Origin of the sequence: Streptomyces sp. NPDC091649, assembly GCF_044756785.1 — a bacterium.
Taxonomy (GTDB): Bacteria; Actinomycetota; Actinomycetes; order Streptomycetales; family Streptomycetaceae; genus Streptomyces.
The window spans coordinates 57,672-115,342 of record NZ_JBIVTR010000002.1 but is presented as its reverse complement, the minus strand read 5'-3'; the positions used below and the strand labels follow the sequence as shown (position 1 = coordinate 115,342).

The following is a 57,671-nucleotide window of genomic DNA, read 5'->3' as shown; positions in this document are numbered from 1 at the left end:
CACCATGGACACCTGGTGGCGGCCAGTGAAGTGGCCGCCCAGTTCCATCTCGACGAGGTCGTCTTCGTCCCGACCGGGCAGCCGTGGCAGAAGAGCCACAAGAAGGTCTCCCCGGCCGAGGACCGCTATCTGATGACGGTCATCGCCACCGCGTCCAACCCGCAGTTCTCCGTCAGCCGCAGCGACATCGACCGCGGCGGGCCGACGTACACCATCGACACGCTGCGGGACCTGCGCGAGGTCCACGGCGAGGCGGACCTCTTCTTCATCACCGGCGCCGACGCGTTGGCCCAGATCCTCACCTGGCGCGACGCGGAGGAGCTGTTCTCGCTCTCCCACTTCATCGGTGTGACCCGCCCGGGTCACGTGCTCACGGACGACGGGCTGCCGGAGGGAGGCGTCTCCCTCGTGGAGGTGCCCGCGCTGGCGATCTCGTCCACGGACTGCCGTGAGAGGGTCGCGCAGGGGGAGCCGGTCTGGTACCTGGTGCCGGACGGTGTCGTCCGCTACATCGACAAGCGCCAGCTGTACCGCGGCGAATGAGCCACGGAGAGGGGCACCGGTGAACGACCGACCGAACCCGTACGACCCGTACTACCAGGAGCCGCAGATCGTCGGCTACGACGCGTACGGGCAGCCGGTCTACCAGCAGCAGGGACAGCAGGGCCACCAGCAGGACCCGCAGGGCCACCAGCAGTATGCCCAGCAGGACCCGCAGGGACACCAGCCGTACGGCCAGCAGGGGCAGGGTCACGACCCCTACGCCGCCCAGCCGGGCCAGGGATACCAGTCCCCGGACGCCGGTTACGGCTACGACGGCTATGACGCGTACGGCAACCCTCGGCAGCAGCCCCAGAGTTATGACCCCTACGCCGGTCAGCACCCGGGCCCGGCGACCCGGACGCCACACGGCCAGGCCGCCGCGGACCAGGGGTACGGCTACAGCTCCTCCACCGACTACGGCTCCTCCACCGACTACGGCCACGCCACCGCCCAGCAGCCCGCCGCGGTCGACACCGGCGAGCACTGGAGCATCCCGCGGCAGGGCACCGCCCCTTCACCGGAACAGGCCCCGCCGCAGGCTCCCGCACAGCACCAGCAGTCGCAGAGCTCCTCCGAGGAAGCGGACGTGGAGCCCGCCCTTCCGGGGCAGCGCGAGCCCGCCCCCGACTACCGCACGGAGCAGTTCTCCTTCATCGAGGAGCCCGACGAGGACTCCGAAGACGTCATCGACTGGCTGAAGTTCACCGAGAGCCGCAGTGAGCGGCGCGAGGAGGCGCGGCGCAAGGGCCGCAACCGGATGATCGCCCTGATCGTCGTCGCCGCTCTCGTCGTCGTCGGCGGAGTCGGCTATCTCTGGTCCGCCGACATGATCCCCGGCCTGTCCGGACAGGCCGAGAAGAAGGCCGTGGCCGCCGGCGCCCAGCAGCGCGACATGATCGTGGTGCACCTGCACGACACGAAGAAGGGCGGCACCTCGACGGCGCTGCTCGTCGACAACGCCACCACCGAACAGGGCACCACCGTCCTGCTCCCCAACTCCCTCGCCCTCGCGGGCGACGACGGGACCACCACCACGCTCGGCAAGTCCGTCGAGGAGGACGGCAGGACCGGAACCAGGGAGTCGATCGACACCCTGCTGGGCACCCGCATCACCGGCACCTGGCGGCTGGACACCCCGTACCTGGAGAACCTCGTCGAGCTGGTCGGCAACATCGAGGTCGACACCGACACCGATGTGCCCGGCGCGAAGAAGGACGAATCGCCCCTGGTCAACAAGGGCGAGGGCCAGACGCTCAGCGGCCCGATGGCCGTCGCTTACGCCACGTACCGTGCGCCGGGCGAGACCGAGGCCGAGCAGCTGACACGGTTCGGCGAGGTCATGAGGGCCACTCTGCGCAAGATCTCCGAGGACCCCAAGGCCGCGACCGTCACCATCGGGACGCTGCTCCAGGTGCTCGACCCGTCACTGCCCGAGAAGGACCTCGGGGCCTCGCTCGCCAAACTCGCCTCGCGCGCCAAGGTCGGCGACTACAAGACGGCCCTGCTGCCGGTCCAGGAGGACGGCACGCTCACCGAGGCGGACACCCGTAGTGTCGTCAAGGACGTCCTCGGCGGCGCGGTGAAGGCCCCCGAAGCCGGCGCTCCGCTCCGGGTCGCCGTCCGCAACGCCACGGGGAACGGGAAGGCCGCGGAGGCCGCCCGGGTCCAGCTGGTCAACGGCGGTTACGCCTTCGTGGACAGCGGCAAGGCGGAGGCCGAGGCGTCGTCCGTGGTGCTCTACCGGTCCGCCGAGGACAAGGGGAAGGCCGTCGAAGTGGCCAAGACCCTGGGGCTCTCCGCGGACGACGTGAAGAAGGGCGAGCCGGCCGCCAACGCCGACGTGTCCGCGGTCCTCGGTCAGGACTACGAGGCCCAGTAGCCGCGCGGCCACGCGGCGCCACCGGCCGCCGTCCCTCCCGCGGCGGCCGGTGGCCGGGGCGGAGCCCGGCCGCCGCGGGCCCGAACCCGCCCGGTGAAACGCAGTAGGGCTCTGTCGGCGGTCCGTGAGACCCTAGAGGTTGCATCCGACCGCCGACGAAAGCCTGCATGTGACCGCCACGGACCGCTCCATCGAGCTCATCAACGCCGCCGCTCAGGCGGCCGCCGACCGGCTCGCGCACGACATCATCGCCTACGACGTCAGCGATGTGCTGTCGATCACCGACGCCTTCCTGCTGGCCTCGGCCCCCAACGACCGCCAGGTCAAGTCGATCGTCGACGAGATCGAGGAGCGGCTCCAGAAGGAGCTCGGCGCCAAGCCGGTGCGCCGCGAGGGCGACCGCGACGCCCGCTGGATCCTCCTCGACTACGTCGACATCGTCATCCACGTCCAGCACAGCGAGGAGCGCGTTTTCTACGCGCTGGAGCGCCTGTGGAAGGACTGCCCGGAGATCGCCCTCCCCGAGGACGCGATCAAGACCCGCGGCAAGGCCGAGGAGCACGCACAGCTCAACGGCGGCACGGAAGGTGACCAGAGCTGAACGGCAGCAGCAGCGGCAGGGGCCGCCGGATCGTCCTCTGGCGGCACGGCCAGACGGCGTGGAACCTGGAGCGCCGGTTTCAGGGCTCCACGGACATCGAGCTCACCGAGGCCGGGGTCGGGCAGGCGCGTCGCGCCGCCCGGCTGCTCGCCTCGCTGAAGCCGGACGCCATCGTGGCCTCCGACCTCCGGCGGGCGGCGGCCACGGCTGCCGAGCTCTCCGCCGTCAGCGGCCTCACCGTCGCCCACGACGCCGCACTCCGTGAGACGTACGCGGGCGCCTGGCAGGGGCTGACCCACCAGGAGATCGTCGAGCGGTACGGCGAGCAGTACGAGGCATGGAAGCGCGGTGAGCCCGTCCGCCGGGGCGGCGGCGAACTGGAGACCGAGGTCGCCGACCGGGCGGCCCCGGTCGTCCTGGCGCATGCCGAGAAGCTGCCGGTGAACGGCACGCTCGTGGTGGTCAGCCACGGCGGCACCATCAGGACGACGATCGGCCGCCTGCTGGGCCTGGAGGCGTTCCACTGGGAAGGGCTCGGCGGGCTGTCCAACTGCTGCTGGTCCGTCCTCGGTGAGGGCGCGCGCGGCTGGCGCCTGCTGGAGCACAACGCCGGCACGCTCCCGGAGCCGGTGCTCGGAGACGACGACTAGCCGCCGTCGAAAGGCCGTTCGCGGGCTGTCTTCGGGCAGCCCGGCCCGGATTTCGCATTCCGGCCTGTCGCAGGCTAAAGTTCTTCTTGTTCGCAGCGCGGAAACGCAGGGAAACACAGCGAACAGCGGGGCTATAGCTCAGTTGGTAGAGCGCCTGCATGGCATGCAGGAGGTCAGGAGTTCAATTCTCCTTAGCTCCACAATCCGGATCCCGTCCCCGTCAGGGGGCGGGATCTTCTGTATGCGGGCATCGGGCGGGCTGACCCTCTTGCGAGGTCATGGCAGAATCGGAACGCCGGAGGGGGCGACGTACCGATCGGGAGGGAGCGCGATGCCTGCGAGTCGCGAACACGTCCCCGACCAGCCCCTTGCCGCCGCCCCGCCCTTCGGCTCCGTAACGTCCGGAGGCCGTTCCCGGCCCCACTGTCCGTCCTGCGGTTCGTCTCCTCCCACCCAGGCCCTGGGTGACGACGGAGCGGCCTCCTACGTGTGCACGGCCTGCGGCCACAGCTGGAGCTGACTGATGGGTGCACACAGGCGTAAGTGCGACTGGTGCGGCAGTGGTACGCCCATCGTCAGGGACATGGACCCGGTCAACGCGGAGTACCAGTACTGGTGCGAGGAATGCGCGCGGGCGCTGATCATAAAAGGCGACCCCATCGAGACCTACCGGGAGCTGGAGGGGGAGCCGATCTACGGGCGGCTCCTGGAGGAGCACTGCACCCTCAAGCGTTTCTACTCCTTCGCGACCGCCTGACCTGCGGCTGACGATCCGCCACTCGGCAAGATTCGGGCATACCGGCGCGAACCGGAAGCGATTTGGTGAAGCGCCGGGGGAACCGTGTAATGTTCTCGATGTCGCCAAGGGAAACCGGGCGGCACGCAGCGAGGGGCTATAGCTCAGTTGGTAGAGCGCCTGCATGGCATGCAGGAGGTCAGGAGTTCAATTCTCCTTAGCTCCACAAGATCGGCAATGAAGAAGCGGGCCACCCGGATCGGGTGGCCCGCTTCTTTTGTGGGATTCCGGGCCGTTCGGCAGGAGGGCGCCTCGGCGGCGAGTGCGCTCTCCGATCGCTCCCCGCTCGCTTCCGGGCCCGTGCGGTACCCTGACGCCATGCGTGCCGTACGCCTTCTGCTTAGCGAGCCGCGCTGAACAGACTCGACCGGTGAGAACGCCTGGTCGAAGTCAGCGCGGCGTCCCCTCCTGTGCGAGGGGTTTTTTCGTTTCCCGGCAGATGACGATCGATGGAGCTTTGAGGATCATGAGCGAGACGACTTCCGCAGCCGAGACGGCCGCGCCGCACCGCTACACGGCGGCGATGGCCGCCGACATCGAGGCACGCTGGCAGGACTTCTGGGACGCCGAGGGGACGTACGAGGCGCCGAACCCCACCGGTGACCTGGCGGGCGACCCGGAGCTGGCCGCCAGGCCGAAGAAGTTCATCATGGACATGTTCCCGTACCCCTCGGGCGCCGGCCTGCACGTCGGCCACCCGCTGGGCTACATCGCCACCGACGTCTACGCCCGCCACCAGCGGATGACCGGCCACAACGTGCTGCACACCCTGGGCTTCGACGCGTTCGGCCTGCCCGCCGAGCAGTACGCCGTCCAGACGGGCACCCACCCCCGGGTCTCCACCGAGGCCAACATGGTGAACATGAAGGCCCAGCTGCGCCGGCTGGGTCTGGGCCACGACAACCGCCGCTCCTTCGCGACGATCGAGGCCGACTACTACAAGTGGACGCAGTGGATCTTCCTGCAGATCTTCAACTCCTGGTACGACACCGAGGCCGACCGGGCCCGCCCCATCGCCGAACTGGTCGAGCAGTTCGAGAGCGCCGAGCGGGCGACCCCCGACGGCCGTGAGTGGAGCACGCTGAGCGCCGCCGAGCGTGCCGACCTGCTGAGCCAGTACCGGCTGGCGTACGCCTCCGACGCCCCGGTGAACTGGTCGCCCGGCCTGGGCACCGTCCTGGCCAACGAGGAGGTCACCGCCGACGGCCGTTCCGAGCGCGGCAACTTCCCCGTCTTCAAGGCCAAGCTGCGCCAGTGGAACATGCGCATCACCTCCTACGCCGACCGGCTGCTGAACGATCTGGACGGGCTGGACTGGCCCGAGGCCATCAAGCTGCAGCAGCGCAACTGGATCGGGCGCTCCGAGGGCGCCCGGGTCGAGTTCCCGGTGGACAGCGCCGGCGGCATCACCGTCTTCACCACCCGCCAGGACACCCTGTTCGGTGCGACGTACATGGTGCTGGCGCCCGAGCACGACATGGTCGAACGGATCATTCCGACCGCCTGGCCCGAGGGCACCCACCCGGTGTGGACCGGCGGCCACGCGAGCCCGGCCGAGGCCGTCACCGCCTACCGCAAGCAGGCCGCCGCCAAGTCCGACGTCGAACGGCAGGCCGAGGCCAAGGACAAGACCGGCGTCTTCACCGGTGCGTACGCGACCAACCCGGTCAGCGGCGAGAAGGTTCCCGTCTTCATCGCCGACTACGTCCTGATGGGCTACGGCACCGGCGCGATCATGGCCGTACCGGCGCACGACACACGCGACTTCGCCTTCGCGCGCGCCTTCGAGCTGCCGATGCGCTGCGTCGTCCAGCCCTCCGACGACCGCGGAACCGACACCTCCACGTGGGACGACGCCTTCAGCTCGTACGACGCGAAGCTGGTCAACTCCGCGAACGAGGAGATCTCGCTGGACGGCCTGGGCGTCGTCGAGGCCAAGGCGAGGATCACCGACTGGCTGAAGGAGCACGGAGTCGGCGAGGGCACCGTCAACTTCCGGCTGCGTGACTGGCTGTTCAGCCGGCAGCGCTACTGGGGCGAGCCCTTCCCGATCGTGTACGACGAGGAGGGCATCGCCCACCCGCTGCCCGAGTCGATGCTGCCGCTGGAGCTGCCCGAGGTCGAGGACTACTCCCCGCGCACCTTCGACCCGGAGGACGCGTCCGCCCAGCCCGAGACCCCCCTCTCGCGCAACGCCGACTGGGTCAACGTCACGCTGGACCTGGGCGACGGTGCTGGTCCGCGAAGTTACCGCCGCGAGACCAACACCATGCCCAACTGGGCGGGTTCCTGCTGGTACGAGCTGCGCTACCTGGACCCGAACAACGACCGTCAGCTGGTCGACCCGGAGATCGAGCAGTACTGGATGGGCCCGCGCGAGGGTCAGCCCACCGGTGGCGTCGACCTGTACGTCGGCGGCGCCGAGCACGCCGTGCTGCATCTGCTGTACGCGCGCTTCTGGTCCAAGGTGCTGCACGACCTGGGCCACATCTCGTCCGCCGAGCCGTTCCACAAGCTGTACAACCAGGGCATGATCCAGGCGTTCGTCTACCGCGACAGCCGCGGCATCGCCGTCCCCGCCGCCGAGGTGGAGGAGCGTGACGGGGCCTTCTACTACGAGGGCGAGAAGGTCAGCCGCGTCCTGGGCAAAATGGGCAAGTCCCTGAAGAACGCGGTCACACCGGACGAGATCTGCGCCGAGTACGGTGCGGACACCCTGCGCCTGTACGAGATGGCGATGGGCCCCCTGGACGTATCGCGCCCCTGGGACACCCGGGCCGTGGTCGGCCAGTACCGGCTGCTCCAGCGCCTGTGGCGCAACGTGGTCGACGAGGAGACCGGTCAGGTCACCGTCGTCGACACGGACCCCGGCGAGGACACGCTGCGCGCCCTGCACAAGGCCATCGACGGGGTCGGCCAGGACATGGCCGGGATGCGGTTCAACACCGCCATCGCCAAGGTCACCGAGCTGAACAACCACCTGACGAAGGCCGGCGGCCCGCTGTCGCGCTCGGTCGCCGAGCGACTGGTCCTGCTGATCGCGCCCCTGGCCCCGCACATCGCGGAGGAGCTGTGGCGGCGGCTGGGCCACACCGAGTCGGTCGTCCACCAGGACTTCCCCGTGGCGGACCCGGCGTACGTCGTGGACGAGACCGTCACCTGCGTCGTCCAGATCAAGGGCAAGGTCCGGGCCCGCCTGGAGATCTCGCCCTCCATCACGGACGAGGAGCTGGAGGCCCTGGCGCTGGCCGACGAGGCGGTCGTCACGGCGCTCGGCGGGGCGGGCATCCGCAAGGTGATCGTGCGCGCGCCGAAGCTGGTGAACATCGTCCCCGCGTGACGGCGACCGGGTGACAACGGCTGGATGACGGCCCCTGTACGTGGTGAGGGCCATCCCCTACGGGCAGGTTGGGGGTTCCGAAGGAACCCTCGGCCCGCCCGTTCCGTTTACGGTGGAGGGGGCGACCGGTACCGGCGGCCGCATCGAGATATCGAGGGGCATTCATGGAAGCCGCGCTCACCATCCTGGCGTTGCTCTTTGTCGCGTTCGTCGCGCTGGGTGTCTACGCGACCGTGAAGGCCGTCGGCGCCGCCAAGCGCGGTGTGGACCGCACGATCACACAGGCCCGTCGCACCGTGGAGGACACCACGCTCCGGGCCAAGAGCTTCGGGCAGACGGGGGTCGCGGGCGAACTGGCGCAGCTCCGGCTGGCCCTGCGCACCTCGATGCGGGCCACGCAGGACGCCCTGCACGCCGGTGTCGCGGAGGACGCCTCCCTGGCGGAGTCGGTGGAGCTGTTCCGGCGGCTGAGCGCGCACGGCCTCGAGCTGGACGACGAGCTCAAGAGGCTGGAGCGCGAGCCGGACCGGGCGACCGTCTCCGGTCTGCTGCCCAAGCTGAAGGAACGCACGCAGCGGATCACGCATTCGGCGGAGTCGCTGCGCTGGGCCGCCCGGGACCGGGCGCGGCAGTTCGCCGACGACGACCTGGACGCCCTGAACGCGCAGATCGACATCGAGGCCGGCGCGCTCCGGCACTGGACCGTGGAGGAGCCCTCGCGGACCTCCGGCACGACGCCCGGCCACGGCCCCGGTACGGACTGGCCCGAGCCGGCCGACCCGGCGGGCCCCTCGACCGGAAACAGCGGCACGGCCGACGAGCCGTGGTCCGGACCGGCCCGCGAGGAGAGCCCGCAGGCGATCACCGCCCCCGACCCGCGACTGCGCACGACCTACCCCTGGCAGAAGTCCTCCCGGCCGGAGACGACGAACTGACGCACGCGTGAGCGTGTGCGCCCGCGGAGGACGTCCGACCGGTTATGAACAGACCGGACGCACACCGAAGCGGCCACGAACGATCAGCGACCGGGCCCGGGCTGCCGCACCTCGTCACCGCCAGGTAACCTCCGGCTCATGTCCCGCCATGTCGCTATCGTCACCGATTCAACGGCCTACCTGCCGCGCCCGACGATGGAACGGCACGGCATCACCGCAGTGCCGCTGACCGTCGTCCTGGGCGACCAGGCGCTGGAGGAGGGCACGGAGATCTCGGCCCGCTCGCTGGCTCTGGCTCTGCAGAAGCGCCGCTCCGTGACCACCTCCCGCCCCAGCCCGGAGGTCTTCGCCGCGGCCTACCGGGCGGCGGCGGAAGGAGGGGCGGACGCGGTGGTGTCGTTGCACCTGTCGTCGGAGTTCTCGGGCACGTACGACGCCGCACTGCTCGCCGCGGAGGACGCCCCCGTACCGGTACGCGTGGTGGACACGGGGATGGTCGCCATGGCCCTCGGATTCTGTGCTCTCGCCGCGGCGGAGACCGCGGAGGCGGGCGGCGGTCCGGATGAGGCGGTGGCGGCTGCCGAGAAGCGGGCCGCGGGCACCTCGGCGTATTTCTATGTCGACACTCTCGACTACCTGCGCCGGGGCGGTCGCATCGGCACGGCACAGGCCCTGCTGGGGTCCGCGCTGGCGGTGAAGCCGATCCTGGAGCTCGACGCGGGCCGGATCGAGATGCTGGAGAAGGTGCGGACGGCGTCCAGAGCCATCGCCCGCCTGGAGGAGATCGTCGCCGAGCGGGCGGGTGCCGCCCCGGTGGACATCGCCGTCCACCACCTCGCCGCCCCGGAGCGCGCGGAGGGTCTGGCCGAGCGGCTGCGCGAACGCCTTCCCGGTCTGGTCGATCTCCACGTCAGCGAGGTCGGCGCGGTGATCGGGGCGCACACAGGGCCGGGGCTGCTCGGCGCGGTGGTCTCCCTGCGGTGAGCGGGCGGTCGTGGGCGGGCCGACGTGGAGGCGCTGCGGTGGGCGGCGGACGTCGACGCGCGGTCGTGGGAGCCCCGAGGCGACCCGGTTCCGGGGGAGGGCGGGCCGCGTCGGGCTGAGCGGCCGGACGGTGCGGAGCTTCACTCGTCGGAGTGGCTGAGTTTTCCACAACTGCCGGGCTGTCCACAGGAATCGGTGCTGTTCAGCGGGTTCGGGCGCGGGTGCCTAACGTCGTGAGGCATGGCCCTTCGATCTCCTCGGGCGTCGGCTTCCGACCTTCTGCCCACCTCCGATTCGTCGTCTCCGCCCCCGCCCTCGTCTCCGTCTCCGCCCTCGTCTCCGCCCCCGCCCTCGTCTCCGCCCTCGCCCCCGTCCTCGTCCACGGCCGCGTTCCTGCCTCCGCCCGACCCGTTGTCCGGGCGGACGCACACGCGGGCGCGTCATGGAGCCGGCGCCCGCCCGAGCGGCCGGGCGGGTGTGGGCCCAGGTGCTCGTTCAGGTGCACGCCACGGTGGGCGGCGGTCCGTGCGAGGACGCTCCGCCCGTGCGTCGGCGGCCGCGCGGCACCGGGCGGATGCGCTGATGGGGGGCGCCTCCCGGCTCGGGAGCGATGCCGCACCCGTACCGGTACGTGACCCGGCAGCGTCGGCCGCGGCCGAGCCCACGGCCGCACCGGCACCCGAACCCGCACCTGCCCCCGCCCCCGCACCGGGGACTGCGGGGGAGCCGTCCCGCGGTGCGGGGGCCATGCGTGGTCTCGCCTCGGCCGTCCGGGAACGGCTGCCGTTGTGGGTGCGGCTCCGGTGCGGGATGGCACCGCGTACGCCGATGGCGCTCGGCCTGGTGCTGCTCGTCGCCGTCACCGTCGCCGCGTTCCACTTCTGGTCCGTCCGCCCCCAGACCGTGCACGCGCCGGAATCGGTTGCGGACGAAGCGGCGGCGCCCGCGTCACCACAGGGCCCGTTACGGTCCGGCGCTCCCGACCCGGTCCCGCGTCCGGCCCCCGGAAAGCCGTCGGCACCGGGCGGAAGCATGAGCGACGAGGAGACGGGAAGCGGCCGGATCGTCGTCGATGTGAGCGGCAAGGTGCGCCGGCCGGGTGTCCGTCGGCTTCCGGTGGGCTCGCGGGTGGCGGACGCGCTGGAGGCGGCCGGCGGTGTGCGCGCCGGCACGGACGTGACGGGGCTCAACCGGGCTCGGATCCTGATGGACGGTGAGCAGGTCGTCGTGGGGCTCCCGCTCGGCGCGGCAGTCCCCGGCCCGACCAGCGGCGGAGGAGCCGGGGCAGACGGGCAGCCCGGCACACCGGGCGGGCCCGGCCACTCGGTGCCGCTGAGCCTGAGCACGGCGACGGCGGAGCAGCTCGACACCCTGCCGGGGGTCGGGCCCGTGCTGGCCCGGCACATCATCGACTACCGCACGGAGCACAACGGGTTCCGGTCCGTCGATGAGCTCCGGCAGGTCAACGGGATCGGCGACCGCCGCTTCGCCGACCTCCGGCCCCTCGTACGGCCATGAACAGCGGTGAGGTCCGGCTGGGCCCCCGGGGCGCGGACGATGACACCACGGCAAGCGCGGGCGGCGGTGCGCGCGGCTCCGCTTCCGCGCGGCGCGCTCCAGGGACGCCGACTGATGCGGGTGAGCGGGGTCATGCGGGTGCGCCGAGCGACCCGGGTGCGCGAGCGGAGGCCGGAGTGGGGCGGGCGGAGCCCACCGACCTGCGACTCGTGCCGCCGGCCCTGGCGGTCTGGGCCGCCGCGGCGTCGACGCTCGGGCTGCCGGGACGGTGGGTGGCCGCAGGGGCCGTCGCCTGTCTGCTTCCGGCACTCGTTCTGCTGGTGGCGGCCGCGCGCACCTCTCGGGAGGGGCGGGCGGCAGGGCGGTCCCGCGCCATGGCCGCCGTGGGGGCCGTGCTGCTGTGCGCGGCGGCCGGCGCCGCCGTGGCCGGACTGCACGGGGCCGATGTGCGGCGCGGCCCGCTCCCCGGACTGGCGCGGGAGTACGCGCGGATCGACACCGAAGTACGGGTGACCTCGGACCCCCGGACGACCCGCCCGGCGGTACGGGGCAACCGCAGCACCCCGGCTCTCTTGTTGATCGACGCCGAGGTGATCAAGGTGCGGGCCCCGGACGGCGCGAGCACCCGGGTCCGCACACCGGTGCTGCTCATGGTCGCGGCGGGCGGCCACCGGGCGGACTGGCAGAAGCTGCTGCCGTCCACCCGCCTCCGGCTCGGCGGCCGGCTCTCCCCGCCCGCGCACGGCGGCGAACACCTCGCGGCGGTCCTGCGGGTGGACGACGAGGGGGCGCCCAGGATCACCGGGCCCCCGACGTGGATCCAGCGCGCGGCGGGAGAACTGCGCGCCGGTCTGCGGAAGGCGACGGACGGCCTGGACGCAGATGCGCGGGCGCTGTTGCCGGGGCTGGTGGTCGGGGACACCTCCCGGGTCTCCGCCGAACTCCACGACACCTTCAAAGCGACCGACCTGACACACCTGTTGAGCGTGTCCGGAGCCAACCTCTCGGTCCTGCTCTTCCTCCTCGTCGGCCCGCCCGGAGCGGCGCTGAGCGCGGAACGGCGCGGTCTGGCACCTGTGCTGGGGCTTTCCCTGCGAGGGACCGCGTTGATCGGCGGTGCGCTGACGCTCGCCTTCATCGTCGTGTGCCGTCCCGAACCGAGCGTCCTCCGCGCGGCGGCGTGCGGCCTCATCACACTCCTCGCGATCGGAACGGGACGCCGGAGATCCCTCATCCCCGCGCTGGCGGGGGCTGTCGTCCTCCTGGTGCTCCACGATCCCTGGCTCGCCCGCAGTTACGGTTTCCTGCTGTCGGTCCTGGCCACCGGTGCCCTGCTGACGCTCGCACCGCGCTGGAGCCTCGCTCTGCGGGCGCGACGGGTCCCGGGCAGGCTCGCCGAGGTGCTGGCCGCCGCGGCGGCCGCGCAGGCGGTGTGCGCGCCCGTGGTGGTGGTCCTGGCCTCGCGAGTCAGTCTGGTGGCGGTGCCGTGCAATCTGCTGGCGGAATTCGCGGTGGCGCCGGCGACGGTGCTGGGGTTCGCGGCCCTCGCCGTCGCCCCGGTCGCCCCGCCGGCGGCCGAGCTGCTGGCCCGGCTCGCGAGCTGGCCGGTCGAGTGGATCGCCACGGTCGCCCGCACGGGGGCGGGCCTTCCCGGGGCGGAGGCGCAGTGGCCCGGAGGGTGGTCCGGCGCCGCGCTCCTGGCCGCCCTCACGGCACTGGTCGTGCTCCTGGCTCCGAGACTGGCCCGCCACCCGTGGATCTGCGCGGCCACCGGGCTGCTTCTCGTTCTGGCGGTGCTGCGGCCGGTTCCGCTGACCCGGATCATGAGCGGATGGCCGCCGCCCGGCTGGGCGTTCGCGCTCTGCGACGTGGGGCAGGGCGACGCGATGGTGCTCGCGGCGGGGAGAGGCACGGGCGTGGTCATCGACGCCGGGCCCGACCCCCGCGCGGTAGACCGGTGCCTGCGCGACCTGGCGGTGACCAGGGTTCCACTCGTCGTTCTCACCCACTTCCACGCCGACCATGTGCGCGGGCTGCCGGGCGTGCTCGGGGGCAGGGCGGTGGGCGCGATCCAGACGACGAGCCTCCAGGAGCCCCCGGAGCAGGCCGCGTTCGTGCGGCGGACGGCCGCCGCAGCGCGGGTTCCGACCGTGCGGGCCGTGGCAGGCGAGCACCGTCGGTCGGGCCCGGTCGAGTGGCGGGTCCTCTGGCCGCGCCAGGAGCCCGGGGGAGTGGGGGCGCAGGTGCGGGAGCCGAACGACTCCAGCGTCACCCTGCGCGTACGGGCGTCCGGCGGGCTCACGCTGCTGCTCCTCGGGGACCTCGAACCTCCGGCCCAACGGGAGTTGCTGCGTGGCCGGGAGGCGTCCGGCCCGGTGGACGTCCTCAAGGTGGCCCACCACGGCTCGGCCTTCCAGGACGCCGGGCTGCTCCACAGCGTACGGCCGAGGCTGGCGCTCATCTCCTGCGGCGCGGACAACCCGTACGGCCACCCCTCGGCCCGTACGGTGGGCGCCCTCCGTGCGGCGGGAGCCCGGGTCCTGCGTACCGACACCGAAGGCCCGATCGCGGTCACGGGCGCCGGGAAGGAGCTGAGGGCGGTGGGCCGGTCATGACACCACCGGAGGCCGTCCCGTCGGAGGTCATGTCGTCCGCCGTCCCGAGGGCGGCCGTGCCGTCCGCTGTCCCGGCGGAGGCCGTCCCGCGGGTGGCCGCTCCGTCCGTCTGCGGCTTCTCCCCGTCGCCGTCGCCCCCGGGTGCCGGATCGCGCGGCTCAGACCAGCCACGTTCCGTCGAGCATCAGGTCTCGGTCGGGGAGTTCGTTCACCTCGCGCCAGGCGCGCACGGTGTGGGGGGTGATGTGCAGAAAGACCCAGGAGGAGCTGTTGCGTGGATCCCACCGGAGCTTCGCGGAGAAGGCGTCTCCCATCGCGGCGGGAAGGTCCGTCCCTTCCACGAGCCTCGCCTCGCCCTCGATCAGCACCACATCGCGGGTCCGGCCCGCGGTGATCCTGATCGGGCCGCCGGAGGCCAGGTTGACGGCGGTCGGGTTGGTCCGGCGGGTCGACATCACCAGGGTGCCGGTGTCGCCGTCCCAGAGGAAGGACAGCGGCACCAGCGTGGGAACGCCGTCCGGGGACGCTGTCGCCACCCACGCGTCCTCGTCCCGCCGCAGACGGTTCAGGACGTCCTGCTTGCGCTGTTCCCGGCTGCGCGCCGGATCTGGCTCGGTCATGTTCGACACGCTAGGGGGTGGTCACCTCGCGGCGCCTCGGGCGAGTGGCCTCGGAAATGAGTCCTAGGACCGTGGTCCTCGCGGCGGGAGCAGGCGCAGACTGGGCCCATGAGCTCGCACACTTCCACGACGCCCGGTCCCTCCGTGCCGGAACCCGACAGCGCCGAAGGCGGCGTCGACGGCGCCGCGGTCGACGCCTATCTCGCCCGGATCGGCGCGGGCCGCCCGGCGCGGGCCGACGGCGAAGCGCTGCGGGACCTGCAACACCGGCATCTGCTCGCCGTGCCCTTCGAGAACCTCTCGGTCCATCTGGGCGAGGACATCGTGCTGGAGGAACGGGCGCTCATGGACAAGGTGACCGGCGGGCGCGGTGGCTTCTGCTACGAACTGAACGGCGCGTTCGGCGCGTGGCTGCGCGCCCTCGGCTTCCGGGTGACCCTGCTCCAGGCCCGGGTCTTCGGCGACGGCGGTCGGCTGGGCATCCCGTACGACCACATGGCGCTGCGGGTGGAGACCGAGGACGGCACCGGGCCCTGGCTGGTGGACGTCGGCTTCGGCGACAACGCGCTCGGGCCGCTGGCGCTCGACGACCGGGCGGAGCAGGAGGACCTCCGGGGTGTGTTCCGGCTCCGTCAGGCGCCGCAGGGAGACCTGGATCTGCTGCGTGGCGGCTCGCGGCAGTTCCGGCTCGACCCGAGGCCGAGGACGCTGGCGGAGTTCCGCGGCGGGGCCTGGTACCACCGCACCTCACCGGACTCGCACTTCACCCGGTCCCTCGTGTGCTCCCGCTACACCGAGACCGGGCGGGTGACGCTGAGCGGGCGGACCCTGGTCACCACGGTCGGCGGGGAGCGGCACCGTACGGAACTGGCCACGAACGAGGAGGTTCTCGCCGCCTACCGGGACTATTTCGGGGTGCGGCTCTCGCGGGTTCCCGAGGTCCGGGAGCCGGTTGGCGTGCCAGGGCGCGACACGCGCCGGTGACCCTGAAGGCGCTGGGTCCCGCCGGGCGACCGGTCCGCACACCCGGCGCTTGCTATTCGGATCATTGGTGACATCTGCGGACGGGTCACCGGATCACGCCCTGTGTCGGCCTATCCCCTTACACCTCACCACACCTTCGTACAAGCCCTTCCGAGGATCTCCGTTTGCCTCGAACGCCGCAACAGTGATCGAATGCGTGTTTGTCGGCGGGCCGCTGATCCGACAGAGACGTCCACCTGTCAGGGCCCGAAGCGTGGAAGCGCCCCTGGGGGTACGTAAGAGATGTTCGGCCGTTGGCTGGGAAACAGAGGCCAGGCGGGTGGGCGCGGTGGGGCCCTCGCCGGATTCCAGGTGCCCCGTACCGCGGGCGTACTCAGCTGCCGGGTGCTGGACCCCGTCAACGAACCAGTGCAGCAGGCGGAATTCGTCGTGACCGACAGTGCCGGTCGCAAGGTGACGGGCGGTGAGACGGACCCCTTCGGCAGCGTTCTCGCCACGGTCCCGGCCGGTGACTACCGGCTGGCGCTCACGGCCGAGGGCTTCACCCCGTTCCACGGCGCGGCGACAGTGACCGAGGGGGCGCACGCCACCCTGGGCGATGTGACCCTCCAGGTGGCGCAGCCCCCGCAGCTGCCCGACCCCGGCGACTGGGACATCGAGCCGAACCACTCGCAGATCGGCTTCACCGCGCGACACATCGGGATGGCCCGGATCCACGGCAGGTTCAACACGTTCGCCGGGGCCGTCCGGATCGCGGACCGCATGGAGGACTCCGCCATGCACGTGGTCATCGACGCGGCGTCGATCGACACCAATGTGCAGATGCGCGACGACCACCTGCGCTCCGGCGACTTCCTCGATGTCGGCCGCTACCCGACGCTGGAGTTCTACAGCGAGCGCTTCGTCCACCGGGGCGGCAGCCGCTGGGGCGTCACCGGCGCGCTGACCCTGCACGGCGTCAGCCGTACCGTGACGCTGGACACCCAGTACCTCGGTATCGGCAGCGGCCTGGAGGGCGAGACGCGCGCCGCCTGCCGGGCCACCACCGAACTGCACCGCGAGGACTTCACCCTCACCTGGCAGACCATGCTCGCGCGCGGTATCGCGGTGGTGGGGCCCAGCATCGTCATCGACCTGGACATCCAGATCGTGCCCAAGGGCTGAGCTGCCGGGCGGGGCTGCGGACAGGCGCCTACGGCTTCTCCAGCCAGCCTTCGTGCTCCTCGGCGAACGCGTCCAGCGAGGCCGGGTCCAGGCGCCCGGCCGCGTCCTCGACGACCACCAGCCACTGGGCGTCCTCGGCGTCGTCCTCGCCGGCCAGCGCGTCCCGGACCAGCTGCGGCTCCTCGGTGACTCCGAAGCGGTCCGCCAGCTCCCCGGCCACCTCCTCCGCGGCGTCGCGGTCGGGCAGCACCAGTACATGTCTCACATCGCTCACCCGGCCATTCTCCGGTACGGACGCCGGTGCCCCGCACCCCGCACCCACGCCCCGCACCCCGCGCCCGGCGCCCCAGGGTGGCCAGGCAGTGCTGTCCGGGCCGTCAGGGCTGTCAGTGGGGCGTGGGATGCTGGATCGCGATGGCCACCAGGAAGAATTCCACCGACGATCCGCTCGCCCCCCTCACCCTCGCCGTGGGCCAGGAGGACCTCCTCCTGGACCGTGCGGTGCAGCAGGTGGTGGCCGCGGCCCGTGCTGCCGACGCCGACACGGACGTACGCGATCTGGCGTCCGACCAGTTGCAGCCCGGCACTCTCGCCGAGCTCACCAGCCCCTCGCTGTTCGCCGAGCGCAAGGTCGTGATCGTGCGCAACGCGCAGGATCTCGCGGCCGACACGGTCAAGGACGTCAAGGCGTATCTCGGCGCGCCGGCGGAGGAGATCACGCTCGTCCTGCTGCACGCGGGCGGAGCCAAGGGCAAGGGGCTGCTGGACGCGGCGCGCAAGGCCGGGGCGCGGGAGGTCGCCTGCCCGAAGACCACCAAGCCGGCCGAACGGCTCTCCTTCGTACGGTCGGAGTTCCGGGCGCACGGGCGGTCCGCGACGCCGGAGGCGTGCCAGGCGCTGGTCGACTCCATCGGCAGCGATCTGCGGGAGCTGGCCAGTGCGGTGTCCCAGCTGATCGCGGACGTCGAGGGCACGATCGACGAGGCGGTCGTCGGGCGCTATTACACCGGGCGGGCGGAAGCCTCGTCGTTCACCGTCGCCGACCGGGCGGTGGAGGGGCGTGCGGCGGAGGCGCTGGAGGCGCTGCGGTGGTCGCTGTCCACCGGGGTGCCGCCCGTCCTGATCACCAGTGCGCTGGCGCAGGGGGTGCGGGCGATCGGAAAGCTGTCCTCGGCGCGGGGCGGCCGGCCGGCCGATCTGGCCCGGGAGCTGGGCATGCCGCCATGGAAGATCGACCGGGTGCGGCAGCAGATGCGGGGGTGGACGCCGGACGGGGTCGCGGTCGCCCTGCAGGCGGTGGCGGCGGCGGACGCGGGGGTGAAGGGCGGAGGGGACGACCCGGAGTACGCGTTGGAGAAGGCCGTCGTCGTCGTCGCCCGGGCCGCGAGGGCCGGGCGGTAGGCGGTCCCCTGCCGGGCGCCCGGGTGCGGTCACGGGGGGCCTCGGGCTCGCCGCGGTGTGCGGAGCCCTGCGGTGACCGGCTCCGCCCCGAGCGCCGGACGGGCTGGGAGGGGCGTCACGGCCGCAGTGTGCGGGCCCTTGCGCGAGCACCGGTTCCGTCCTCAGAGGCCGGACGGTCCAGGCGCGGGCGCGGACGGGCCGGCTGTGCCCCGGGAGAGGACCGAGCGGCCCCCCGGCTCTGACCGTCGGGCCGAGGGCCCCGGACGTACGGAAGCCCCGGGTCCTCGATCTGGGGAGATCGGGGCCCGGGGCTTCCGGATCACACTCTGGGTGCGCCGCACCCGCGTGGCGAACGCAGGTTCGGTGTGCGGCGCGGGGTGCCGGTCAGGGACGGGAGAGAGGGCCCGTCTGGTCCGTTCCGGCGGTCACATCAGTGAGCTTCGGGTAGAAGCTCAGCCCTGCAGGGAGGCAACCTTGGAAGCCAGCGCCGACTTCTTGTTGGCGGCGGCGTTCTTGTGGATGACACCCTTCGAGACAGCCTTGTCGAGCTGACGGGAAGCGTCGCGGACGGCCGTGGTGGCCTTCTCGACGTCACCGGCAACGGCGGCCTCGCGGGCCTTGCGGATCGCGGTCTTGAGCGACGACTTGACGGCCTTGTTGCGCAGGCGCGCCTTCTCGTTGGTCTTGTTCCGCTTGATCTGGGACTTGATGTTCGCCACGAAAGAGCCTTTTCAGGTTCGTTGGATCTTCTGGGTGGCCGCGCCGCTCCTGAGAGCACACGAGGCACAGCTGTCCACGGTAGCAGTCACCCTCCGACCGGCCCAAACCGGTCGCTGTCCGGCAGGCGTGGGACGATGGAGCCTACGTATCGATCCGACCGACCCGACATCGACCCGAGACACGGCGTTCGGCGTCTCAAGAAACAGGACCCTGCGTGCCCGCGACTCCTTCCAACGTGCCCGAGCCGAGCCGTACCGACCCGGCGCTGATCCGCAATTTCTGCATCATCGCGCACATCGACCACGGCAAGTCGACCCTCGCCGACCGGATGCTTCAGCTGACCGGAGTGGTCGACCAGCGGCAGATGCGCGCTCAGTACCTCGACCGGATGGACATCGAGCGCGAGCGCGGCATCACCATCAAGTCCCAGGCGGTCCGGCTGCCCTGGGCGCCCGACACCGGCGAGGACACGGGCACCACCCATGTCCTCAACATGATCGACACCCCGGGCCACGTGGACTTCACCTACGAGGTCTCCCGTTCGCTCGCGGCCTGCGAGGGCACGGTCCTGCTGGTCGACGCCGCGCAGGGCATCGAGGCCCAGACGCTGGCCAACCTCTATCTCGCGATGGAGAACGACCTCACCATCATCCCGGTGCTCAACAAGATCGACCTCCCCGCCGCCCAGCCGGAGAAGTTCTCCGAGGAGCTGGCCAACCTCATCGGCTGCCAGCCCGAGGACGTGCTCAAGGTCTCCGCCAAGACCGGGATCGGCGTGGACGCGCTGCTCGACCGGGTCGTGCGGGACGTACCGGCCCCGGTCGGCGTGGCGAACGCCCCCGCCCGCGCGATGATCTTCGACTCGGTCTACGACTCCTACCGCGGTGTCGTCACCTACGTCCGTGTCATCGACGGACAGCTCAACAAGCGCGAGCGCATCCGGATGATGTCGACCGGCGCCACCCACGAGCTGCTGGAGATCGGGGTGTCGTCCCCGGAGATGACCCCGGCCGACGGCATCGGCGTGGGCGAGGTCGGCTACATCATCACCGGTGTGAAGGACGTGCGGCAGTCCAAGGTCGGTGACACGATCACCTCCCTGCACAACGGGGCGACCGAGGCGCTGGGCGGCTACAAGGACCCGAAGCCGATGGTGTTCTCGGGGCTGTACCCGCTGGACGGCTCGGACTACCCGGACCTGCGCGAGGCGCTGGACAAGCTCCAGCTCAACGACGCCGCCCTGGTCTACGAGCCGGAGACCTCCGCCGCGCTCGGCTTCGGTTTCCGCGTCGGCTTCCTCGGCCTGCTCCACCTGGACGTGGTCCGCGAGCGGCTGGAGCGCGAATTCGGCCTCGACCTGATCGCCACCGCCCCCAACGTGGTCTACCGCGTCGAGATGGAGGACGGCACCGAGCACACCGTCACCAACCCGAGCGAGTTCCCCGAGGGCAAGATCGACCGGGTGCACGAGCCCGTGGTGCGTGCCACGGTGCTGGCCCCGAGCGAGTTCATCGGCGCGATCATGGAGCTGTGCCAGGGCCGGCGCGGCACGATGCTCGGCATGGACTACCTCTCCGAGGACCGGGTCGAGATCCGTTACACGCTGCCGCTCGCGGAGATCGTCTTCGACTTCTTCGACCAGCTGAAGTCCAAGACCCGGGGTTACGCCTCCCTCGACTACGAGCCCACCGGCGAGCAGTCGGCCCAGCTCGTCAAGGTGGACATCCTGCTGCACGGCGACAAGGTGGACGCGTTCTCCGCGGTCACCCACAAGGACAAGGCGTACGCGTACGGCGTGCGGCTCGTCGCCAAGCTGCAGAAGCTCATTCCCCGGCAGAACTTCGAGGTGCCGATCCAGGCGGCCATCGGCGCCCGGGTCATCGCCCGCGAGACCGTCCGCGCCATCCGCAAGGACGTCCTCGCCAAGTGCTACGGCGGTGACATCTCCCGTAAGCGGAAGCTGCTGGAGAAGCAGAAGGAGGGCAAGAAGCGGATGAAGATGGTCGGCAACGTGGAGGTTCCGCAGGACGCCTTCATCTCCGTCCTGTCGACCGACGAGTCCGCGGGGGAGAGCAAGGGCAAGAAGTAGCCCCGGCCCTCCGCCCTTCAGCGGTCCCCAGGGCCCCCATGCCGCAGTACCGTGCGGCGTGGGGGCCCTTCGCCGTGGGCCCTTTCGTTATCAAGCGGCGGCCCGTTGCCTCTTACGTGGCGGACATGTGCGCTCTACTCTGATCACGACTCGATGGTTACTGGCCAGTTAAACAAGCCCGAACAAGCAGGTTGCGCAGCAGGACGAGAGCAGCAGGGCGACAGCAGTGGGTCGCCGCATCAAAGAAGCCGGTCGTAGCAATGCCGCAGGCCCGGAGGACGTCGTGAGCGACACACAGACCTTGATCGATAACCGGCCGCCCTCCGTGGCGGCCCTCTTCATCGACCGCGTGGCGGCGACGCCGGACGGGGAGGCGTACCGCTATCCGGTGCCCTCCGCCTCGGGCGAGGGCCCCGACGACTGGAAGTCGCTGAGCTGGGGCCAGGCCGCGGAGCGGGTCTACGCGATCGCCGCCGGGCTGATCGCGCTCGGCGTGCGGCCCGAGGAGCGGGTCGCCCTCTCCTCGGCCACCCGGGTGGAGTGGATCCTCATCGACCTCGGGGTGATGTGCGCGGGCGCCGCGACCACGACGATCTACCCCTCCACGAACGCGGAGGAGTCGGCGTTCATCCTGTCCGACTCCGAGAGCCGGATCCTCGTCGCGGAGGACGCCGAGCAGCTGGCCAAGGCCCGGGAGACCCGCGAGGGCCTGCCGGATCTCGCCCATGTCGTGGTCATCGACCCGGCCGGCGTCGAGCCCGCCGAGGGCGACCCCGAGGGCTGGGTCCTCACCCTCGCGGAGCTGGAGGCCCGGGGCGCCGAGCTGCTCGCCAAGACTCCGGACGCGGTCACCGAGCGGGTCTCCGCGATCACCGCCGACCAGCTCGCCACCCTCATCTACACCTCGGGCACCACCGGCCGCCCCAAGGGCGTACGGCTGCCGCACGACAACTGGTCGTACATGGCCAAGGCCACCGTGGCGACCGGCCTGATCAACGCCGACGACGTGCAGTACCTCTGGCTGCCGCTCGCCCACGTCTTCGGCAAGGTCCTCACCTCCGGCCAGATCGAGGTCGGCCACGTCACCGCGGTCGACGGCCGCATCGACAAGATCATCGAGAACCTGCCGGTCGTCCAGCCGACCTACATGGCCGCCGTGCCCCGGATCTTCGAGAAGGTCTACAACGGGGTCGCCTCCAAGGCCCGCGCGGGCGGCGGCGCGAAGTACAAGATCTTCCAGTGGGCGGCCGGGGTCGCCCGCGAGTACGCCAAGGTCTCCCAGGACAACTTCCGCCGCACCGGCCGGGCGTCCGTCCCCTTCGCGCTGGGCGCCAAGCACAAGGTCGCCGACGCCCTCGTCTTCTCCAAGATCCGTGAGGCGTTCGGCGGCCGGCTGCGCGCCTGCGTCTCCGGCTCCGCCGCCCTCGCCCCGGACATCGGCTACTTCTTCGCGGGCGCCGGCGTCCACATCCTGGAGGGCTACGGCCTCACCGAGACCAGTGCCGCGTCCTTCGTCAACCCGGGCGAGGCGTACCGCACCGGCACGGTCGGCAAGCCGCTCCCCGGGACCGAGGTGCGCATCGCCGACGACGGCGAGATCCTGCTGCGCGGCCCCGGCGTCATGCAGGGCTACCACAAGCTGCCCGACAAGACCGAGGAGGTCCTGGAGTCGGACGGCTGGATCCACACCGGGGACATCGGCGAACTGTCGGTCGACGGATACCTGCGCATCACCGACCGCAAGAAGGACCTGATCAAGACGTCCGGCGGCAAGTACGTCGCCCCGGCGGAGGTCGAGGGCCAGTTCAAGGCGGTCTGCCCGTTCGTCTCCAACATCCTGGTGCACGGCGCGGACCGTAACTTCTGCACCGCGCTCATCGCCCTCGACGGGCCCACCCTCCTCGGCTGGGCCGCCGAGAACGGCCTGGAGGGCAAGCCGTACGCCGAGGTGGTCGCCGCGCCGCAGACCGTCGAGCTGATCGACGGCTACGTCAAGCGCCTCAACGAGGGCCTCCAGCGCTGGCAGACCATCAAGAAGTTCCGCCTCCTGCCGCGCGACCTGGACGTCGAGCACGGCGAGCTGACCCCCAGCCTCAAGCTGAAGCGGCCGGTCGTCGAGCGCGAGTACCAGGGGCTCATCGACGAGATGTACGCGGGTTCGCGCGAGGCGTAGCGCGAACGGCCCGACACCGACCGCCCGGGGCCCGGCCCCGGCTCGCACCGGGCGGTCGGCGTCCGGCGCCCACGGGGCCGAACGCCCCCGCCCGCCGTGCACGCCCCGTTGAGTTTCCCGAAACATTGCGTTCGAACATGCTCGATTTTCTGCCTACTTCCGTAACTCGTTGCTTATGGATGCGGCCGGTCTGTCACTCTGTCGGTGTCGTCGGACCGTAGGAGCCGCACCGTGGCGCCCATCCCCTTGCAGCGGGACATCGTGCAGCGTCCCGGCACCACCCGTGCCGGGCACGCGCACGGACCGCGCCTGGCCGGCCGCACCAGCCTGCCCGGCGTCCCCCTCGCTCCGTCCGCCGCCCGCCGGTTCGTGCGCGCCGCGCTCGCGGAGTGGACCGGGCTCGGGGTGCCGGCCGCCGTGGGCTTCAGCGACCGGCTCGCCGACGACGCCGTGACCGTCACCAACGAGCTGGTCACCAACGCCGTCGTGCACGCCGGGACCACGGTCGACCTGCTCCTCAGGCTGGAGGAGGAAGGCGGCGACGAACCATCCGCCGCCCTCGTGCTGGAGATCACCGACCACCACCCGGCCCGCCCGGTGAGCGGCGAGGGCCCCGGGGCCGGGCCGGCCAGGACGCCCGCGGACGAGCTGCCCGACCCGGCCGAGTACGGCCGGGGCCTCCAGCTCGTCGCCACCCTCGCCGACTCCTGGGGCATCACCTACCGCACCGGCCGCAAGACCGTCTGGGCCCGCCTTCCCGTCGACGACTGGAGCTCCCCGCCCGCCGCGCCCGACGGGGAGACCCTCAGGCGCGGCCTGCGCGCCGCCGAGATCCTCGCCCCCGCGGCCCGGCGCGCCGAGCGCGACGACGCGGTCTGGGACAGCCGGGGCGCCCCCGCCTTCCTCGCCGAGGCGTCCGACCTGCTCGCCGGGCAGCTCGACGAGGACCTGGTGGCCGCCATAGCGGGCCAGCTGCTGGTGCCCCGGCTGGCCGACTGGTGCGCGATCTGGCTGGAGGCCGAGGGCGGCGGACCGGCCGCCGAACCCCGGCTCGCCCGGGTCTGGCACAGCGACGAGACCGGTGCCGAGCCCCTGCGCACCGCCCTGGAGAAAGCTCCCCCCGAGCTCCCCGACGGCGCGGGCCCCGTCCCCGTGCCCTGGCCCGCGCACCACGCCGAGGGCGACCGCCAGGAGGATTCCCCCGCGCCGCCCTCGTGCCCCGGCGGCCGGGGCGGGGCCGCGCTCGCGTTCCGGATCACCGCGGGCGGCCGGGCGCTCGGGACCGTCCTCGTCGGCCGTGAGGGCGTCGCCCAGGTGCCGGAGGCGGTGACGTCGCTGATCGAGGACTTCGTCCGCCGCCTCGGCCTCGCCGTCGGCGCGGCCCGCGCCTACACCCGGCAGGCCACCATCAGCCGCATCCTCCAGCGCGGCCTGCTCCCCAGCAAGGTCGCCGAGATCCCCGGCCTCACCAGCGCCCTCGTCTACGAACCGAGCGACGACGGCGTGGTCGGCGGTGACTTCTACGACATCTTCCCGTGCCCCGGCGACCGCTGGTGCTTCGTCCTCGGCGACGTCCAGGGCAGCGGCCCCGAGGCCGCCGTCGTCACCGGCCTCGCCCGCCCCTGGCTCCGGCTGCTCTCCCGGGAGGGCTTCGGCGTCGGGAAGGTCCTGGACCGGCTGAACCGGCTGCTCCTCGACGACGCCATGGAGGCCGCCGAGGCCGCCGCCCTGATGGTCGCCGCCGCCGGGGGCCGGCAGCTCCACGACGGAGCCCAGCCGCGGTTCCTCTCCCTGCTGTACGGGGAGGTCGTGCCGCTCCCCGGCGGCGGGGCCCGCTGCACGGTGGCCAGCGCAGGGCACCCGCTGCCCCTGCTGCTGCGTCCCGACGGCTCCGTACGCCCGGCGGCCGAGCCCCAGGTGCTGCTCGGGGTCGTCGAGGACGTGGCGTACGGGAGCCAGGTCTTCGACCTGCTGCCCGGGGACACGCTGCTCTGCGTCACGGACGGGGTGACCGAGCGCCGGTCGGGCCCGCTGATGTTCGACGACGGGGACGGGCTGGCCCGGGTGCTGGCCGGGTGCGCCGGGCTGCCCGCCGGGGCGACGGCCGAGCGGATCCGCCGGGCCGTCCACGCGTTCGCCGAGCGGCCCCCGGACGACGACCTGGCGCTGATGGTCCTGCACGCGGAACGGCTGCCGGACTCCGGCCCGGTCCGGACAGCGCCGGCGGCGAGCGACAATGGACGGTATGCCTTCCGTACTGCCCGATGGTGAGCCCGTGCCCGACGACGGGGCGCTGCCCCGCCATGCCCTGGAAGGCGCAGCCGACCGCCCGCTCGGCTTCTACCTGCACGTCCCGTACTGCGCCACCCGCTGCGGCTACTGCGACTTCAACACCTACACCGCCACCGAGCTGCGCGGCACCGGCGGAGCGCTCGCCTCCCGCGACAACTACGCCTCCCACCTCATCGAGGAGGTCCGCCAGGCCCGCAAGGTCCTCGGCGACGACCCGCGCCCCGTGCGCACGGTCTTCGTCGGCGGCGGCACCCCCACCCTGCTGCCCGCCGCCGATCTCGTGCGGATGCTGGCGGCGATCAGGGAGGAGTTCGGGCTCGCGGACGACGCGGAGATCACCACCGAGGCCAATCCGGAGTCCGTCGACCCCGCCTACCTCGCCGCGCTGCGCGAGGGCGGTTTCAACCGGGTCTCCTTCGGCATGCAGAGCGCCAAGCAGCACGTCCTGAAGATCCTGGACCGCACGCACACCCCCGGCCGCCCCGAGGCGTGCGTCGCCGAGGCGCGCGCGGCCGGCTTCGACCACGTCAACCTCGACCTGATCTACGGCACCCCCGGAGAGTCCGACGACGACTGGCGGGCCACCCTGGACGCCGCGATCGGCGCGGGCCCCGACCACGTGTCCGCGTACGCCCTGATCGTCGAGGAGGGCACCCAGCTCGCCCGCCGTATCCGACGCGGCGAGATCCCGATGACCGACGACGACGCGCACGCCGACCGCTACCTCATCGCGGACGCCGCCTTCGCCGCCGCCGGCTTCGACTGGTACGAGGTCTCCAACTGGGCGACCACCGAGGCCGGCCGCTGCCTGCACAACGAGCTGTACTGGCGCGGCGCCGACTGGTGGGGCGCGGGCCCCGGCGCCCACAGCCACGTCGGCGGGGTCCGCTGGTGGAATGTGAAGCACCCCGGCGCGTACGCCCAGGCGCTCTCGGAGGGCCGCTCGCCCGGCGCGGGCCGCGAGGTCCTCGGCGAGGAGGACCGCCGGGTCGAACGCATCCTGCTGGAACTGCGGCTGCGCGAGGGCTGCCCCCTCTCCCTCCTGAGGCCCGACGGTCTCGCCGCCTCCCGCCGCGCCCTGGGCGACGGACTGCTGGACCCGGAGCCGTACGGGAGGGGCCGCGCGGTCCTCACCCTGCGCGGGCGGCTCCTGGCCGACGCCGTCGTGCGGGACCTGGTCGACTGACCCGCCCGGAGAACCTCACGGCCTGCAGTCCTTCGCCGTCAGCGGCGGCGCGACCCCGGCCGGCTTGCCGCAGACGTGGGTCCGTTCGGCCTTCGGGCCCCGGCGGATCACCTTGACGATGTTGAGACCGTGCACGTTGTCGGACACCGAGGACCTGGCACGGCTGAACGAGATCGTCCCCGTGGGCATGTTGTTGAGGTCGACCGTGTGCAGCGTCGCCCAGGTCTCCGCCGCGCTCCGGCGCTTGTCGCCGCGCGCCGCGGCGTCGTACAGGGCCGCCGTCGCGCTGTAGGAGATGACGGTCTGCCCGCTGGCGAACAGCTCGTCCTCGTACGCCGGACGTCCCGGGGCCAGCTCGGCGACCTCGCCGTCGGGGTGCAGCGCCCGCAGCGTGCGGTACGCGTCCCCGTAGAAACCGAGGTTCTTCCCCCGGTCCAGCGGGGCGAGCGAGCTGTGGTAGAGCGTGACGTTGGCCGCTATGGACGTGCTGTCGTCGTCGTCGAACGTGCCCTTCGTCAGATCGTCCCCGGTGAACACCGTCATCCGCCGGTCCGAACACCCGGTGGTCTCCGACAGGCCCCGCATCAGCGTCCGCACGTCCTCGACCCGCCCGGCGAAGTACAGCGCGTCGGGGACCCGCTCGGCCCGGCAGATGGTGGTCAGCGGGGCGTTGAGGCTGGCTCCGCCCGCGAGGTCGTACTCCACGTCACGGCCCAGTGTGAAGCCCGACGTGCGGAGCATCTCCTTGCCCGCGGCCCGCTGCTCGGCGGTGTACCGGTCCTTGTCCCCGTTGCGGGTCCGGCGCGACAGCACGAGCGCGTGCGGGCGGTCCAGGCCCTCCGCGACCTGCCGGGCGACCAGCCCCAGCGCGTACGTCTGCTCCTCGTCCGTCGCCGCGAGGCCGAAGTAGTTGGGGAACCGGCGGGGCAGGTCGCTGCTGGAGTTCGTCGTGTTCACCAGCGGCAGCCCCGCCTCGCGCAGCAGTTCCGCCGCGTCGTCGCTCTCGTCGGTGTTGCGGCCGAGACCCACCACCCCGACCACCGTCGGGTCCCGCCGGGCCACCTCGATGATCTTCTTCACGGCGGTGTTCTGCCGCAGCATGTCCTCGCCGCCGTTGGCCGTCAGCACCCGCAGCCTCACCGACCGGCGCACGGTCTTGTTCACCGCCCGCTGCTGGAGGTAGACGCCGGTCAGCTCCTCCAGGCCCTTGCGGGTCGCCTCCCGGTCGTTGCCCGTGGCGGTGAGCGGACCGGCGTACACGATCGTCACGTAGGCGTCGCCCGGCTCGATGTCGTCGTTCTCCTCGCGGATCGCCTGCTCGATCCGCTCGAACGTGATGCCCTCGCCGGCCCCCTTCAGCTCCAGGCCGTTGCCCCGGGCGAAGAGCACCTCGCGAGCGGTCGCCACCCCGACACACTCCCGGTCGCCGTCGGGACCGGCCCAGATCGCGTCCGTGCTGCGGTCGGTCAGCGGTCCGTGGCAGTACGTCTCGCGCCAGTGCCCGGCCCACAGGAACGCCCCGAGCAGACTGCCCACGACGAGCACGGCGACGGTCGCCCGCGACATCACCCACCACGCCCAGGTGCGCCGCACCCGGTGGGTGACGAGCTGCGCGTGCGCGTGTTCATGGGTCAGCTTCTCGGTGGACAGCGGCAGCAGCAGCACCCACGCCAGGGTCGCCGCCGCCACCGGTGACTGGCCCAGGCTCAGGTCGTCGACCCAGCGCTCGTAGCGGGCCCGCGCTCCGGAGGAACCGGCCGGCCCCCCGGGACCCGGCCGCTCCGGGGGCAGCGGCGGGGTGTGCCGCATGATCTCGGGGGCGGGCAGCGAGGCGAGCAGCAGCAGCGGATCCACCTCGCTGCGCCGCGACCGCACGTTGTTGATCGCGTTGATCAGCAGGATGCCGCCGTTGTCCTGGGTGGCCCGGGGGAGGAACACCACCGGCGGGACCGTGCGCTTGCTGCGCCGCCAGTCCAGGGAGTGCGGGCGGTAGTTGTGCCGCAGGTCCTCCAGCAGCGCCTGCACCCGCAGCTCCAGATGGAACTGGCGCGCGTGCTCGTCGCCCGTCCCCGCGTCCGCCACCCGCTCCGCGACCGCCGCCGCCCGCGCCCCGATCACCCGCCACGAGCCGCTCGGCGAGAACCACGACCAGCCGTCCGACGGATGGCCGGTGCTGGACGCGGCCAGGGACGAGGTGGTGGCGAACCACCGGCTGGCCCGGCGCAGCCACAGCAGCGGCGGCGCGGCCCGGCTCGCCAGGCCCACCACGACGAGCCCGATCAGCGCGAGGGCCGCCACCAGCACGGTCAGCAGCCAGTCGATCTCCCCCAGCAGCACGCTGAGGAGGGCGATGAAGAGCGCGCCGACGAACGTCTCGGGACGCACCGACCGCCGCAGGGAGTCCCACCAGGTGCCCCGGCGGGGCCGCCCGGACCGCCAGCGCAGCCGGCTCAGCTGCTCCAGAATCCTTTCCTCGCGTACCTCGGAGGTGTTCCCGTCGGACTGCTCGACCACCGCCGCGGTGGCCTGCTCGATCGCGCCGAGCAGCCGCGAGCGGGGAAAGGAGAACGTCTTGTACTGGGTGTTCTCGCGGGTCTCCCACGGCTTCTCGGAGAGCGTGCGCACCATGTCGAGCGCCGCCTCGTACGGTGTCGCCCCCGCGCCGTCCAGCAGCCGCACCGGCACCCGCCGCAGCTCGTTGGCCCGGTGCACCTGACGCACGAGCTGCTCCACCCGGGCGTCGATCTCCGGCCCCGCCCCGGCGTCCGCAGCCTGGGCCACCACGAGCGGCATCACCGGCCGGTTGACCCGGTACCGGTCGATCAGCTGCTGCATCAGGTGGAAGACGGCCGACGCCGCCTCGTTGTCCGCACTGTCCCGCCAGACCTCGCGCGCCATCGCCCCGTGCCCTTCCCCCGTGAGCCCTTCGGGCCCGTGAACGCCTGTCCGTGCTCTCCCCTCAATAACCGATGGTGCTTGTGGGGCGCAGGCATTCATAGGGATCGGCACGTGATCGTCTTCGACGTTCCCGTATCAGGGCGGTATCGGGCCCTCCCAGCCGCCGGACATCAGTCCGGAAGAGTGACGAAGTCAATCAATTCCTCTACCCGGCCCAGCAGTTGGGGTTCGAGGTCCTTGTAGCTGCGGACCTTGGACAGGATGTGCTGCCAGGCCGCCCCGGTGTTCTCCGGCCACCCCAGCGCCCGGCACACGCCCGTCTTCCAGTCCTGCCCCCTCGGCACCGTCGGCCAGGCGTCGATCCCCACCGAGGACGGCTTCACCGCCTCCCACACGTCGATGTACGGGTGCCCCACCACCAGCACGTGCGCGCCGGTCACCCGCTCGGCGATCCGGGACTCCTTGGAGCCGGGCACCAGATGGTCCACCAGCACGCCCAGCCGGGCGTCCGGCCCCGGCGCGAACTCCCCGACGATCGACGGAAGGTCGTCCACCCCCTCCAGGTACTCCACGACCACGCCCTCGATGCGCAGGTCGTCGCCCCACACCCGCTCCACCAGCTCCGCGTCGTGCCGGCCCTCCACATAGATCCGCCCGGCCCGCGCCACCCGCGCCCGCGCCCCGGGCACCGCCACCGAGCCGGAGGCCGTGCGCGTGGGACGCACGGGACCGCCCGGGCCCGGGCGCACCAGCGTGACGACCCTGCCCTCCAGCAGGAAGCCGCGCGGCTCCATCGGGAACACCCGGTGCTTGCCGAAGCGGTCCTCCAGGGTCACCGTCGGCCCCTGGGCCGTCTTCTCGCAGCGGATCACCGCACCGCAGAAGCCGGTGGCGACCTCCTCCACGACCAGATCGGGCTCGGCGGGCACCTCGGGCACGGGGGCGGACCGCTTCCACGGCGGGGTCAGGTCCGGCTGGTAGCTGCGCATGGCACGACGATATTCGCCGTACGCGCGCCAGGCGCCGAGGACCCGGCGAAGACCGGCGACAGGTCCTTTGGGGGCTCACCCCCCGTCGAGCCGCACGCCGAAGCGTTCCGCCAGCGACGCCCGCTGCGCCCGGACGAACGCCGCGTCCACCACGGCCCCGTGCCCCGGCACATAGAGCGCGTCCTCGCCGCCCAGCGCCAGCAGCCTCTCCAGCGCGGCCGGCCAGCGCGAGGTGATCGCGTCCGGGCCGGCCTGCGGCTCGCCCGACTCCTCGACGAGGTCGCCGCAGAACACCACCGGAGGCCCCCCGTCCGCGTCCGGCACCAGCGCCGCCAGGTCATGGCCGCTGTGCCCGGGGCCCACGTTCGCCAGCAGTACCTGACGGCCGCCGCCCAGGTCGAGCGTCCAGTCGCCGCACACCTCGTGGTGCGGGACCACCAGCGTGTCCGCCGACCGGGCCGCCTCGTCCTCCGGCACCCCGTGGCGCACCGCCGAGGCGCACAGCCCCTCCGCCTCGTTCCGCAGCAGGGCGCCGACGCCCACCGCCCCGTACACCTGCGCCCCGGCGAACGCGGCGGTGCCCAGCACATGATCGAAGTGCGGGTGACTCAGTGCGATATGCGTCACTCTCCGTCCGAGCAGCGCCTCCGCCTGCCGCCGCAGCTCGACGCCCTCGCGCAGCGTGGCGCCGGTGTCGTACAGCAGTACGCCGTCCGGCCCGGCGGCCAGCGCGGCGGTGGCGTCCCAGCCCGGGAGCCGCCGCCTGCCGATACCGTTGCCCAACCGCTCCCAGCCGAAGTCTTCCCAAGCGACGTCCATACGGCGACGCTATCGGCAACGACCTGCACGGTCCCGCCGGAGCGTGGGCCGGTCGCCCTTGCCCCGGCCCCACCCCGCCCCCGTACACTGACCGCGGGGAATTGCTGGCACTCGAACGCACCGAGTGCCAGACAGACACCGAGAGACACGGCTGGAGGTGTGCGCGATGCTCAGCGAACGCAGACTCGAAGTGCTGCGCGCCATCGTCCAGGACTATGTCGGCACCGAGGAGCCCGTCGGCTCCAAGGCGCTGACCGAACGGCACCGGCTGGGAGTCTCCCCGGCCACCGTCCGCAACGACATGGCGGTGCTGGAGGACGAGGGCTTCATCGCCCAGCCGCACACGAGCGCGGGGCGCATCCCCACCGACAAGGGGTACCGCCTCTTCGTCGACAAGCTCGCCGGCGTCAAGCCGCTGTCCTCGCCCGAGCGCCGGGCCATCCAGAACTTCCTCGACGGCGCGGTCGACCTCGACGACGTGGTCGGCCGGACGGTGCGGCTGCTCGCGCAGCTGACCCGGCAGGTCGCCGTCGTGCAGTACCCCTCGCTGACCCGCTCGACGGTGCGGCACGTGGAACTGCTGGCGCTCGCCCCCGCCCGGCTGATGCTCGTCCTGATCACGGACACCGGCCGGGTCGAACAGCGTATGATCGACTGCCCTGCGCCCTTCGGCGAGGCATCGCTGGCGGATCTGCGGGCCCGGCTCAACAGCCGGGTCGTCGGACGCCGCTTCGCGGATGTCCCGCGGCTGGTGCAGGAGCTGCCGGAATCCTTCGACAGCGAGGACCGGGGGACGGTCTCCACCGTCCTTTCCACCCTCCTCGAAACACTCGTCGAGGAGACGGAGGAGCGGCTGATGATCGGCGGCACCTCCAACCTCACCCGCTTCGGACACGACTTCCCGGTGATGATCCGGCCGGTGCTGGAAGCGCTGGAGGAGCAGGTCGTCCTGCTGAAGCTGCTCGGTGAGGCAACGGACTCCGGCATGACCGTACGGATCGGGCACGAGAACGCCCACGAGGGGCTCAACTCCACGTCCGTCGTCGCGGTCGGCTACGGTTCAGGCGACGAGGCAGTCGCCAAACTCGGCGTGGTCGGACCGACCCGCATGGACTACCCCGGAACGATGGGAGCGGTACGCGCAGTGGCACGTTACGTCGGACAGATCCTGGCGGAGTCGTAAGTGGCCACGGACTACTACGCCGTACTCGGCGTGCGCCGCGACGCATCTCAGGACGAGATCAAGAAGGCATTCCGTCGGCTCGCTCGCGAGCTGCACCCGGATGTCAACCCGGACCCGAAGACCCAGGAGCGGTTCAAGGAGATCAACGCCGCTTACGAGGTGCTCTCGGACCCGCAGAAGAAGCAGGTCTACGACCTCGGCGGCGACCCGCTCTCCGGCGGCGGCGGCGGTGGCGGTGCGGGAGGTTTCGGGGCCGGCGGCTTCGGCAACTTCTCCGACATCATGGACGCGTTCTTCGGCAACGCCGCGCAGCGCGGTCCGCGCTCGCGGACCCGCCGGGGCCAGGACGCCATGATCCGCCTGGAGATCGACCTCAACGACGCGGCCTTCGGCACCACCAAGGACCTCCAGGTCGACACGGCCGTGGTCTGCACCACCTGCAGCGGCGAGGGCGCGGCCCCCGGCACCTCGGCCCAGACCTGCGACATGTGCCGCGGCCGCGGCGAGGTCTCGCAGGTCACCCGGTCCTTCCTGGGCCAGGTCATGACCTCGCGGCCCTGCCCGCAGTGCCAGGGCTTCGGCACGGTCGTGCCCACCCCCTGCCCGGAGTGCGCCGGCGACGGCCGCATCCGTTCGCGGCGCACCCTGACCGTGAAGATCCCGGCGGGCGTCGACAACGGCACCCGCATCCAGCTCGCCGGCGAGGGCGAGGTCGGCCCCGGCGGCGGACCGCCCGGCGACCTGTACGTGGAGATCCACGAACTGCCCCACGCCGTCTTCCAGCGGCGCGGCGACGACCTGCACTGCACGGTCACCATCCCGATGACCGCGGCGGCGCTCGGCACCAAGTGCCCGTTGGAGACGCTGGACGGCCTGGAGGAGATCGACATCCGGCCCGGCACCCAGTCCGGCCAGTCCGTGCCCCTGCACGGGCGCGGGATCACGCATCTGCGCGGCGGCGGCCGGGGCGACCTGATCGTGCACGTCGAGGTGATGACCCCCTCCAAGCTCGACGCGGAGCAGGAGCGGCTGCTGCGGGAGCTGTCCAAGCTGCGCGGCGAGGAGCGGCCTCTCGGTCAGTTTCAGCCAGGTCAGCAAGGGCTGTTCTCCCGGCTGAAGGACGCCTTCAACGGCCGCTGAACCGCTTTCCGCCTTTCACCGCACCGCCCGCCGGGTCCGTACCGGCGGGCGGTGCGGCGTACGGAGGGAGAACCGGTCAGGCCGTCGGCTGGCTGATTCGGCCCTGTGCAACGGGACGTGGCACGATGCGGTCATGTCCTTGGAGCTGACCGATCTCTGCCGGTATCCGATCGTGCAGGCCCCCATGGCGGGCGGCGCGTCCGGACCTCAGCTCGCCGGGGCCGTCGCCGAGGGCGGCGGACTCGGATTCCTGGCCGCCGGGTACAAAACGGCGGACGGGATGTACAACGAGATCAAACAGCTGCGCCGGATCACCGGCGGGCCGTTCGGCGTCAACCTCTTCATGCCGCAGCCCGCGCTCGCCGACCCCAGCGCCGTCGAGGTCTACCGCCACCAGCTCGCCGGCGAGGCCGCCTGGTACGAGACCCCGCTCGGCGACCCGGACAGCAGCGGCGACGACGGCTACGAGGCCAAGGTCGCGATCCTGCTGGAGGACCCGGTTCCGGTGGTCTCCTTCACCTTCGGCTGCCCCGCCCGCGACACGCTGGACGCCTTCGCCAGGGCCGGAACGCACACCGTCGTCACGGTCACCTCGGCGGAGGAGGCACAACGCGCCCAGTGGGCGGGCGCCGACACCGTCTGCGTACAGGGCGTCGAGGCGGGCGGCCACCAGTCCACCCACCGCGACGATCCGCAGATCGGCCCCACCGGGACCGGGCTGCTCTCCCTGATCACCCAGGTCCGCGAGACCGTGCGGATCCCGGTCGTCGCCGCCGGCGGCCTGATGCGCGGCGCGCAGATCGCCGCCGTCCTCGCGGCGGGCGCGGACGCCGCCCAGCTCGGGACCGCCTTCCTGGCCTGCCCCGAGTCCGGGGCGCACCCGCTGCACAAGCAGGCCCTGACCAACCCCCTGTTCGTGCGCACCGAGCTGACCCGCGCCTTCTCCGGGCGGCCCGCCCGCGGCCTCGTCAACCGCTTCGTCCGCGAACACGGCCCGTACGCCCCCGCCGCCTACCCCCAGGTCCATTACGTCACCAGCGGGCTGCGCCGGGCCGCCGCCGAGACCGGGGACGCCCAGGGCATGGCCCTGTGGGCCGGGCAGGGGCACCGGATGGCCCGGGAACTGCCCGTGGGCGAGCTGATCGAGCTGCTCGCCGCCGAACTGGAGGCCGCCCGGTCGGCCCTGAGCATGAGGAGCCCCCGGTGACCGCACCGGTCTTCGTCGTCGAGCGGATGCCCACCGGGCCCGAGTTCGTCCTGGACGGACCCGAAGGACGGCACGCCGTCTCCGTCAAGCGGCTCCAGCCCGGTGAGGACGTCGTCCTCACCGACGGGCGCGGCCACTGGGCCGAGGGCGTCGTGCGGGCCGCCGAGGGCAAGGACCGGCTCACGGTCACCGGCCTCGACAGCGTCCACGAGGAGCCCGCGCCCGAGCCGCGGATCACCGTCGTCCAGGCACTGCCCAAGGGCGACCGGGGCGAGCTGGCGGTCGAGACCATGACCGAGACCGGCGTCGACGCGATCGTGCCCTGGCAGGCGGCCCGCTGCATCACCCAGTGGAAGGGCGAGCGGGGCGCCAAGGCGCTGACGAAGTGGCGCGCGACGGCGAGGGAGGCGGGCAAGCAGTCCCGCCGGGTGCGCTTCCCCGAAGTGGCCGACGCCCTGACGACCAAGCAGGTCGCCGCCCTCCTCGCCGACGCCGACTTCGCCGGGGTCCTCCACGAGGACCGCGACCACGACAGCACCCCCCTCGCCACGGCCGGGTTCCCCGCCGAGGGCACGATCGTGCTCGTCGTCGGCCCCGAGGGCGGTGTCTCCCCACAGGAGCTGGCCGCCTTCGCGGAGGCGGGCGCCCGCCCCTACCGCCTGGGCCGCAGCGTGCTGCGGACCTCCACCGCCGGGACGGCCGCGACCGCGCTGCTGCTGGGGCGCACGGGCCGCTGGGGCTGAAGCGCGGGCCTCTTCCCACGTCACTACGGAGGCCCCCCGCGTCAGCACGGAGGCTGCCCGCGTCAACACGGGCCGCGCCCCGCACCCGGCGGGGGCTCGGCGATAGCATGCCCCTGTACTGATCACCAGCGACGAGGAGACCCGGCCATGGCGGGAGAACCGCAGTCCGACTGCCTGTTCTGCAAGATCGTCTCGGGGGACATCCCGGCGACCATCGTCCGCGAGAGCGAGACGACCGTCGCCTTCCGCGACATCAACCCGCAGGCCCCGACCCACGTCCTGGTCATCCCGAAGGCCCACTATCCGGACGCGGCCGCCCTCGCCGCGGCCGAGCCGATCATCGCCGCCGACGTCCTGCGCGAGGCCGGAGCGGTCGCCGCCGAGGAGAAGGTCGACGGCTCCGGCTACCGGATCATCCTCAACACCGGCTCCGGCGCCGGACAGACCGTCTTCCACGCGCACGCGCACGTCCTGGGCGGCCGCGGCCTCCAGTGGCCCCCCGGATAAGTCCGCCCCGTAGGAGCTCCCACCCATGTCCGTACGCGAGCTGGTGGTGCTCGGCACCGCCAGCCAGGTCCCCACCCGGCACCGCAACCACAACGGCTACCTGCTGCGCTGGGACGGCGAGGGCATCCTCTTCGATCCCGGCGAGGGCACCCAGCGCCAGATGCTGCGGGCCGGGGTCGCCGCGCACGACCTCCACCGGATCTGCGTCACCCACTTCCACGGCGACCACTCCCTCGGGCTCGCCGGGGTGATCCAGCGCATCAACCTCGACCAGGTGCCGCACCCGGTGACCGCGCACTACCCGGCGAGCGGCCAGCACTTCTTCGACCGGCTGCGGTACGCCACCGCCTACCGCGAGACCGTCGAGCTGACCGAGGCCCCGGTGGCCGGAGCCGGCCAAGTCCTCGCCGCCACCCCCGCGTACACCCTGGACAGCGCGAAGCTCTCGCACCCCGTCGAGTCGTACGGCTACCGTCTCACCGAGCCCGACACCCGGCGCATGCTGCCCGCCCTGCTGGCGGAGCACGGCATCGCCGGACCGGACGTGGGCCGCCTCCAGCGCGAGGGCGTCCTCGGCGGCGTCACCCTGGAGCAGGTCTCCGAGCACCGGCGCGGGCAGCGCTTCGCGTTCGTCATGGACACCCGGCTCTGCGACGGGGTGTACGCCCTCGCCGAGGGCTGCGACATGCTCGTCATCGAGTCGACCTTCCTCGACGAGGACGAGAAGCTGGCCGTCGACCACGGCCACCTCACCGCCGGGCAGGCCGCCCGGGTGGCGAAGGAGGCGGGCGTACGCCACCTCGTGCTGACCCACTTCTCCCAGCGCTACGGCGACCCGGAGCCCTTCGAGTCCCAGGCCCGCGCCGCCGGCTTCGACGGCGAACTCACCGTCGCCCAGGACCTGGTCCGCGTCCCGGTCCCCACCCGGCACCGCTGAACCGACCGCGGACCACCGACCCCCCACCCGCACCACCGTTTGCGAGACACCGTGTACCTCCCCAAGGCAGAACTCCACCTCCACATCGAAGGCACCCTCGAACCCGAGCTGGCCTTCGCGCTCGCGGAACGCAACGGGGTTGCCCTGCCGTACGCCACCGCCGACGAACTGCGCGCCGCCTACCGGTTCGAGGACCTCCAGTCCTTCCTGGACCTGTACTACGCGCTGATGGCCGTCCTGCGCACGGAGGACGACTTCGCCGAACTCGTCGACGCCTACCTCGCCCGCGCCGCCGCCCAGGGCGTCCGGCACGCCGAGATCTTCTTCGACCCGCAGGCCCACACCGCCCGGGGCGTCCCGATCGGCACCGTCATCGAGGGCCTCGGCCGCGCACTGGAGCGCAGCGAGGAGAGGCACGGCGTCTCCACCCAGCTGATCATGTGCTTCCTGCGCGACCTGTCGGCCGAATCGGCCCTCGGCACCCTGGACGCGGCGAAGCCGTACCTGCACCGGATCAGTGCGATCGGCCTGGACTCCGCCGAGGTCGGCCACCCGCCCGCCAAGTTCCGCGCGGTGTACGAGGCGGCCACCGCCCTCGGCCTGCGCAAGGTGGCCCACGCGGGGGAGGAGGGCCCGCCGGAGTACATCCGCGAGGCCCTGGACGTCCTCGGCGTCGAGCGCATCGACCACGGGCTGCGCTGCCTGGAGGACCCGGAGCTGGTGGAGCGGCTGGTCGCCGACCGGGTGCCGCTCACCCTCTGCCCGCTCTCCAACGTGCGGCTGCGCACGGTCGACACGCTGGAGGACCACCCGCTGCCCCGGATGATGGCCGCCGGACTCCTGTGCACGGTGAACTCCGACGACCCCGCCTACTTCGGCGGCTACGCCGGGGACAACTTCGACGCCGTCCGCGACGCGCTCGCCCTCGACCGGGAGCAGTTGCGCACCCTGGCCCGCAACTCCTTCGAGGCGGCCTTCCTCGACCACGACGAGGAGCGCCGGGCGCGCTACCTGTCCGAGGTCGAGGCGTACGCGTTCGACTGACCGGAACCGCCGTCCGGACCGGCCGTCCGGATCGCGCTGCGCACCAGCCGACCGCGCCGCAGGGCCGGTACGCGCAGCTCCGTGACGGCCTGCTCCGGTGAACCGAGCTTCGGCACCGCACCGGGCAGGTTCCCGGTGGTGGCGGCGAGCAGGGCGGCCGGGGCGCCACCGCGGCGGCGCACCGAGCCGGGCACCAGCGGACGCCCGCCGGTGTGCAGCGCCACGGCGGTCACCGGGGCGGCGACCAGCAGGGTGGCCGCCCCCAGGAGCAGCCCCATCACCGGATAGCCGGCCTCCTCGGAGAGCACGCTGCCCAGCAGGGGACCGCAGGCCACCCCCACGGACGAGGCCGAGCCCGCCAGCACCGCCCACCGCCCGCGTACGTCCAGCGAGGCGGCCAGCCCGATGAGGTAGGAGAGGACCACCGGGTAGAAGGCGTTCCACAGCACCTCGCCGGCCGCGAACGATCCGAGGTCCCGGGCCGAGGAACTGAGCACGATGCTCGCCGCGATGACCACGGTCCCCAGCCCGATCGGCACCGCCCGGCCGAGCCGGGCCCCGAGCAGTCCGGCACCCGTCACGCCGAGGAGGCCCGCGCCGAGGGCGGCGGCGAACACCGCGCCGACGGTGACCTCGGACAGCCCCGCCTGGTCCACGCCGATACGGCTGCTCACGCCCCACAGCGCGTTCTGCGCCATGGACCAGACGAGCATCCCGCCCGCCAGGACGAGCCCGGAGCGGCGGTGCGGGAGCCGGCCGGTGACCGGCGAGGCGGGCCCCTCCGCCGCCGTCGAACCGCCGAGTTTGGCGGTCGCGGGCCAGACGAGGAGGGCGACCAGGGCGATCGCGGCGAACGGGAGCCGGTGGCCGCCGCCGAGGTGGGGGATCGTCAGATAGAGGACGCCCGCCGTGGCGGAGACGGTGAGCAGCCCGAGGGAGGACGTCCGGTGCGGGTCGCGCCGGGCGGCGATCTGGGCCGCGGCGACCGCCGTCGCCGTGCCCGAGCCGAAGCCGCCGACCACCACGCCGAGCACCACCAGCGGCACCGACCCGGCGAGTGCGGCGCCGCCGTAACCGACGGCGGCCAGCACCAGTCCGGCCCGGGCCGGGGTGCGCGCCCCGTACCGCTCGACCCGGCCCGCCAGACAGAAGCCGGCTCCGGCCGAACTGAGGAGCAGGGCGCTGCCGACCAGGCCCGCCTGGGCGGGGCTCAGCGCCAGCTCGGCGCTGAGCCGCCCGACGACGGTGGGGAGCAGGTAGGAGGCGAGGTAGCCAGCGGTGAACACGGCCACCAAGGGCCACACGGCACCAGGGCGCGAGGACATGGGCGTTCCTGAAGACATGCCTGAGAAGGCAGGGGGAGGGGAGGGGTGCAGAGGGTGGAGCGGGGTACAGCGGCGAAGGGCACGGCGAAGCGTGCGGAGGCACGCGGGAATGCGGCAATGCGGGAGCTGTGGCGATATGCCGGGATGCGCGGCTCTCGTCGGAGAAGGTCCCCGGAGGTGCTCGCGGGGCAATTTGTATCAAGCGCTCCCGGCTCCCCGAAAGCCGCCCCGCTGTGATGTGGGTCACTTATTGGTTTATGCAGGAAATCCCCGGGTATTAGCGCATGTTTATGCAGGTCAGGTGTGCTGCGAACACCTGGGCGCGGATACCGTGTTCCCCCCGTACGGATCGGGCAGACTGGCCGCACTCACACGGTCCGGATCCCGCCGGGATCCGCCGCACGACCCCGGGAGCGAACGGTGAGCACAGACACTCCGGGCATCGACCCGCTGCTGGCGCTGCGCGCCCCCCGCGACCCCGCCTGCGACGTCTTCCTGACGGGCCCGGTCTTCCTCGACATCATCTTCACCGGCCTGGACAGCGCCCCCGTGCGCGGTACCGAGTCCTGGGCCCGGGGGATGGGCTCCAGCCCCGGCGGCGTCGCCAACATGGCCACCGCCCTGGCCCGCCTCGGCCTGCGCACCTCACTCGCCGCCGCCTTCGGCGACGACCACTACGGTGAGCACTGCTGGGACGCCCTCGAACAGGGCGAGGGAATCGACCTGTCGATGTCGCACACCGTCCCCGGCTGGCACTCCCCGGTCACCGTCTCCATGGCGTACGAGGGCGAGCGCACGATGGTCTCCCACGGCCACGAGGCGCCCGCCCCCACCGGGACCGCCGCGCCCGGCCGCGTCTTCCCGCACTGTCCGCCGCGCGCCCGCGCCGCCATCGCCTCGCTCGCCCCGGGCCGGAGCGAGCCCTGGGTGGCCACCGCCGCCCGGAACGGCGCGATGGTCTTCGCCGACGTCGGCTGGGACGAGACCGGCCGCTGGGACCTGGAAGCCCTGCCCGACCTGGCGCACTGCGCCGCGTTCCTGCCCAACGCCGAGGAGGCGATGCGCTACACCCGCACCGACTGCCCGCGCACCGCCGCCCACGCGCTCGCCGAACGCGTCCCGCTCGCCGTGGTCACCCTGGGCGCCGAGGGCGCGTACGCCGTCGACCGCCGCACCGGCGCCGCCGCGGAGGTGCCCGCCATCGAGGTGGAGGCCCTCGACCCCACCGGGGCCGGGGACGTCTTCGTCGCCGGCTTCGTGACCGGCACGCTCGCCGACTGGCCGCTCGCCGACCGGCTGGCCTTCGCCGGGCTCACCGCCGCCCTCTCGGTCCAGGAGTTCGGCGGCTCGCTCTCCGCGCCCGGCTGGGCCGAGATCGCCGCCTGGTGGCAGCTGATCCGCACCTGCGAGGGCCAGGACCCCGCCGCCCTGGAGCGCTACGCCTTCCTGGACGACCTCCTGCCCACCGCGGCCCGCGCCTGGCCGCTGCGGCGTGCGGTGCCCACGATCGGCTTCCGCCGGTGAGCGGGCGCGGGGTCGCGTCGCACACACGGCCGGTAAAAGCACTCTGCGTTGTCCCTGCCAGGTCGTACGCTTGGTAATCCAGAGGTTGTCGAGCAGCGAGAACCCTGCAACGGGAGGTATGCGCAGGCCCGAGGGCCGGCCCATGACTCAGACACCCACACAGCCGCAGGCGCGTGCCCAGATCAGGATCCCGGCCGCACACCCCATGGTGATGCTCCTGGGGTCGGGGGACTCGCTGTTGCGCGTGATCGAAGAGGCTTTCCCGGCGGCCGACATCCACGTCCGGGGCAACGAGATCAGTGCCACGGGCGAGGCGGCCGACGTCGCTCTCATCCAACGCCTGTTCGACGAGATGATGCTCGTGCTCCGCACCGGAGCCCCGATGACGGAGGACGCAGTGGAACGGTCGATCGCCATGCTCAAGGCGGCCGGCACCGGGCAGGGAGACTCCGGGGGCGAGACGCCGGCCGAGGTGCTCACGCAGAACATCCTCTCCAACCGCGGCCGCACCATCCGCCCCAAGACCCTCAACCAGAAGCGGTACGTCGACGCGATCGACCAGCACACGATCGTGTTCGGGATCGGTCCCGCCGGCACGGGCAAGACCTATCTGGCCATGGCCAAGGCCGTCCAGGCACTCCAGTCCAAGCAGGTCAGCCGGATCATCCTGACCCGGCCCGCGGTCGAGGCGGGAGAGCGGCTCGGCTTCCTGCCGGGCACCCTGTTCGACAAGATCGACCCGTATCTGCGCCCGCTCTACGACGCCCTGCACGACATGCTCGACCCCGACTCGATCCCGCGGCTGATGGCGGCGGGCACGATCGAGGTGGCGCCGCTGGCTTATATGCGGGGCCGCACCTTGAATGACGCCTTCATCATCCTCGACGAGGCGCAGAACACCAGCGCCGAGCAGATGAAGATGTTCCTCACCCGCCTCGGCTTCGACTCCAAGATCGTCATCACCGGTGACATCACCCAGGTCGACCTGCCGAGCGGCACCAAGAGCGGTCTGCGGCAGGTCCAGGACATCCTGGAGGGCCTGGACGACGTGCACTTCTCCCGGCTCACCTCCCAGGATGTCGTCCGGCACAAGCTCGTCGGCCGTATCGTCGACGCGTACGAGAAGTACGACAGCCGAAACGGTCAGCAGGACGGTCAGGCGGAAGGCCGCGAAGACGGCCGACGCGACCGCCGTAAAGGGAAGTAGCCGCAGCGCACCATGTCGATCGACGTCAACAACGAGTCCGGAACCGAGGTCGACGAGCAGGCGATCCTCGACATCGCCCGCTACGCACTGGCCCGGATGCGGATCCACCCGCTGTCCGAGCTCTCGGTGATCGTGGTGGACACCGACGCCATGGAGCAGCTGCACATCCAGTGGATGGACCTCCCCGGTCCGACCGATGTCATGTCCTTCCCGATGGACGAGCTGCGTCCGCCGGCCAAGGACGACGAGGAGCCCCCGCAGGGGCTCCTCGGTGACATCGTGCTCTGCCCGGAGGTCGCGAAGAGGCAGGGCGAAGAGGCCCCGACCCAGCACTCCATGGACGAGGAGCTCCAGCTCCTGACCGTCCACGGAGTCCTGCACCTGCTGGGGTACGACCACGAGGAGCCGGACGAGAAGGCCGAGATGTTCGGTCTCCAGGCCGCCATCGTGGACGGCTGGCGCGGGGAGCACGGGCTCACCGGGGCGTCGCCGGCCCCCACCGTCTCGTGAGCGCGCCCCTGATCACCGGTGCCGTGCTGCTGGTCGTCGTCGGCTGGCTCGCCGCCTGCGCGGAGGCCGGCATCGCCCGCACCTCCAGCTTCCGGGCGGACGAGGCGGTCCGCTCCGGCCGGCGCGGCAGCGCGAAGCTTGCGCAGATCGCCGCCGACCCGACCCGCTATCTCAACGTCGCCCTGCTGGTGCGGGTCGCCTGCGAGATGTCGGCCGGGGTCCTCGTCACCTACGCGTGCCTCCAGGCGTTTCCCGAGACCTGGGAGGCGCTGGCCGTCGCGATGGGCGTGATGGTCCTCGTCAGCTACGTCGCCATCGGCGTCTCCCCGCGCACCATCGGCCGCCAGCACCCGCTGAACACGGCCACGGCCTCGGCGTACGTCCTGCTGCCGCTGGCCAGGATCATGGGGCCGGTCCCGCAGCTGCTGATCCTGGTCGGCAACGCCCTGACCCCGGGCAAGGGGTTCCGCAAGGGCCCGTTCGCCAGCGAGGCCGAGCTGCGCGCCATGGTCGACCTGGCCGAGGCGGAGTCGCTCATCGAGGACGACGAGCGCCGCATGGTGCACTCCGTCTTCGAGCTGGGCGACACGCTGGTCCGCGAGGTCATGGTGCCGCGCACCGACCTCGTCTCCATCGAGCGCTACAAGACCATCCGCCAGGCCCTCACCCTCGCCCTGCGCTCCGGCTTCTCCCGGATACCGGTCACCGGCGAGGGCGAGGACGACGTCGTCGGGGTCGTCTACCTCAAGGACCTGGTCCGCAAGACGCACATCAACCGGGAGTCCGAGTCCGACCCCGTCTCCACCGCGATGCGCCCCGCCGCCTTCGTCCCCGACACCAAGAACGCCGGGGACCTGCTGCGCGAGATGCAGCGCGACCGCAGCCACGTCGCGGTCGTGATCGACGAGTACGGCGGCACCGCGGGCATCGTCACCATCGAGGACATCCTGGAGGAGATCGTCGGCGAGATCACCGACGAGTACGACCGGGAGCTGCCGCCCGTCCAGGACCTGGGAGACGGCTGCTACCGGGTCACCGCCCGGCTCGACATCGGGGACCTGGGCGACCTCTTCGGCCTCGACGAGTACGACGACGAGGACGTGGAGACCGTCGGCGGCCTCCTCGCCAAGGCGCTCGGCCGGGTACCGATCGCCGGCGCGTCCGCGGCCGTCGAGCTGCCCGACGGCCGCAGGCTCCGGCTCACCGCGGAGTCCCCGGCGGGCCGCCGGAACAAGATCGTCACCGTGCTGGTGGAGCCGGAGCCCCAGGAGGCCGAGGAGAAGGAGGCGGAATGACGCCGGAGCGGCTGCGGGCCCTTTGCCTGGAGTTCAACGCGAGCGTGGAGGAGTTCCCGTTCGGCCCGGAGACCTCCGTCTTCAAGGTTGCCGGGAAGGTGTTCGCCCTCACCGCACTGGACGGTCGGCCGCTCACGGTCAACCTCAAATGCGACCCCGACGAGGCGATCCGGCTGCGTGAGACGCACCCCGCGATCGTGCCCGGCTGGCACATGAACAAGCGCCACTGGAACACGGTCACCGTCTCCGGCGTCCCGGACCGGCTGCTGCGCGAGCTGGTCGAGGACTCCTACGACCTGGTCGTCGCCGGACTCCCGAAGGCGGAGCGGCTGCGCCTGGATCGCGCGTAGGGCACGTGAGCGACACGGGTGGCCCGCGCGGCCCCGCCGGGGGCGACCTGCGCGGGTCCGTGTCCGCTTCGTATGCTCGTGCCATGACCGACACCACGGAGCTCGACGCCGAGGACCGCAAGATCGTCACCCTGGCGCGCAGCGCCCGTGCCCGCAACGGGGTCCCCGAGGGCGCGGCCGTACGCGACGAGACGGGGCGTACGTACGTCGCGGGCACGGTGGCGCTGGAGTCGCTGAAGCTCAGCGCCCTGCGGACCGCCGTCGCCATGGCGGTGGCCAGCGGCGCCACGTCGCTGGAGGCGGCCGCGGTCGTCTCCGCCGCCGACGCCCCCTCCGACGAGGACCGGGCCGCGGTGCGGGACCTGGGCGGACCGGACACCCCGGTGCTGCTCGCGGGCCCGGACGGCATGCTGCGGGTCCGCGTGGCGGCGGGCTGAGCGGGCCGGTGTTCACGGCGGGCCGATGGGTAGCCGCGCGGCGGTGGGCCGCGCGGGCCCCGGAGGTCCGGGCGGGCGGGTCCGGGCGGGCGGGTCCGGGCGGCGGCCGGCCGGAGCGGGCGGTCCCCGAGTGCGTCGACCCCGCCATCATCTGATGGGCCATCAGTCGCCGCGTTCCGTCCGCATTGACTTCTTTTTCGCCCGGGTCGTCAATGGCCACCTGCCGGTACGGGAGAGCCGCCGTGCCGCTTTCCGCAGGAGGGCACCGAATTCATGCGACCGACCACGCGAAGATCCACCGACCCGCGGCGCCGCTGGGCCGCCGCCCTGGGCATCACCGCACTCGTCGTCACCGGGGGAGGGCTGCTCGGCGGCCCGGCGCAGGCCGCCGCGACGGCGTCCGTCGCGGTGGACTTCCCCACCCACTGCGTCCCGCCGCCCATCGCGGGCATCCCGCCCATCGACGGCACCACGACCGCGCGGATCACCGTCGACAACGCGACCCCGCAGGTCGGCGACACCGTCGCCGTCACCTACACGGTGGTCGAACCCGCCGCCAGCAACCCCGTCGACCTGGCCCTGCCCGCCGACATCATGACGCCGAGCCGGGCGACCACCCCGGCGCCCTGATCGCCCTGGACGAACGGGTGGCGGCCGCCCGCCGCGGCGCCGTGGCCGTCGGGGTCCGCCGGGCCGTCGGCGCCCGCATCCACCTGCGGGTGAACGGGCCCACCGTCCCCGCGCTCTCCGTCGAGGACATCCGGATCGAGCGGCGCCGCCCGCTGGTCCCGGGCACCGGCACGAGCCGCGCCGTCATCCCGTACACCCTCCACAACCGGGGGAACGTCACCCTCGCCCCCGCAGTCGCCCTGCGCGCCGAGGGTCTCTTCGGCCTGCTGGAGCGCGGCCTGACGCGACCGCCCGCCGAGCTGCTGCCCCGCCAGCGGGTCCGGCTGACCGAGACCTGGGACGGCGCGCCGCAGCTGGACCGGGCCGAGATCCGGCTCACCGCCACCGCGAAGGGCACGCGGGAGTCGGCGGCCGTCACGTTCCTGGCCGTGCCCTGGCTCCTCGCCGGACTGCTCGCGCTGCTTCTCACGGCCGGAACGGCCCTGTGGGCACAGGCCCGCCGGGGCCGTACGCGCCCGGCCTGAGGCGTCCGTGACGGACCTCGCCCGGCCCACTGTGCGGCAGCGCCGCCGGGATCGGGGAGAATGGTCGCCATGAGCGCTCGCCCGAACCAAGAATCCGCTGCCCCGCAAGCGGAGACCACCTCCCCCCACCGAGCCGGCTTCGCCTGCTTCGTGGGCCGCCCCAACGCCGGCAAGTCCACCCTCACGAACGCTCTCGTCGGTCAGAAGGTGGCGATCACCTCCAACCGCCCCCAGACCACCCGGCACACGGTGCGCGGCATCGTGCACCGGGACGACGCGCAGCTGATCCTGGTCGACACCCCCGGTCTCCACAAGCCGCGCACGCTCCTCGGCGAGCGGCTCAACGACGTCGTGCGGACGACCTGGGCCGAGGTCGACGTCATCGGTTTCTGCCTGCCCGCCGACCAGAAGCTCGGCCCCGGCGACAAGTACATCGTCAAGGAGCTCGCGGGGATCAAGAAGACCCCCAAGATCGCCATCATCACCAAGACCGACCTGGTCGAGTCGAAGGCGCTCGCCGAACAGCTCATCGCCGTCTCCGCGCTGGCCGACGAGCTGGGCTTCGAGTGGGCCGAGATCATTCCGGTGTCGGCCGTCAAGGAGGAGCAGGAGGCCGGACGCACCCCCTCCGGCAAGGGCAGGGGCGACGGCGGGCGGGGGGCCGGCCAGGTGGCCCTGCTCGCCGACCTCATCGCCCCGCTGCTTCCCGTGAGCCCGCCGCTCTACCCGGAGGGCGACCTCACCGACGAGCCGGAGATGGTCATGGTCGCGGAGCTGATCCGCGAGGCGGCGCTGGAGGGCGTACGCGACGAGCTGCCGCACTCCATCGCGGTCGTCGTCGAGGAGATGCTGCCCCGCGAGGACCGCCCGGCGGGCAAGCCGCTGCTGGACATCCACGCCAACGTCTACATCGAGCGCCCCAGCCAGAAGGGCATCATCATCGGCCCGAAGGGCCAGCGGCTGAAGGACGTGGGCACCAAGTCCCGCAAGCACATCGAGGCCCTGCTCGGCACGCCGGTCTTCCTGGACCTGCACGTCAAGGTCGCCAAGGACTGGCAGCGCGACCCGAAGCAGCTGCGGAAGCTGGGCTTCTAGCGGTCGTACGGCACGGGTGCCGATCTCACGCGCCCTCCTTGAGGACGCGTGAGACCAGCGTGCGCTGCGCCCCGGTCAGATCGGGGTCAGCGCAGTACACGGTGCGGTCTCCGACCGTGATCGCGTACCGGAAGCCGTCCGGCACGCCCGTCGGCGGAGTGTCCCGCGCGGAGGCGAGCGCCTCCTCGGCGAGCGCCCGCCACTCGGCGGCGTCCTCCCGCCCCTCGGTGTCGACCTCATGGCGGCGGGCGATGCCGGCGAAGCCGCCGGTCCGGCTGACCTGAATGCGCATGGGGTCCTGTCTATCGGGGGGCGTACGGGGGTTCAACCCCGCCTGCCAGGACGGCCGCGATCCGCTCGCGTCGTGACCGCCTCCCGGGCGGGCCGGGTCACGCCCGGGTCGGAACGCCCACCTCCGACCATGCCTTGAGGACCGCCTCCCGCTCGTCCGCCTCGCCGAAGCGGTCGCCCGCCGCCGCGACCGTCAGCCGGGCGAACTCCGCGAAGTCCGCGTTCGCCGTCAACTCGCCGCCGGTCAGCACGTCGAACCAGATCTGTCCCGCACGCTCCCAGGAGTTGCCGCCCAGCGCCGTCGCCAGGAGGTAGAACGCGCGGTTGGGGATGCCGGAGTTCAGGTGGACCCCGCCGTTGTCCTCCTCCGTCTCGATGTAGTCCGCCATGGAGCCCGGCTGCGGGTCCTTGCCGAGGACGTCGTCGTCGTAGGCCGTGCCCGGGGCCTTCATCGAGCGCAGCGCGTCCCCGCTGACCCGGGGCGCCAGCAGCCCGGCCCCGATCAGCCAGTCGGCCTGTTCCGCGCTCTGGCCCAGCGAGTACTGCTTCACCAGCGAGCCGAAGACGTCGGACACGGACTCGTTGAGCGCGCCCGACTGGCCCTCGTAGCGCAGGTTGGCGGTGTACTGCGTCAGGCCGTGGGCCAGCTCGTGGGCGATCACGTCGACCGCGACGGTGAAGTCGAGGAAGATCTCGCCGTCGCCGTCCCCGAAGACCATCTGCTCGCCGTCGAAGAACGCGTTGTTGTACTCCTCGCCGTAGTGCACGGAGCCGATCAGCGGCAGGCCCTTGCCGTCGATCGAGCTGCGGCCGTACGCCGAGAGCAGCAGTTCGAAGGTGGCGCCGAGGCCGGCGTACGCGCGGTTGACGCTGGCGTCGGAGGTGGGCTTGTCGCCCTCGTCGCGGACCCGGCGGCCGGGCAGGGCGGTGCCGTTGCCGCAGTCGTACAGGGTGCGGTGGGGCTTGGTGGGGACCGCGCCCACGCCCGGGGCGGCCGGGGCGGCGGCGAGCGCCGTCGTCCGGCGGCGGTCGCGGCGGAGGCCGTCGGCGGCCAGGGTGCGGCGGGCCGGGTCCGCGAGCCGGGTATCGGCGGACCGGGACAGGTGATCCAGGACGTGGGGCGGAACGATGGTGCAGAAGACGGGGTGGAGGTCGCCGTCGGTTCGAAGGTGCATGAAACGACTGTGGCACTCCGTCACCGTCCTGTCACCGGTTGCGACGATGATTGACGAAATGGAGTGATCAGTCATCGTTTACCCGTCATCGATGTCCGGTCCCGCATACTGATACGGGCCGACCCCACGGGCCGCACTCGGTTACGCTCCTCGCATCATGCGTTTCGGGCTGCTTCTCCTTAGCTGCCGCGGCGAGGGCCTGTAGTCGTAGGCCGACTCCCTCCCCGCGGAGTCTGGTGCTGCAGCGACACAGTCGGCCGACCCCCCGCTGGACCGAGGAGCCCTACGCCATGACCACCGTGAACCCCGCCGGTAATCCTGTCGGCCGCCCCACCCCGATCACCAACGCGACGCACCTCCAGAAGCCGTCCGGGATGCCGGTCCACAAGTACCGCGGCTACGAGGCCGTCGACATCGCCGACCGCACCTGGCCCGGCAACCGGATCACCGCGGCCCCCCGCTGGCTGTCCACCGACCTGCGCGACGGCAACCAGGCCCTGATCGACCCGATGTCCCCGGCCCGCAAGCGCGAGATGTTCGACCTGCTGGTCAAGATGGGCTACAAGGAGATCGAGGTCGGCTTCCCCTCCTCCGGCGAGACCGACTTCAACTTCGTCCGCTCCATCATCGAGGAGGGGGCGATCCCCGAGGACGTGACGATCTCCGTCCTGACGCAGGCCCGCGAGGAGCTGATCGAGCGCACCGTGGAATCCCTGGCCGGCGCGCACCGGGCCACCGTCCACCTCTACAACGCCACCGCCCCCACCTTCCGCCGTGTCGTCTTCCGCGGCTCGCGCGAGGAGGTCAAGCAGATCGCGGTGGACGGCACCCGGCTGGTCATGGAGTACGCCGAGAAGATCCTGGGCCCGGAGACGGTCTTCGGCTACCAGTACAGCCCGGAGATCTTCACCGACACCGAGCTGGACTTCGCCCTGGAGGTCTGCGAGGCCGTCTGCGACGTCTGGCAGCCGGAGGAGGGGCGCGAGATCATCCTCAACCTGCCCGCCACCGTGGAGCGTTCGACGCCCTCCACCCACGCGGACCGCTTCGAGTGGATGTCCCGCAACCTGACCCGCCGCGAGTTCGTCTGCCTGTCGGTCCACCCGCACAACGACCGGGGCACCGCCGTCGCCGCCGCCGAGCTGGCCATCATGGCCGGCGCCGACCGCATCGAGGGCTGCCTGTTCGGGCAGGGCGAGCGCACCGGCAACGTCGACCTGGTCACCCTGGGCATGAACCTGTTCTCCCAGGGCGTCGACCCGCAGATCGACTTCTCGCAGATCGACGAGATCCGCCGCACCAGCGAGTACTGCAACCAGATGGAGATCCACCCGCGCCACCCCTACGCGGGCGATCTGGTCTACACCGCCTTCTCCGGCTCCCACCAGGACGCCATCAAGAAAGGCTTCGACGCCCTGGAGCGCGACGCCGCCGCCCGGGGGAAGACGGTCGACGACATCGAGTGGGCCGTGCCGTACCTGCCGATCGACCCGAAGGACGTCGGCCGCTCCTACGAGGCCGTCATCCGCGTCAACTCGCAGTCCGGCAAGGGCGGCATCGCGTACGTCCTGAAGAACGACCACAAACTGGACCTGCCGCGCCGGATGCAGATCGAGTTCTCCCGGATCATTCAGGCCAAGACCGACGCCGAGGGCGGCGAGGTCACCCCGGCCCAGATCTGGACCACCTTCCAGGACGAGTACCTGCCGAACCCGGGTGACGCCGCGGCTCGGTGGGGACGCGTACAGATCCGCTCCGGCCAGACCACCACCGACACCGACGGCAAGGACACCCTGACGGTCGAGGCCACCGTCGACGGCACGGACACCGTGCTGAGCGGCACGGGCAACGGACCGATCTCCGCGTTCTTCGAAGCGCTGCAGGCCATCGGCATCGACGCCCGGCTGCTGGACTACACCGAGCACACGATGAGCGAGGGCGCCAGCGCCCAGGCCGCCTCGTACATCGAGTGCGCGATCGACGGCAAGGTCCTGTGGGGCATCGGCATCGACGCCAACACCACCCGCGCCTCGCTCAAGGCGGTCGTCTCCGCGGTCAACCGCGCGGCCCGCTGACCCGTCCGGGCCCTTCCGGCCCCGCGGATCCTCCCCCTCGTACGGACGTCCGATTCGACCTCGTACGACGGCATTGAGAGGCCCCGACCGCCCGCCGCGGGTGGTCGGGGTTCGGCCATATCCGGGGGTTGTGACGTCCAAGAGGCTGACGCCCCCTCGCGCGTGTGGCTAACATCACGTCCAACACACGGCAGTGTTGCCGGAGCGTTACGGAGGTGTGCGACGTGCGGTCAGCCAAAGGACAACGCGCTCTGAGGCCCGTCCTCTGCGGCGTTCGCACCATCTGGGACGCCGTCGGCGACGGCGCCTTCTTCTGCCCCGGCTGCGGGGGAGACCGCAACTACCGGCGGCTCACCGGCCGCCGCCGCCTCACCGTCCTCGGCGTCCCCCTGGTCCGGCGGGGCGAGGCCGCCCCCGTCGTCGAGTGCGCCGCCTGCCTCGCCCACTACGCCCCCGAGGCACTGGACCACCCGACCACGACCCGGTTCTCCGCGATGCTCCGCGAGGCCGTCCACACCGTCACCCTGGCCGTTCTCGCCGCCGGGGGCACCACCTCCCGCACGGTCCTGGAGGCCGCCGTCGCCACCGTGCGCGACGCCGGGCTCGACGACTGCACCCAGGAGCAGCTGTTCACCGTGGTCGAGGTGCTGGCCGCCGACACCGGGCAGGGCTCCGGGTCCGACCCGGCCGCCGAGGCGTGCGGCCCGACCCTCGCCATCGAGCTGCACGAGGTGCTGGCCCCGCTCGCCCCGCACCTGGCCGCCGCCGGCCGCGAGTCCGTCCTCCTCCAGGGAGCCAGGATCGCGCTGGCCGACGGGCCCTACTGCGCCGCCGAGCGCCAGGTGCTGACCACGGTCGGTAGCGCCCTCCAGCTTCCCGCCGAGGACACCGCCCGCCTGCTGGCGGCAGCCGCCCGCACGCCCTCGTAGAGCCCTCTCCGCGGCCGGCCCGCCACGGGCGGCCCCGGGTGGGCGACAATGGGCGCATGAGCTTGTTCCGGGACGACGGCATCGTGCTGCGTACGCAGAAACTGGGCGAGGCCGACCGGATCATCACGATCCTGACCCGCGGCCACGGCCGGGTCCGCGCCGTCGCCCGCGGGGTGCGCCGCACCAAATCCAAGTTCGGCGCCCGCCTGGAGCCCTTCTCCCACGTCGACGTGCAGTTCTTCGCGCGCGGCAGCGAGCTGGTCGGCCGCGGGCTGCCACTCTGCACCCAGAGCGAGACGATCGCCCCCTACGGCGGCGGGATCGTCGCCGACTACGCCCGCTACACGGCGGGCACCGCGATGCTGGAGACCGCCGAGCGGTTCACCGACCATGAGGGCGAACCGGCCGTCCAGCAGTATCTGCTGCTCGTCGGCGGGCTGCGGACCCTCGCCCGGGGCGAGCACGCCCCCCACCTGATCCTGGACGCGTTCCTGCTGCGCTCGCTCGCGGTCAACGGGTACGCGCCCAGCTTCGAGGACTGCGCCAAGTGCGGAATGCCCGGCCCGAACCGGTTCTTCTCCGTCGCGGCGGGGGGCGTCATATGCGGTGACTGCCGGGTCCCCGGGAGCGTCGTACCCTCGGCACAGGCCCTGGCCCTGCTGAGCGCGCTGCTCAGCGGCGACTGGGTGACGGCGGACGCGTGCGAGGCGCGTCATGTCAGGGAGGGGAGCGGACTGGTGTCCGCCTATCTGCACTGGCACCTGGAGCGCGGACTGCGCTCGCTGCGGTACGTGGAGAAGTGACGCGGTGCGTCGGGCAGACGACGCGGTGCGTGGACAGGACCGACCCCCCAGTTGCCGGTGGGTCCAAGTGACACAGGGAGACTGAGAAGCTCATGGCAGTACGCGGGATCCTCGGCGGCCGAAGCCGGCGCACGTACAAGACCCCCGAGCCGCACCCCACGGGCGCGACGCCCCCGAAGATCCCCGGTGAGCTGGTGCCCCAGCACGTCGCCGTCGTGATGGACGGCAACGGCCGCTGGGCCAAGGAGCGGGGTCTGCCCCGGACCGAGGGCCACAAGGTCGGTGAGGGCGTCGTCATGGACGTCCTCAAGGGCTGTATCGAGATGGGCGTCAAGAACCTCTCGCTGTACGCCTTCTCCACGGAGAACTGGAAGCGCTCGCCGGACGAGGTGAAGTTCCTGATGAACTTCAACCGCGACGTGATCCGCCGCCGCCGCGACGAGATGGACGAGCTCGGCATCCGCATCCGCTGGGTGGGCCGTATGCCCAAGCTGTGGAAGTCCGTCGTCCAGGAGCTCCAGGTCGCCCAGGAGCAGACCAAGGACAACGACAGGATGACGCTGTACTTCTGCGTCAACTACGGCGGCCGCGCCGAGATCGCGGACGCCGCGCAGCGCATCGCCCAGGACGTGGCGGCCGGGAAGCTCGACCCGTCCAAGGTCAACGAGAAGACCTTCGCGAAGTACACGTACTACCCGGACATGCCGGACGTGGACCTCTTCGTGCGCCCCAGCGGCGAGCAGCGCACCTCGAACTACCTGATCTGGCAGAGCGCGTACGCCGAGATGGTCTTCCAGGACGTTCTCTGGCCGGATTTCGACCGCCGGGACCTGTGGCGGGCCTGCCTGGAGTACGCCCAGCGCGACCGCCGCTTCGGCGGGGCGGAGGCGGTGGAGGCCGCCAAGGCGGCGAAGGCCGCGGAGGCCGCCGAGAAGTGACGCGCGGCGCGGTGGCCTGAAGGTTGACGCGAAAGAGGCGGGCCCGGGGCGCGTGGAGCGCCCCTGGACCCGCCTCCTGCCGTTCGTTACGCCTTGCTCGCGGCGCACTCCGCACACGTGCCGAAGACCTCGACGGTGTGCGCGACGTTCACGTAGCCGTGCTGGGCGGCGATCATCTCGGCCCACTGCTCGACGGCCGGCCCCTCGACCTCCACCGCCTTGCCGCAGAGCCGGCACACCAGGTGGTGGTGGTGATCACCGGTCGAGCACCGCCGGTAGACGGCCTCGCCCTCGGTGGTGCGCAGGACGTCGACCTCACCGGCGTCGGCGAGGGACTGCAGGGTCCGGTAGACCGTGGTCAGGCCCACGGAGTCGCCGCGGTGCTTGAGGACGTCGTGCAGCTCCTGGGCGCTGCGGAATTCGTCGACCTCGTCGAGCGCCGCCGCCACCGCCGCCCGCTGCCGGGTGGACCGGCCGCGTACCGGCGCTGCGTTCGTGCCACTGATCGGCGCCGTGGCCACAGGTGCCTCCTCGTGTCGCCCGTACATGTGTCGGGCCATTGTGCCAGCCCGGCCGGGTGTCTCCGGCGAACACGTACGGTGCGACGCCGTCGCACCGTACGGTGTCACACCCGTACGTCGTCCCGGTCCCGGCGGGCCGCCGGTACTTCCAGGGTGCACTCGGCGCCCCTGGCCTCGCTCGCCCGCGCCCGGCGTCTCGCGAGCGGGGCGGCGAGCACGGTCAGGGCGACGAACACCGCGATGGCCAGCAGCACGATCGTCGCGCCGGGCGGAACGTCCTGGTAGTAGGAGGTCACGGTGCCGGTGAGGGTCACGGCCGTGCCGATCACGACGGACAGCACGAAGGTGGCCTTGAAGGACTTGGTGATCTGCTGCGCCGCGGCCACCGGAACCACCATCAGCGCGCTGACCAGCAGCAGGCCGACGACGCGCATCGCGACGGTCACGGTCACGGCGGCGGTCACCGCGACGAGCAGGTTCAGCACCCGTACCGGCAGCCCGGACACCCGGGCGAACTCCTCGTCCTGGCTGACGGCGAACAGCTGCCGCCGCAGTCCCACGGTGACCAGCACCACGAAGGCCGCCAGCACGCAGATCGCGGTGACGTCCGACGCGGAGACCGTGGCGAGCGAGCCGAAGAGGTACGAGGTCAGGTTGGCGTTGGACCCCGTGTCGGACAGGTTGATCAGCATGACGCCGCCCGCCATGCCGCCGTAGAACAGCATCGCCAGGGCGAGGTCGCCGCGGGTGTGTCCGTACCAGCGGATCAGCTCCATCACGACCGCACCGGCCACCGCGACGGCGGTGGCCATCCAGACCGGGTTGGTGGAGAGCAGGAAGCCGAGGCCGACGCCGGTCATCGCGATGTGCCCGATGCCGTCGCCCATCAGGGCCTGCCGCCGCTGCACCAGGTAGATGCCGATGGCGGGCGCGGTGATGCCGACCAGCACGGCCGCGATGAGCGCCCGCTGCATGAAGGGGGGGTTCAGGAATTCCAGCATCATCAGGTCAGCAGTCCCGTCCGGACGGGCTCGGCGGCCGCGTGGGGGTGTACGTGGTCGTGGCCGGGCAGCGCGTGCTGGCCGAGTGCCTCGGGCGGCGGGCCGTCGTGGGTGACGCAGCCGTCGCGCAGCACGACGGCCCGGTCGATCAGCGGCTCCAGCGGGCCCAGCTCGTGCAGCACCAGCAGCACGGAGGTGCCCAGCGCCACCTGCTTGCGCAGGGTCGAGGCCAGGATCTCCTGGCTGGCCAGGTCCACTCCGGCCATCGGCTCGTCCATGATCAGCAGCTCCGGCTCGGCGGCCAGGGCGCGGGCTATCAGGACCCGCTGGTGCTGGCCGCCCGACAGGGCGCTCACGGAGTCCTTGGCGCGGTCGGCCAGCCCCACCAGCGCGATGGCGCGCTCCACGGCCGCCCGGTCCGCCTTCCCCGGCCACCGCAGCCCCGTACGGGACAGCCGCCCGGAGGCGACGACCTCGCGGATCGTGGCGGGCACGCCGCCCGCGGCCGTGGTGCGCTGCGGGACGTAACCGATCCGGCCCCACCGGCGGAAGCGGCGCAGCTCGGTGCCGAACAGCTCGACCGTGCCGCCCGTCAGCGGGACCTGCCCGATGGCGGACCGTACGGCGGTGGACTTGCCGGAACCGTTGGCGCCGAGCAGTGCGACGACCTCGCCGCGGTGCACGGCCAGGTCCACGCCGCGCAGCACGGGGCGCGCGCCGAGGGTGGCCGTGGCGCCGCGCAGGGCGATCACGGGCTCCTGGGCGGGCTCGCGGGCGGCCGTGCGGGCTGCCCGGTGGGCGGGTCCGTGCGCGGCCTCATGGGTGGTGCTCTCACGCTCCGGCACGAGCGCCTCCGATCCGGGGGTGGTGCGGTTCCTCGGGGTGGTGCGGGTCACTTCGCGCCGAGTGCCTTCCGCAGCGCGGCGAGGTTGGACTCCATGACCTCGATGTAGTCAGCGCCCTGGGACTTCTCGGTGATTCCCTCCAGCGGGTCCAGGACGCCGGTCCTGAGGCCGGTGTCCTTCGCGAGGGTCTTCGCGGTCCGGTCGCTGGCGAGCGTCTCGAAGAAGACGGTGGTGGCCTTCTCCTTCTCCGCGATGGTGTGGATCTCCTGGATCCGGGCGGGGCTCGGCTCGGCCTCGGGGTCGATGCCCGCGATGCCCTGCTGGGTGAGCCCGTAGCGCTCGGCGAGGTAGCCGAAGGCGGAGTGGGTGGTGATGAAGGTCTTGGTGGAGGTGTTCTTCAGCCCGGTCTCGAACGCCGTGTTCAGCTTGCCCAGCTCGGCGACGAGCGCGTCGGTGTTCTTCTTGTAGTCGGCGGCGTGGTCGGGGTCGGCCTTCCCCAGGGACGCGCCCACTCCCTTGGCGACCTCGGCGTACTTCACGGGGTCCAGCCAGATGTGCGGGTCGGCGCCGCCCTCCTCGCCGTGGTTGTGGCCGTCGCCCTCGGAGTGCTCCTCGTGGGCCTCCTCCTCGTGGCCGTGCTCGTCCGCGTGCTCGTCCCCGTGTTCGTCCGTGTGCTCTTCTTCGCCCTCGTGGCCGTGGTCGTGGCCGACGACCTCGGAGCCGTGGTTCTCCAGCGTGGTCAGGGTCGCGGCGTCGACGGTGTTCTTCACACCGGACTGCAGAATCGCGTCGTCCACGACGGGCTGGATGCCCTTGAGGTACAGGACGTAGTCGGACTCGCTGATGGAGCCGATCTGGCGGGGGGTGAGCTCCAGGTCGTGCGGCTCGACGCCCGGCTTGGTGAGACCGGTGACGGTGACGTGCTCGCCGCCGATCCTCTCGGCCAGGAACTGCATCGGGTAGAACGACGCCGTCACCTTCAGCTTGCCGCCGTCGCTCCCGTCGGCGGCGTCGGAGGTGGAGCAGGCCGAGAGGGCGGTCAGGCCGAGGACGACTGCTCCGGCGACGGCGGTGGTGGGTATCAGGCGGCGTACGTTCATGACAGTCATTTTCAACAAAAGTGGAAACGATTGTCAACAAGACGGATGAGATGCCCGGAAGATCACAGAGTGGCGGCGGAGGAATCGCTCGCCCCCCTATCGATTTGATCCCAGGGGTGCGCCCGCCGGTAATCTGAGGCATTCGCCCGCTCGTCTCCCGACCGCCACCCCCGTCGAGGCGCGTGCGCGCCGCCCCTGTCCAGTTCCGCCGTCGTAATGAAGAGAGCACCGTGGCCGCCGACAAGATCGACACCATCGTCAGCCTGAGCAAGCGCCGTGGCTTCGTCTACCCCTCCAGTGAGATCTACGGTGGTCAGCGCGCCGCCTGGGACTACGGGCCGCTGGGCGTCGAGATGAAGGAGAACCTGAAGCGCCAGTGGTGGCGCTACATGGTCACTTCGCGCGAGGACGTGGTCGGTCTCGACTCGTCGGTCATCCTGGCCCCGGACGTCTGGGTCGCCTCCGGCCATGTCGCCACCTTCTCCGACCCGCTGACCGAGTGCACCTCCTGCCACAAGCGCTACCGCGCCGACCACCTGGAGGAGGCGTACGAGGAGAAGCACGGCAAGCCGCCGGTCAACGGCCTCGCCGACCTCAACTGCCCCAACTGCGGCAACAAGGGCACCTTCACCGAGCCCAAGGAGTTCTCGGGCCTGCTCTCCACCCACCTCGGCCCCACCCAGGACTCCGGCTCGGTCGCCTACCTGCGCCCCGAGACCGCCCAGGGCATCTTCACCAACTTCGGCCAGGTGCAGCAGACTTCCCGCAAGAAGCCGCCGTTCGGCATCGCGCAGGTCGGCAAGTCCTTCCGGAACGAGATCACTCCGGGCAACTTCATCTTCCGGACCCGTGAGTTCGAGCAGATGGAGATGGAGTTCTTCGTCAAGCCGGGCGAGGACGAGGAGTGGCAGCAGTACTGGATGGACCAGCGCTGGAACTGGTACACGGACCTCGGCATGCGCGAGGAGAACATGCGCTGGTTCGAGCACCCGCAGGAGAAGCTCTCCCACTACTCCAAGCGCACCGCCGACATCGAGTACCGCTTCCGCTTCGGCGGCAGCGAGTGGGGCGAGCTGGAGGGCGTCGCCAACCGCACCGACTACGACCTCAAGGCGCACTCCAAGGCGTCCGGCACCGAC

At 72.0% G+C, this 57,671-nt stretch carries 49 protein-coding genes, 2 tRNA genes and 2 pseudogenes (2 of these 53 cut by a window edge); 40 read left to right on the top strand and 13 right to left on the bottom strand.

The window, feature by feature from the left end:
- The 12 genes from nadD to ACIQMU_RS05740 form a co-directional block, all read left to right on the top strand.
- A protein-coding gene (nadD, locus tag ACIQMU_RS05795; protein ID WP_352241470.1) for a nicotinate-nucleotide adenylyltransferase crosses the window boundary here: on the top strand, nt 1-543 show its 3' portion. The gene continues 75 nt to the left of window position 1, outside the view; only the last 543 of its 618 coding nucleotides appear in the window; the start codon falls outside the window, past its left edge; its stop codon occupies nt 541-543.
- Between the two features lie 19 nt (nt 544-562).
- A complete protein-coding gene (locus ACIQMU_RS05790; protein ID WP_402688275.1) occupies nt 563-2,422 on the top strand; it encodes a LytR C-terminal domain-containing protein in 1,860 nt (619 codons plus the stop codon).
- Nucleotides 2,423-2,591: 169 nt separating this feature from the next.
- A complete protein-coding gene (rsfS, locus tag ACIQMU_RS05785) occupies nt 2,592-3,023 on the top strand; it encodes a ribosome silencing factor (RefSeq protein ID WP_010062919.1) in 432 nt (143 codons plus the stop codon).
- Complete coding sequence (locus ACIQMU_RS05780) at nt 3,020-3,673, top strand: histidine phosphatase family protein (RefSeq protein WP_352241534.1); 654 nt, start codon at nt 3,020-3,022, stop codon at nt 3,671-3,673. Before rsfS ends, ACIQMU_RS05780 begins: the two co-directional genes overlap by 4 nt.
- Nucleotides 3,674-3,800: 127 nt before the next feature.
- Nucleotides 3,801-3,873, top strand: a tRNA-Ala gene (locus ACIQMU_RS05775).
- Between the two features lie 323 nt (nt 3,874-4,196).
- Entirely contained in the window at nt 4,197-4,430 is a 234-nt protein-coding gene (locus ACIQMU_RS05770; RefSeq protein ID WP_003969224.1) for a hypothetical protein, read from the top strand.
- 132 nt (nt 4,431-4,562) lie between these two features.
- A tRNA-Ala gene (locus ACIQMU_RS05765) sits at nt 4,563-4,635 on the top strand.
- 300 nt (nt 4,636-4,935) lie between these two features.
- Entirely contained in the window at nt 4,936-7,809 is a 2,874-nt protein-coding gene (gene leuS, locus ACIQMU_RS05760) for a leucine--tRNA ligase (RefSeq protein ID WP_402688274.1), read from the top strand.
- Nucleotides 7,810-7,973: 164 nt separating this feature from the next.
- Complete coding sequence (locus tag ACIQMU_RS05755; protein WP_402688273.1) at nt 7,974-8,744, top strand: hypothetical protein; 771 nt, start codon at nt 7,974-7,976, stop codon at nt 8,742-8,744.
- 138 nt (nt 8,745-8,882) lie between these two features.
- Nucleotides 8,883-9,728: a DegV family protein gene (locus ACIQMU_RS05750; protein WP_352241466.1), complete on the top strand. Its 846-nt coding sequence runs from the start codon at nt 8,883-8,885 to the stop codon at nt 9,726-9,728.
- A gap of 747 nt (nt 9,729-10,475) precedes the next feature.
- Entirely contained in the window at nt 10,476-11,246 is a 771-nt protein-coding gene (locus ACIQMU_RS05745; RefSeq protein ID WP_352241464.1) for a ComEA family DNA-binding protein, read from the top strand.
- The gene (locus ACIQMU_RS05740) at nt 11,243-13,861 is read left to right on the top strand and encodes a ComEC/Rec2 family competence protein (RefSeq protein ID WP_402688272.1); all 2,619 of its coding nucleotides are present in this window, start codon (nt 11,243-11,245) and stop codon (nt 13,859-13,861) included. The genes ACIQMU_RS05745 and ACIQMU_RS05740 overlap by 4 nt, the downstream gene beginning before the upstream one ends.
- Nucleotides 13,862-14,019: 158 nt before the next feature.
- Here the strand turns inward: ACIQMU_RS05740 and ACIQMU_RS05735 are convergent, their stop codons facing one another.
- Nucleotides 14,020-14,481 (bottom strand): pyridoxamine 5'-phosphate oxidase family protein, encoded by a 462-nt coding sequence (locus ACIQMU_RS05735; RefSeq protein ID WP_352241463.1) that lies wholly within the window; start codon nt 14,479-14,481, stop codon nt 14,020-14,022.
- Between the two features lie 108 nt (nt 14,482-14,589).
- On the opposite strand from ACIQMU_RS05735, the gene ACIQMU_RS05730 reads away from it, so the two are divergent.
- Together ACIQMU_RS05730 and ACIQMU_RS05725 are read left to right on the top strand one after the other, a co-directional pair.
- On the top strand, nt 14,590-15,465 hold the full coding sequence (locus ACIQMU_RS05730; protein ID WP_402688271.1) for an arylamine N-acetyltransferase: 876 nt from the start codon (nt 14,590-14,592) through the stop codon (nt 15,463-15,465).
- A 282-nt stretch (nt 15,466-15,747) separates the two neighbouring features.
- On the top strand, nt 15,748-16,629 hold the full coding sequence (locus ACIQMU_RS05725) for a YceI family protein (RefSeq protein WP_352241461.1): 882 nt from the start codon (nt 15,748-15,750) through the stop codon (nt 16,627-16,629).
- 28 nt (nt 16,630-16,657) lie between these two features.
- Here ACIQMU_RS05725 and ACIQMU_RS05720 read toward each other — a convergent pair whose 3' ends face one another.
- Nucleotides 16,658-16,903 (bottom strand): hypothetical protein, encoded by a 246-nt coding sequence (locus ACIQMU_RS05720; protein ID WP_352241460.1) that lies wholly within the window; start codon nt 16,901-16,903, stop codon nt 16,658-16,660.
- A 140-nt stretch (nt 16,904-17,043) separates the two neighbouring features.
- Between ACIQMU_RS05720 and holA the strand changes: the two genes are divergently transcribed.
- A complete protein-coding gene (gene holA / locus ACIQMU_RS05715; RefSeq protein ID WP_352241459.1) occupies nt 17,044-18,030 on the top strand; it encodes a DNA polymerase III subunit delta in 987 nt (328 codons plus the stop codon).
- A 452-nt stretch (nt 18,031-18,482) separates the two neighbouring features.
- Here holA and rpsT read toward each other — a convergent pair whose 3' ends face one another.
- Nucleotides 18,483-18,749, bottom strand: coding sequence for a 30S ribosomal protein S20 (gene rpsT, locus ACIQMU_RS05710; RefSeq protein WP_352241458.1), 267 nt, complete (start codon nt 18,747-18,749; stop codon nt 18,483-18,485).
- A 215-nt stretch (nt 18,750-18,964) separates the two neighbouring features.
- Here rpsT and lepA point away from each other — a divergent pair, with 215 nt between their 5' ends.
- The 4 genes from lepA (at nt 18,965) to hemW (ending at nt 26,490) form a co-directional block, all read left to right on the top strand.
- Complete coding sequence (gene lepA, locus ACIQMU_RS05705; RefSeq protein WP_402688270.1) at nt 18,965-20,839, top strand: translation elongation factor 4; 1,875 nt, start codon at nt 18,965-18,967, stop codon at nt 20,837-20,839.
- A 283-nt stretch (nt 20,840-21,122) separates the two neighbouring features.
- Nucleotides 21,123-23,012, top strand: a complete 1,890-nt coding sequence (locus tag ACIQMU_RS05700; RefSeq protein WP_352241456.1) for a long-chain fatty acid--CoA ligase — start codon at nt 21,123-21,125, stop codon at nt 23,010-23,012.
- Between the two features lie 231 nt (nt 23,013-23,243).
- Entirely contained in the window at nt 23,244-25,283 is a 2,040-nt protein-coding gene (locus ACIQMU_RS05695) for a SpoIIE family protein phosphatase (protein WP_402688269.1), read from the top strand.
- Nucleotides 25,249-26,490, top strand: a complete 1,242-nt coding sequence (hemW, locus tag ACIQMU_RS05690) for a radical SAM family heme chaperone HemW (RefSeq protein ID WP_352241454.1) — start codon at nt 25,249-25,251, stop codon at nt 26,488-26,490. The genes ACIQMU_RS05695 and hemW overlap by 35 nt, the downstream gene beginning before the upstream one ends.
- Before the next feature lie 15 nt (nt 26,491-26,505).
- Here the strand turns inward: hemW and ACIQMU_RS05685 are convergent, their stop codons facing one another.
- From ACIQMU_RS05685 to ACIQMU_RS05675, 3 genes are all read right to left on the bottom strand, one after another.
- On the bottom strand, nt 26,506-29,388 hold the full coding sequence (locus ACIQMU_RS05685) for an ABC transporter substrate-binding protein (RefSeq protein WP_352241453.1): 2,883 nt from the start codon (nt 29,386-29,388) through the stop codon (nt 26,506-26,508).
- A gap of 170 nt (nt 29,389-29,558) precedes the next feature.
- Nucleotides 29,559-30,377, bottom strand: a complete 819-nt coding sequence (locus ACIQMU_RS05680) for a DUF3097 domain-containing protein (protein WP_352241452.1) — start codon at nt 30,375-30,377, stop codon at nt 29,559-29,561.
- Nucleotides 30,378-30,452: 75 nt separating this feature from the next.
- Entirely contained in the window at nt 30,453-31,196 is a 744-nt protein-coding gene (locus ACIQMU_RS05675) for an MBL fold metallo-hydrolase (protein WP_352241451.1), read from the bottom strand.
- Nucleotides 31,197-31,362: 166 nt separating this feature from the next.
- On the opposite strand from ACIQMU_RS05675, the gene hrcA reads away from it, so the two are divergent.
- The 7 genes from hrcA (at nt 31,363) to ACIQMU_RS05640 (ending at nt 37,957) form a co-directional block, all read left to right on the top strand.
- Nucleotides 31,363-32,379 (top strand): heat-inducible transcriptional repressor HrcA, encoded by a 1,017-nt coding sequence (gene hrcA, locus ACIQMU_RS05670; protein WP_030585444.1) that lies wholly within the window; start codon nt 31,363-31,365, stop codon nt 32,377-32,379.
- The gene (dnaJ, locus tag ACIQMU_RS05665; protein ID WP_352241450.1) at nt 32,380-33,519 is read left to right on the top strand and encodes a molecular chaperone DnaJ; all 1,140 of its coding nucleotides are present in this window, start codon (nt 32,380-32,382) and stop codon (nt 33,517-33,519) included.
- A gap of 133 nt (nt 33,520-33,652) precedes the next feature.
- On the top strand, nt 33,653-34,726 hold the full coding sequence (locus tag ACIQMU_RS05660) for a nitronate monooxygenase (protein WP_402688268.1): 1,074 nt from the start codon (nt 33,653-33,655) through the stop codon (nt 34,724-34,726).
- Nucleotides 34,723-35,469 carry a 16S rRNA (uracil(1498)-N(3))-methyltransferase gene (locus ACIQMU_RS05655; RefSeq protein ID WP_402688267.1) on the top strand — a complete coding sequence of 249 codons (747 nt, stop codon included), beginning with the start codon at nt 34,723-34,725 and terminating at the stop codon, nt 35,467-35,469. Before ACIQMU_RS05660 ends, ACIQMU_RS05655 begins: the two co-directional genes overlap by 4 nt.
- 147 nt (nt 35,470-35,616) lie before the next feature.
- Nucleotides 35,617-35,976 carry a histidine triad nucleotide-binding protein gene (locus tag ACIQMU_RS05650; protein WP_352241447.1) on the top strand — a complete coding sequence of 120 codons (360 nt, stop codon included), beginning with the start codon at nt 35,617-35,619 and terminating at the stop codon, nt 35,974-35,976.
- Between the two features lie 25 nt (nt 35,977-36,001).
- Nucleotides 36,002-36,913, top strand: a complete 912-nt coding sequence (locus tag ACIQMU_RS05645) for a ribonuclease Z (RefSeq protein ID WP_402688266.1) — start codon at nt 36,002-36,004, stop codon at nt 36,911-36,913.
- A 51-nt stretch (nt 36,914-36,964) separates the two neighbouring features.
- Nucleotides 36,965-37,957, top strand: coding sequence for an adenosine deaminase (locus ACIQMU_RS05640; RefSeq protein WP_352241445.1), 993 nt, complete (start codon nt 36,965-36,967; stop codon nt 37,955-37,957).
- On the opposite strand, the gene ACIQMU_RS05635 is transcribed toward ACIQMU_RS05640, so the two are convergent.
- Nucleotides 37,921-39,282: an MFS transporter gene (locus ACIQMU_RS05635; RefSeq protein WP_352241444.1), complete on the bottom strand. Its 1,362-nt coding sequence runs from the start codon at nt 39,280-39,282 to the stop codon at nt 37,921-37,923. The genes ACIQMU_RS05640 and ACIQMU_RS05635 overlap by 37 nt on opposite strands.
- A gap of 420 nt (nt 39,283-39,702) precedes the next feature.
- Here ACIQMU_RS05635 and ACIQMU_RS05630 point away from each other — a divergent pair, with 420 nt between their 5' ends.
- The 9 genes and pseudogenes from ACIQMU_RS05630 to ACIQMU_RS05590 all read left to right on the top strand — a co-directional run bounded on the left by ACIQMU_RS05630 (nt 39,703) and on the right by ACIQMU_RS05590 (nt 46,854).
- Complete coding sequence (locus ACIQMU_RS05630; RefSeq protein WP_402688265.1) at nt 39,703-40,806, top strand: carbohydrate kinase family protein; 1,104 nt, start codon at nt 39,703-39,705, stop codon at nt 40,804-40,806.
- Nucleotides 40,807-40,948: 142 nt separating this feature from the next.
- A complete protein-coding gene (locus tag ACIQMU_RS05625; RefSeq protein ID WP_352241442.1) occupies nt 40,949-42,013 on the top strand; it encodes a PhoH family protein in 1,065 nt (354 codons plus the stop codon).
- Nucleotides 42,014-42,025: 12 nt separating this feature from the next.
- Complete coding sequence (ybeY, locus tag ACIQMU_RS05620; protein ID WP_352241441.1) at nt 42,026-42,523, top strand: rRNA maturation RNase YbeY; 498 nt, start codon at nt 42,026-42,028, stop codon at nt 42,521-42,523.
- Entirely contained in the window at nt 42,520-43,818 is a 1,299-nt protein-coding gene (locus ACIQMU_RS05615; protein WP_352241440.1) for a hemolysin family protein, read from the top strand. Before ybeY ends, ACIQMU_RS05615 begins: the two co-directional genes overlap by 4 nt.
- The gene (locus ACIQMU_RS05610) at nt 43,815-44,168 is read left to right on the top strand and encodes an MmcQ/YjbR family DNA-binding protein (RefSeq protein WP_352241439.1); all 354 of its coding nucleotides are present in this window, start codon (nt 43,815-43,817) and stop codon (nt 44,166-44,168) included. The genes ACIQMU_RS05615 and ACIQMU_RS05610 overlap by 4 nt, the downstream gene beginning before the upstream one ends.
- An 83-nt stretch (nt 44,169-44,251) precedes the next feature.
- Nucleotides 44,252-44,605, top strand: coding sequence for a cytidine deaminase (locus ACIQMU_RS05605; protein WP_352241438.1), 354 nt, complete (start codon nt 44,252-44,254; stop codon nt 44,603-44,605).
- Nucleotides 44,606-44,878: 273 nt separating this feature from the next.
- Nucleotides 44,879-45,223 (top strand): annotated as a pseudogene (locus ACIQMU_RS05600) (beta-xylosidase); the annotation flags it as partial.
- A pseudogene (locus ACIQMU_RS05595) lies at nt 45,202-45,759 on the top strand (DUF916 domain-containing protein); the annotation flags it as partial. The pseudogenes ACIQMU_RS05600 and ACIQMU_RS05595, both read left to right, overlap by 22 nt.
- 60 nt (nt 45,760-45,819) lie before the next feature.
- A complete protein-coding gene (locus tag ACIQMU_RS05590; protein ID WP_402688264.1) occupies nt 45,820-46,854 on the top strand; it encodes a GTPase Era in 1,035 nt (344 codons plus the stop codon).
- A gap of 25 nt (nt 46,855-46,879) precedes the next feature.
- On the opposite strand, the gene ACIQMU_RS05585 is transcribed toward ACIQMU_RS05590, so the two are convergent.
- Together ACIQMU_RS05585 and ACIQMU_RS05580 are read right to left on the bottom strand one after the other, a co-directional pair.
- A complete protein-coding gene (locus ACIQMU_RS05585; protein WP_352241436.1) occupies nt 46,880-47,146 on the bottom strand; it encodes a protealysin inhibitor emfourin in 267 nt (88 codons plus the stop codon).
- 97 nt (nt 47,147-47,243) lie between these two features.
- Nucleotides 47,244-48,320: a M4 family metallopeptidase gene (locus ACIQMU_RS05580; RefSeq protein ID WP_352241435.1), complete on the bottom strand. Its 1,077-nt coding sequence runs from the start codon at nt 48,318-48,320 to the stop codon at nt 47,244-47,246.
- A gap of 290 nt (nt 48,321-48,610) precedes the next feature.
- Between ACIQMU_RS05580 and leuA the strand changes: the two genes are divergently transcribed.
- From leuA to ACIQMU_RS05560, 4 genes are all read left to right on the top strand, one after another.
- Nucleotides 48,611-50,395: a 2-isopropylmalate synthase gene (leuA, locus tag ACIQMU_RS05575; RefSeq protein ID WP_352241434.1), complete on the top strand. Its 1,785-nt coding sequence runs from the start codon at nt 48,611-48,613 to the stop codon at nt 50,393-50,395.
- A 224-nt stretch (nt 50,396-50,619) separates the two neighbouring features.
- Nucleotides 50,620-51,324, top strand: coding sequence for a TerB family tellurite resistance protein (locus ACIQMU_RS05570; protein ID WP_352241432.1), 705 nt, complete (start codon nt 50,620-50,622; stop codon nt 51,322-51,324).
- Between the two features lie 56 nt (nt 51,325-51,380).
- Nucleotides 51,381-52,127 (top strand): DNA repair protein RecO, encoded by a 747-nt coding sequence (recO, locus tag ACIQMU_RS05565; protein ID WP_352241431.1) that lies wholly within the window; start codon nt 51,381-51,383, stop codon nt 52,125-52,127.
- Nucleotides 52,128-52,219: 92 nt separating this feature from the next.
- Nucleotides 52,220-53,065, top strand: coding sequence for an isoprenyl transferase (locus ACIQMU_RS05560; protein WP_352241430.1), 846 nt, complete (start codon nt 52,220-52,222; stop codon nt 53,063-53,065).
- Nucleotides 53,066-53,151: 86 nt separating this feature from the next.
- Here the strand turns inward: ACIQMU_RS05560 and ACIQMU_RS05555 are convergent, their stop codons facing one another.
- The 4 genes from ACIQMU_RS05555 to ACIQMU_RS05540 form a co-directional block, all read right to left on the bottom strand.
- Complete coding sequence (locus ACIQMU_RS05555) at nt 53,152-53,586, bottom strand: transcriptional repressor (protein WP_352241429.1); 435 nt, start codon at nt 53,584-53,586, stop codon at nt 53,152-53,154.
- 104 nt (nt 53,587-53,690) lie between these two features.
- Nucleotides 53,691-54,590, bottom strand: a complete 900-nt coding sequence (locus ACIQMU_RS05550) for a metal ABC transporter permease (RefSeq protein ID WP_402688263.1) — start codon at nt 54,588-54,590, stop codon at nt 53,691-53,693.
- On the bottom strand, nt 54,590-55,432 hold the full coding sequence (locus ACIQMU_RS05545; RefSeq protein WP_388538229.1) for a metal ABC transporter ATP-binding protein: 843 nt from the start codon (nt 55,430-55,432) through the stop codon (nt 54,590-54,592). The genes ACIQMU_RS05550 and ACIQMU_RS05545 overlap by 1 nt, the downstream gene beginning before the upstream one ends.
- 47 nt (nt 55,433-55,479) lie before the next feature.
- A complete protein-coding gene (locus ACIQMU_RS05540) occupies nt 55,480-56,532 on the bottom strand; it encodes a metal ABC transporter substrate-binding protein (RefSeq protein WP_352241426.1) in 1,053 nt (350 codons plus the stop codon).
- 230 nt (nt 56,533-56,762) lie between these two features.
- Between ACIQMU_RS05540 and ACIQMU_RS05535 the strand changes: the two genes are divergently transcribed.
- Nucleotides 56,763-57,671, top strand: the 5' portion of a protein-coding gene (locus tag ACIQMU_RS05535; RefSeq protein ID WP_352241425.1) for a glycine--tRNA ligase. It continues 474 nt past the right edge of the window; the window shows 909 of its 1,383 coding nt (coding positions 1-909); its start codon is at nt 56,763-56,765; its stop codon lies beyond the right edge, outside the window.

Bases quoted from the DNA above. Each gene is read 5' to 3' on its own strand.
- ACIQMU_RS05680 (WP_352241452.1), bottom strand. From the start codon at position 30,377: ATGCGCAGCTACCAGCCGGACCTGACCCCGCCGTGGAAGCGGTCCGCC.
- ACIQMU_RS05650 (WP_352241447.1), top strand. From the start codon at position 35,617: ATGGCGGGAGAACCGCAGTCCGACTGCCTGTTCTGCAAGATCGTCTCG.
- recO (WP_352241431.1), top strand. From the start codon at position 51,381: ATGAGCTTGTTCCGGGACGACGGCATCGTGCTGCGTACGCAGAAACTG.
- ACIQMU_RS05645 (WP_402688266.1), top strand. From the start codon at position 36,002: ATGTCCGTACGCGAGCTGGTGGTGCTCGGCACCGCCAGCCAGGTCCCC.
- ACIQMU_RS05660 (WP_402688268.1), top strand. From the start codon at position 33,653: ATGTCCTTGGAGCTGACCGATCTCTGCCGGTATCCGATCGTGCAGGCC.
- ACIQMU_RS05725 (WP_352241461.1), top strand. From the start codon at position 15,748: ATGTTCGGCCGTTGGCTGGGAAACAGAGGCCAGGCGGGTGGGCGCGGT.
- ACIQMU_RS05625 (WP_352241442.1), top strand. From the start codon at position 40,949: ATGACTCAGACACCCACACAGCCGCAGGCGCGTGCCCAGATCAGGATC.
- ACIQMU_RS05740 (WP_402688272.1), top strand. From the start codon at position 11,243: ATGAACAGCGGTGAGGTCCGGCTGGGCCCCCGGGGCGCGGACGATGAC.
- ACIQMU_RS05585 (WP_352241436.1), bottom strand. From the start codon at position 47,146: ATGCGCATTCAGGTCAGCCGGACCGGCGGCTTCGCCGGCATCGCCCGC.
- ACIQMU_RS05540 (WP_352241426.1), bottom strand. From the start codon at position 56,532: ATGAACGTACGCCGCCTGATACCCACCACCGCCGTCGCCGGAGCAGTC.
- ACIQMU_RS05755 (WP_402688273.1), top strand. From the start codon at position 7,974: ATGGAAGCCGCGCTCACCATCCTGGCGTTGCTCTTTGTCGCGTTCGTC.
- ACIQMU_RS05675 (WP_352241451.1), bottom strand. From the start codon at position 31,196: ATGGACGTCGCTTGGGAAGACTTCGGCTGGGAGCGGTTGGGCAACGGT.
- leuS (WP_402688274.1), top strand. From the start codon at position 4,936: ATGAGCGAGACGACTTCCGCAGCCGAGACGGCCGCGCCGCACCGCTAC.
- ACIQMU_RS05635 (WP_352241444.1), bottom strand. From the start codon at position 39,282: ATGTCCTCGCGCCCTGGTGCCGTGTGGCCCTTGGTGGCCGTGTTCACC.
- ACIQMU_RS05770 (WP_003969224.1), top strand. From the start codon at position 4,197: ATGGGTGCACACAGGCGTAAGTGCGACTGGTGCGGCAGTGGTACGCCC.
- ACIQMU_RS05735 (WP_352241463.1), bottom strand. From the start codon at position 14,481: ATGACCGAGCCAGATCCGGCGCGCAGCCGGGAACAGCGCAAGCAGGAC.
- ACIQMU_RS05605 (WP_352241438.1), top strand. From the start codon at position 44,252: ATGACCGACACCACGGAGCTCGACGCCGAGGACCGCAAGATCGTCACC.
- ACIQMU_RS05745 (WP_352241464.1), top strand. From the start codon at position 10,476: ATGCGTGGTCTCGCCTCGGCCGTCCGGGAACGGCTGCCGTTGTGGGTG.
- hrcA (WP_030585444.1), top strand. From the start codon at position 31,363: ATGCTCAGCGAACGCAGACTCGAAGTGCTGCGCGCCATCGTCCAGGAC.
- ACIQMU_RS05550 (WP_402688263.1), bottom strand. From the start codon at position 54,590: ATGATGCTGGAATTCCTGAACCCCCCCTTCATGCAGCGGGCGCTCATC.
- ACIQMU_RS05730 (WP_402688271.1), top strand. From the start codon at position 14,590: ATGAGCTCGCACACTTCCACGACGCCCGGTCCCTCCGTGCCGGAACCC.
- ACIQMU_RS05610 (WP_352241439.1), top strand. From the start codon at position 43,815: ATGACGCCGGAGCGGCTGCGGGCCCTTTGCCTGGAGTTCAACGCGAGC.
- ACIQMU_RS05590 (WP_402688264.1), top strand. From the start codon at position 45,820: ATGGTCGCCATGAGCGCTCGCCCGAACCAAGAATCCGCTGCCCCGCAA.
- ACIQMU_RS05560 (WP_352241430.1), top strand. From the start codon at position 52,220: ATGGCAGTACGCGGGATCCTCGGCGGCCGAAGCCGGCGCACGTACAAG.
- leuA (WP_352241434.1), top strand. From the start codon at position 48,611: ATGACCACCGTGAACCCCGCCGGTAATCCTGTCGGCCGCCCCACCCCG.
- ACIQMU_RS05750 (WP_352241466.1), top strand. From the start codon at position 8,883: ATGTCCCGCCATGTCGCTATCGTCACCGATTCAACGGCCTACCTGCCG.
- holA (WP_352241459.1), top strand. From the start codon at position 17,044: ATGGCCACCAGGAAGAATTCCACCGACGATCCGCTCGCCCCCCTCACC.
- ACIQMU_RS05685 (WP_352241453.1), bottom strand. From the start codon at position 29,388: ATGGCGCGCGAGGTCTGGCGGGACAGTGCGGACAACGAGGCGGCGTCG.
- ACIQMU_RS05580 (WP_352241435.1), bottom strand. From the start codon at position 48,320: ATGCACCTTCGAACCGACGGCGACCTCCACCCCGTCTTCTGCACCATC.
- ybeY (WP_352241441.1), top strand. From the start codon at position 42,026: ATGTCGATCGACGTCAACAACGAGTCCGGAACCGAGGTCGACGAGCAG.
- hemW (WP_352241454.1), top strand. From the start codon at position 25,249: ATGGACGGTATGCCTTCCGTACTGCCCGATGGTGAGCCCGTGCCCGAC.